Origin of the sequence: Brevibacillus sp. HB1.3, from assembly GCF_013186635.1 — a bacterium.
Classification (GTDB): domain Bacteria; phylum Bacillota; class Bacilli; order Brevibacillales; family Brevibacillaceae; genus Brevibacillus; species Brevibacillus brevis_D.
In genome coordinates, this window is record NZ_JABMIT010000017.1 from 1 (window position 1) to 56,409 (window position 56,409).

A 56,409-nucleotide genomic window follows, 5' to 3' on the forward strand; every position below is an offset into this window, starting at 1 on the left:
CCCCTACGGGTCACTTAAAAACACCTTAACAGTGGTTAAGGTACCTGCAAAGTTCTCAGAGTATGCTAAGAAGCATACTCGTCACTTTGTCAGGGATTTGGAGGCTTAGCTCAGCTGGGAGAGCATCTGCCTTACAAGCAGAGGGTCGGCGGTTCGATCCCGTCAGCCTCCACCATAAAAAATGGGGAGATAGTGAAGTGGCTAAACACGGCAGACTGTAAATCTGCTCCCTCCGGGTTCGGCGGTTCGAATCCGTCTCTCCCCACCATTTTTTATTTTGCGAGTTGTTGGGGTATAGCCAAGCGGTAAGGCAACGGACTTTGACTCCGTCATTCCTAGGTTCAAATCCTAGTACCCCAGCCATTTTGCGAGCCATTAGCTCAGTTGGTAGAGCATCTGACTTTTAATCAGAGGGTCGAAGGTTCGAGTCCTTCATGGCTCACCAGTTTTTTAAAATTAGAATAGGTGCCCTTAGCTCAGCTGGATAGAGCGTTTGACTACGAATCAAAAGGTCGGGAGTTCGAATCTCTCAGGGCACGCCACTTATCGGGAAGTAGCTCAGCTTGGTAGAGTACTTGGCTTGGGACCAAGGGGTCGCAGGTTCGAATCCTGTCTTCCCGACCATTTTTTATATGCGGGTGTAGTTCAATGGTAGAACTCCAGCCTTCCAAGCTGGTCGCGTGGGTTCGATTCCCATCACCCGCTCCATATGCTTACGAGAAACGAGAAACCGGAATGGTTGCTCGTTTTTTTGTGTTTTTGACAAAGCTTGTCCGATAGGTTATTTATGCAAAATCATGTCGAGTTGAGTCATTTTGCTTTCCGGGGCTACAATATAGAGGTAGAGAATGAAATGAACGAAGGAAAGGGTGGCACTTTTATGAACAAAAACATGAGCATTGTTGGTGTACCGATGGATCTAGGTGCAGACCGCCGCGGAGTCGATATGGGACCTAGCGCAATCCGTTATGCAGGTGTTGTAGCACGCCTGGAAAAGATGGGCTTCAATATTGAAGACCGCGGTGATATTTTTGTAACGCGCCCTCATCACTTCACCGAGACGGAAAACCATAAATACCTGGATGAAGTCGTGGAAGCCAATGAAAAGCTTGCCAATGTTGTAAGCGATATCATGACTGCTGGTCGATTCCCGCTCGTATTGGGTGGCGATCACAGTATTGCCCTTGGAACCATTGCGGGTGTGGCTAAACATGTAAAAGACCTAGGTGTCATTTGGTTTGACGCTCATGGTGATTTGAATACGGGTGCCACTTCTCCATCGGGAAATATTCACGGTATGCCTTTGGCAGCGAGCTTGGGTTATGGACACGAGCGTCTGACGAACATTGGGGGGTATACACCAAAGGTAAAGGCAGAAAACGTGGTCATCATCGGTGCGCGTGATCTGGATCAAGGTGAGCGTGAATTGATCAAGCGCATCGGGATGAAGGTTTTCACCATGCATGAAATTGATAAGTTGGGTATGGCTCGAGTCATGGATGAAGCAATCGCGCATGTGTCCAAAAACACAGATGGCGTGCATTTGAGCCTCGACTTAGATGGACTTGATCCACACGATGCTCCGGGAGTAGGGACGCCAGTAATAGGTGGTATCTCCTACCGTGAAGGGCATGTCTCATTGGAAATGCTGGCAGATGCAGATATTCTCTGCTCGGCAGAATTCGTAGAGGTCAACCCGATTCTTGACCGAGAAAACATGACAGCTCGCGTTGCAGTCGCTTTGATGAGTTCCGTTTTTGGTGATAAATTACTATAAAAAATGAAGAAGATCATGAAAAAAGAGAGGCTTTTAGCCCTCTTTTTTTGTTTTACCGCATCTTTACTTTGATGAGGGAAAGCTGTACATTCTAAGGATGGAGACGCAGTTTATTTAATAGCTGATCCAGTTGTACACTTAGTGTAACTAATTCTGGAGTAATGCAGGCTTGTTTTTTGTACTGATCGTTGAGTTCTTTTCGAAGCATTTCAATCTCGAGGAGAACGTCTTTTTTTGACAATCGTTGCACTCTCCTTTCCACCCGTATGATAAATGAGCTATCATTACTTATATATAGAAGAAAGCAATACGCTTATTCCTCTATTTCCCAACAAATTATCCGCACAAACACAAGATTAAAAATGAAACCATATGCAGTATCATCCGTATATAGGATTACGGTATTGTGGGGAGGATCGCATGGATTTTGTAGAGAAACGGTTGACTCAGCGGGCTAAACGCGGAGACCGTGAAGCTTTTGCGGAGTTAATCGAGATTTATAAAGACAAGATATTTCAGCTCGCATATCGTATGGTGGGAAACCGTCAGGATGCAGAGGACATCGCGCAAGAAACATTTTTGCGTGTCTATGCCAATTTGCATTCATACGATGACAGCTATAAGTTCTCCACGTGGATCTACAGGATCGCGACCAATCTATGTATCGACCGTGGCCGGAAAAAACGACCTGACTTTTCATTGGATGAAGAAACCGAACCAGGGCAAGGCCTGGACTGGTATTCACGCCTGTCTTCTAACGAGCGAACACCGGAGGACAAAGTCGTAACGCAGGAGCTGCAAGAGACCGTGCAAGATGCTTTGTCTCACTTACAGCCCAAATATCGCTCGATTATGATCTTGCGCTATATCGAGGATTTGTCGTTGCAGGAGATCAGCGATATCGTAAAGCTTCCCATAACGACAATCAAGACGCGTATTCACCGAGGAAGGGAAGCATTACGCAGCAAGTTGCGATTGATGTGAGAAAGGAGAAAATCACGATGGAATGCCGGGATATGATTTGCCTCATCCACGAATATCTAGATGGGGACACTGATGAATTAGCCAATCTGCAATTGCAAGCACACATAAAGACCTGTGTGAGTTGTCGTCAGCATATGCATGAGTTGCAGAGAGCCATCGCTTTTGTTCAAAGCGCTTCACATATTCATGTCTCTTCTGATTTTACAGCTCGTGTACTTGCGCAATTGCCTGCGCCGACGAAAGCGAATCTGTTATCAGGATGGCTTCGTAATCATCCGTTTTTGACAGCTGCAGCGGTATTTCTCTTTTTGATGACCGGCAGCGTACTCAACAGTTGGTTTGATCAGGATGACACTCTACAGGTATCCTCTGCTAATTTGGATAAATTAAAAATAGATCGTGAACGCAATGTCGTAGTTGTACCAGCAGGAACCAATATTGATGGAGACTTGGTTGTCCGCAACGGAAACGTAGATGTTCAAGGCCATGTATCAGGAAATGTTGTGGCTATTGAAGGAAAAGTGTTCGTGGCATCTACCGCCCAAGTCGTGGGAAATACCGAATCGATCGAAGCGATCGTAGATTGGATCTGGTATGAGGTGAAAAATATTGGAAATGACTTGCTTCCGATCTTGCCATAAGAGAAAATAGAGAGTACAGCTATCAGAGCACGGCAGTGGAGCCGTGCTTTTTCCGCAGGAGATAGACTGACTTCATTAGATGGAGCGAGATATGGGGGCTTCGTTATGATATCGATATCCATGGATTATGGGGATTTGCTACGGTATGCAACGGATATTTTACTCGTTACATACGTGTTCTATAAAATCATTATGCTTATTCGCGGGACGCGCGCTGTACAATTGCTGAAGGGGATTATGGTCATCGTCATCACATGGTTCCTCAGCAAATACTTCCAGCTAACGGCACTACACGCGCTGATGAATCAAGCATTTACATTCGGGGTTTTGGCCGTCGTCATCATCTTCCAGCCGGAATTGCGTCGAGCACTGGAGCAGCTTGGTCGAGGCAAGCTTTTTTCCCGTTCAAGCAGTACGCAGGATGAAGAGGTAGTTAGCCGCTTGGTTCAAGAGGTGGGCAAATCGGTTACGTACATGGCCAAGCGTCGCATTGGTGCATTGATCGTCATTGAGAGAGAGACGGGTCTGAATGACTACGTGGAAACGGGTATTGGCATTAACGGGCGAGTCAGCTCGGAGCTGCTGATTAATATTTTCATTCCAAATACACCGCTGCATGACGGTGCAGTCATTATGCGAAAAGATATGATTATGGCTGCTGCCTGTTATCTTCCACTTTCTGAAAACAATTCCATCTCCAAAGAGTTGGGGACGCGCCATCGAGCGGCAATAGGGCTAAGTGAGGTTTCCGATGGCATTGCGATCATCGTATCTGAAGAGACAGGACAGGTGTCCTTTGCCGCGCATGGAGCAATGAATCGCAATCTGACGGAGGCGCAACTGGCAGAGATGCTGACAGAACAGCTTCAGCCTCTGTCCAAAGGCAAATCCATGGGAAGTCGTTGGCAATGGAGGCGAAAACATGGATAAATGGTTAAACAGTCACTGGTTTGCACGTGCTGTTGCGTTACTTTTGGCTATCATGACGTGGATGATTGTCAATCTGGAAGCCGAACAAACGACGACTCCTGAGGCAAGTCAGCCAACTTTTATTGACAGTGTCAATTTGCATGTGAAATACGATACCGATCGTTATCAGGTGGTCAAGCAGCAACGAACGGTAAAGGTTGCCTTGGAAAGTAATAATCCTTTTTATCGACACAATTTCTTCCCAGAGGAATCGTGGGAAGTATATGTCGATGCGACCAGCCTGGGCAAAGGAACACATCGTGTACCTGTCCAGTACAAGGGATTCCCGGATGAAGTCAAGGTAGGGATCATCCCGAATATCGTGGAAATTACCTTGGAAGAGAAGAAGACAGTTGAGCGTGAAGTTTCTGTGGAGAAATTGGGACAGGTCGCGCCTGGTTACACAGCTGGAGAACCTATTGTAAAGCCGTTTCGAGCACTTGTAAGGGTACCTGAAAGCCAAGTGAATAAGGTAGCAGCAGTTAAGGCATCGGTTGACCTGGAAGGGGCTACTTCCGCAATCAAAACAACAGTTCCGCTCAAAGTTGTGGACAAGTCTGGCAACGTGATTCAAGGTGCGGATGTAGTGCCACTTACGGTAGAAGTGAACATTCCCGTAACGAGTCCGTTTGCCAAAGTGCCAATCAAATTAAACTTGACGAATGAATTGCCGAATGGCTATAGTTTGGCTAGTATGGGTATGAATGTGGAAGAGGTCACAGTCTATGGACCGAAGGAAGTCATTGATGGCATCAAATCCAACACTTATCCAGGGCCGGAAATCGATCTCAGCAACATTACATCAGATCGCGATATAGAGCTAAAGATACCGTTAATGGATAATATTGTAAAGGTAGAGCCGGAGTATTTAACCGTATCGCTGAAAGTCGTTCCATCAACGACCAAGCGTTTGGATAAGATTCCGATTCGCATTAGCGGGCTATCAGAAAGCATGGAAGCAAAGGTACTATCCACCGATGGCCAGGAGATGTCTACAATCGACTTCGACGTAATCGGCGCTCCAGTAGTGCTGAATCAGTTGACGCATGAAGACTTGCAGGTCGTAGCAGATGTCAGCAATATGCCGGCGGGTGTGTACGAAGTACCATTGAATTATATTTTCAATCAGTCGGAGTATATCAAGACTTCTGCGGGCGCACCGAAAAAGGTCACAATTCAAATCACGAACAAGCAAAGGTAGACATAAGCTGTTGTGTGCACAAGGAAGGAAATGAGGGACAATCATGGGGAAGTATTTCGGAACAGACGGTGTACGCGGTGTAGCAAATACACAACTGACACCCGAACTGGCATTTAAAATCGGACGCGTTGGCGGTTACGTTCTCACCAGAAACAAGCAGGAAGGGAAACCAAAAGTGGTGATTGGGCGCGATACGCGCATTTCCGGACAAATGCTGGAAAACGCGCTTTTGGCTGGACTGTTATCGGTTGGAGCAGAAGTGGTCAGATTGGGTGTTATCTCCACCTCGGGGGTAGCGTATCTCACACGTGCACTTGGTGCAGATGCTGGAGTTATGATCTCCGCCTCTCACAATCCGTTTCCGGATAACGGAATCAAGTTCTTCGGCAGCAACGGTTTTAAACTGTCCGACGAAGTGGAAGCTGAAGTAGAACAGTATTTGGACGCGGCAGAGGATACGATGCCTCGACCAACAGGCGAACAAATTGGGACGGTTCTGGAATTCCTGGAGGGTGGACAAAAGTACCTCTCTCACTTGAAGAGCACCGTATCCGAGCGATTTGACGGTCTGAAGGTAGTTCTGGACTGTGCAAATGGTGCTGTCTCATCATTGGCAGCTCGTCTGTTTGCGGATGTGGACGCTGAAGTCATCACGATTGGTGCGAATCCGAATGGAATCAACATCAATGACCAGTGCGGTTCAACGCATCCTGAACGATTAGTAGAAGAAGTTTTGAAACATAAAGCTGACTTGGGTCTATCCTTTGATGGGGACGCAGATCGCTGCATTGCAGTGGATAATAATGGTGAAATCATCGACGGCGACTATATTATGGCGATCTGTGCTCGAGCGCTCAAGGCTAAAGGAAAGCTCAACAACAATACAGTTGTCACGACCGTAATGGCCAACATGGGCTTCTTCAAAGGGATGGAAGAGTGCTCCATCAATACAACGAAGACTGCTGTTGGGGATCGCTATGTAGTAGAAGAGATGCTGCGCGGCGGCTATAATCTCGGTGGCGAACAGTCCGGTCATATTGTCTTCCTGGACTACAATACGACAGGAGACGGTCTGTTAACGGGTCTCCAGCTCTTGAACATCATCAAGGAGTCTGGCAAGCCGTTGTCCGAGCTCAAACAAGTGATGGTCAAGTATCCGCAGCTTCTGATCAACGTCCGTGTAGAGGACAAGTCAAAGCTGAATGGCAATGAAGCTATTGCGCAGGCGATTCGTGAAGTAGAAGAAGATTTGGCTGGCAACGGTCGCGTTCTAGTTCGTCCGTCCGGAACAGAGCCAATCGTACGTGTCATGGCAGAAGGTCCAGATGCGGCACAATTGGAAGGGCTCGTGAATCGGATCGTTGACGTGGTCAAACAACAATTAGTGTAAAAGTAGTGTAAAAAGTTGTAGGGAGCGGTTTCGATACTGCTCCCTTTTGCATACAACTAAAATACGTCGACGAAATGTTGTCGCTCTTCACAATCTGTGGTACAGTGTTCATGTGCGCTAGCACCAAGAAAGAAAAACTTGGGAGGGGTTGTGCAAAAAAGAACAAGCACGTAAACCAAATGAATACCATTGGAAAGCGCCAGCACTGAGGCTGCCCGACATGGAGCCCAGTGGACGAGGTGGAGGTTTATCGAAGGATTCGGCGGATACCTCCCGGCAGCAGTATCACTGCCGCAGAGCGCAGGGACAAAACATCAGGGTGATCTGATGGACAAAACCTTGTGTGTGATACGTTTTTTGCCATTGCCGAAATAGATGAAACAGTATGATCATAGAAAAAACATGGAATGGCGGGGGACTCACCCCCGTACCATTGTTCGGGTGGAAGTCCCTCGCCAAATTGGAAGGGGACCATACACTTATGTGCGGAATCGTTGGATATATTGGAAATAAACAAGCGCAAGACATCGTTATCGGAGGGCTTCGCAAGCTGGAGTATCGCGGCTATGATTCAGCAGGGGTTGCTGTCGTGAATGAAAACGGCTTGGATTACTCAAAAGCACAAGGCCGTCTGGCTGTTCTGGAAAGTCGTTTGGAGTCGAAGCCATTGACTGGTTCTATGGGAATCGGGCATACACGTTGGGCGACACACGGAAAACCGTCTGACGAGAACTCCCACCCACATACAGACGAGAAAGCGGCTTTTGCAGTCGTTCACAACGGGATTATCGAAAACTTCCTGCCATTGAAAGAAGAGCTGCTGGCAAAAGGCTACACGTTCACTTCTGAGACAGATACCGAGGTTATCGCTCACTTGCTCGCTGACATGTACGATGGCGATATCGTTTCTACAGCGCGTCGTGCTGTGCAACGTATGCGTGGTGCCTATGCATTGGGAATCATGACGGAACACGAGCCAGATAAGCTGGTAGCGATTCGCTTGGCTAGCCCGTTGGTAGTTGGTGTGGGTCAAGGCGAGAGTTTTATCGGCTCGGATATCCCAGCTATTTTGGAGCATACACGTGACGTGTACATTTTGAACGAAGGCGAAATGGCTGTGTTGACTCGCGATGGTGTGGAACTGATGAACGCAGAGACCGGCGAGAAAATCGAGCGGGAACTGTTCCATGTCGAGTGGGATCTGGTACAAGCGGAAAAAGGCGGATATGATTCCTTCATGCTCAAGGAAATGCACGAGCAGCCTCAAGCTGTTCGCGATACCATGGGTGCCCGCATTGACGAGGACAACAAGCGAGTGATTTTGCCTGAGCTGAAAATGAGCGATGCGGAACTGGCGACATACGATCGCATCTACATCGTGGCATGCGGTACTTCCATGCACGCGGGTCTCGTCGGTAAGGATGTTATCGAAAAATGGACACGCGTACCTGTAGAGGTAGCAGTCGCTTCCGAGTTCCGTTACCGTGATCCGATCTACACAGACAAGACACTGATGATCGTCATCAGCCAATCTGGTGAGACAGCAGACACGCTGGCTGCACTGCGTGAGGCGAAAAAGAGCAACGTGAAGGTGTTGGCTATCACCAACGTGGTAGGCAGCTCCGTAGCTCGTGAAGCTGACGAAGTGATCTTTACGTGGGCTGGTCCAGAAGTAGCGGTAGCATCTACGAAAGCATACACCTCCCAAGTCGTTGCCCTGTACTTGTTCAGCCTGTATTTGGCTCAAGTAAAAGGCACCATGGCGGCTGCTGAGGTTGCTGAAGTGGTTGAGCACCTGAGCGAGATCCCTGGCAAAATCGCTTCCATGCTGAATGACGATGATCAAATTCGTCGCTTTGCAGAGGGCACGAAAGAGGTAAGCAGCCTGTTCTTCATCGGCCGCAGCCTCGACTATGCGGTATCGCTGGAAGGCTCTCTGAAGCTGAAAGAAATCTCCTACATTCACTCCGAGGCGTATCCAGCTGGTGAGCTGAAGCACGGTACTCTTGCGCTGATTGAAGATAATGTTCCAGTTGTAGCTTTGGCTACGCAACCAGATATCTACGAAAAAACGGTAAGCAACATCGTGGAAGTAAAAGCTCGCGGTGCTCATGTACTGGGCTTTGCGACTGAAGGCAACCACGACCTGGCGAAGAGTGTGGATGAGGTCATTTACATGCCAGCCACTCTGCCAATGCTCACACCGATTCTGACCGTCATTCCATTGCAATTGCTTGCTTACTACGCTTCTGTCGCTCGCGGCCTTGATGTGGATAAACCACGGAACTTGGCGAAGAGTGTGACGGTTGAGTAAGGGTTGAAGGGTTAATAAGTCGAGTGAAAAACAGGTATGCACATCTGTTTTTCCTCGGCTTATTTTATTTTCAAGTCATTAGGTGAATGTTTGTTACTAATTTGCACTCTGCAATTGCCAACCCCCGCCATAAGCGCTATCAGAGTCGAGGCGGGGTTTAACGGTATAACGTACTTTTTAACTTCTATGGTTCCTCATTTGCAAACATCTCCAACGTAGCTATAAGAATGTCTTCCTTTTTAGCATAGTAGTCTAAATATGGAGAACCTATTATCGCCGCACCTACTGTCGATAGTAATGCCAGTAAACGAACCGGGTTCCATTCCAATTCTAAGAGTTGAAGAAGTTGGATGGCACTAGAAGCTCTTTTCGTTTGCTCGAGCGTATTTACTTCGGGGAATCGCCCATCCGTCTTGTAGGCATGGAAAAACTCGCGCTTACAATTATGTGAGCGGAGAGGTTTGTTCAGTTTTTACGAAATTAGAATATTCACCCGGGAGAGTATGTAGACATCCTAATCAAATGGGTCCTATGGAAAAAAGTGATGACCCCTTAATTTATTATTTAAATTTCCCTCTTCTGTCAAATGGTAATGGGGGAGATTGGCAGGTTGTGTAACTGTTCCTGATAAGACTGTTTGAAAATAATGAAATGGCAGTTTGTCCTTTATCCACTTATTTGCAATCATTGTATAATTGAGGTGGGAGTGTGTTGAACATACATAATCGTATTGAATTCATTGCTAGTGAGTCTGAAAGCGATGAGTTCTCCGTAATAGAAGGCGGGGCCGCAAAATTTGGCGTGCTACTATATTAAAAATAGTCAGGATGAAGGGGAACCGAGTAATGACAGAATATAATCAGTCAGTTTTCGATGCATTGCCACCCAAAGGGAGTAGCAGAGAGAAGGCTATCTCGAAGCTCGGAGCTAACGAGGCACCTGAGCTGTTGCATCTGGCCAGTACAGAGCGCGGGAAGAGTAAGCTTGCCGCCCAGAGGGCACTGGCTAAGATTGATTATGAACCGGCTGCAGCTTATTGGAAAAAGCTATTAAAGTCGCCACAAAAATGCGAAAAAATATTAAACCACACATTCTCGAATACAGTGTCGGATCTGATTGCTGATCGATTACTAGCTTTTTTGCAGACGTTTCTGGAGAAAAAGCCTGGCAGCAAGATCAGCTGGGAAGAGCATGAAACGCTGCTTGCCTTTCTTGGCATGATGCCGGGCAAAGCGAGTGAAAAGATGTGCAAGGTGTATGAGCTTGCAGCAGAGCATATCCAGAAGATTTCATCATTTGAGTGCGACAGCGAGGTGCTAAAGTTAACCTACAGAGACACTTCTATCTTTCATATAAGTGATACTTTGGCAGGGGTGACTTTAGAGCAAGCCTTTCCTATGATTTTGGTTGGCTCTGTTTTAATGGATGGAGATCGTAGGCTGCAAGCGCTGGCTGGCAAGCTATATGAACAATATGGGGGAGCCTGGCTGTCTCCTGTCTTCGCTTCTGCGCTTCTAACCAAGCCCGCTAGCGATGTTTTCGAGGCGTTTTCACCGTATTACAAAGATCCGGTAGCACAGCGTTTTATTTTGAACGTGCTAGGTACGGTGAAGTTTGATACTAAGCAAAATCGGCATACCTTTATGTTTGGCTGGGGCAATATGCTTAGAAATGATACATATTTTTCACTTAAACCGCTGCTGTTTGAGGATTTGGATGTGCGCTGGATAGAACTTTTGGCAGCTGATCCGGAGGAGAAAAAGCTAAGCGGTCTTATTAAAACGAGCTATTATGTAGGAAAAGTAACTGGAGAATTTGATGACGTGCTGGGTGATCTGCTTCCGCTAAATAATGAAGTTTGCTGCCAAAAGGTGCAATCGTATTTTCTGAAAAGAGCAATTCTGGATGATGGAATTGGCGCGACATATGTTGGTATTTTGTATCGGATAGGTTATGAGGATGTTGAATCGATTCTTATGAAAAAATGGTCCCAAAAGGAAAATGCAACCTCTATTTGGAATGTGTCCAGTGATTTACAGTTCTTTACCCATTGGCCAGCCGAGAAGAGAGTAGTGCTTTTTGAACAGGTTAGACAATTGGTTCAGGAGAAGAAATTACAAATAAGTTATTGGAAGCCGGACACGGCTGAGGAGCTGAAGAACGAGCTGCTTAAGTAGCAATAGCAGGAGCGGAACGGGAGGCATTAAATACAGTGGGAGCATTAGCTGTTAGCTACCCCCTGTCCATTATGTTCGTAGTCCTAGTATTAGACTGAACAGCAGGATTCGCCAACAAACGAAAAGTGCCTAAAAAATCTGTTAGAAAAGGAACTTGATAAGACGGAGGATTGGTATGATCCCCTCATGGTAGACAGGCGAAATAATAAAAAGCTTGCTATTGTGAGGGGAGCTTTTTCATGTTTAGAGGTAAATATAATGCTTTCTAGAAACTCGCCATTCTCGAAGAAGTATCAAATTGGGGAAATTGGTTTCCTGGCAGCTGCGAAGAAAAATGATGAAAAGCCGGTAATCCTTAGCGTACAAGATACCGGCTTTTTTCTGTCTATCAGGGTAATACTAGCGTCCCTGTCACGACCTGCAAACGGTGAGTCTCGGAACTAAATCAAGCCTAACAACGCTCTTTTCCACCTGATTGTTTGGTTCCGATTCAAAAAATAAATTTGGAACCTCAGTAACTCGTTGAGGTTACAGTGTTACTGGGACATCTTGCTTTGGTACTCCGCTTTTCGTAAAAAATCAACGGCACGGTCAGGGAAGTCTGTAAACACCCCGTCAACTCCTGCTGTGAAGTAGAACTGATCGAGCAGCTCCTCAAAGCTTGCTGCATAGGCAGGGATTTGTCCTTTATCCGCTCGGAAGGTGTATGGATGCACTTCCAGGTCAGCTTCATGAGCCTCTTTGACAAGATTGGTAATGATCAGGTGGTCTCTCGTCGACTCTTCTTTGATGATCATCGGTTTCCATGGCCCTACGCCGTCTGCGTATTTCGCAATTTCTTTCATCGCTCCTTTTTCAAACATCCAATCGTAGTTGTAGGGAACGGCCTTACCGTTTTCATAGTTCATGGTTTCGTTCCAGCCCGTTTCCGCCATGAGCTGTACAAGCTTCACGTTCATATTCAATTGTGGATAGAGTTCCGTGCGAATCCGTTTTGCTTCATTGGGGTCGAAAGTCTGTATGTACACTTTGTCATTCTTGGACACATAGCCGTACTTTTTCAACACCTGCAGCACTGCGAGGCTGATGTCCTTTCCTTCGTGTCTGTGGAACCAAGGAGCTTTGATCTCCGTATAGATCCCTACGTTACGACCTGTGCTTTTGTTCATACCCTGGATCAGTTCAATCTCTTCTTCCAGAGTGTGAACACTGAAGTTGGATTTCCAGAGTGGGAAGCGATCCGGATAATCTTGTACCTGTTTGCCGTTTTCCACTGTGAAAACCTCTGTTGTTTTCAGTTTCTTAATCTCGTCAAGAGTGAAATCAATAACGTAGTACCTGCCGTCTTTTCGCTTTCGATCAGGGTAGACCTCCGCAACATTGGTTACGCTGTCCAGATAATGGTCGTGCATGATGAGCAGTTTGTTGTCCTTTGTCATGACCACGTCTTGTTCGATGTAGTCGACTCCCATCGCGTAAGCCATCGCTTTTGCGGGCAGCGTATGTTCCGGTAAGTATGCGCTCGCTCCGCGGTGGGCGATGACAATCTTATCCGCTTCGGCAAAGGATACGCTTCCAAAGCTTGTTGTAATAGCGAGAGCGGCTGCCAGGGATGTAACTAGTTTTTTCATGTTCTGCCTCCTCCATTTGGATGAAAAAAAGATCCACAAATTCCATCGGTAGGTTAAACCATACCAAATGAAATATTGTGAATCTCCTGATCTCCATCACAAAAATATTATATTGGTTACTAATGTAAGGGAAAAAGAAAGCGCTGTCAATAACTTGTTGGCGGCAGGGTCTTTCCTCCCTACAAAAACAGCAAGGCTGATCTCAGTACCAACCTCACTGTTTTTCCGTACATCACGAATTACAACTTCACAGGCTCTCCAGCGAATACTTCCAATTCCATAGCTGCTGCAAAAAAGGAGGGAGCTTGCTTCGCAAAAGCCTGAAAATGAGCGCTTGCATTGTGGGCTGCTACTGCGTCAGCGTCCTTCCACTTTTCTACCATGGTGTAGTGATATTCTTGCTCTGTGCTTTTCAGAAGGGTGTATCCTACATTTCCTTCTTCCGCTTGGCTTGCAGCAACCAGGGCTTTGGCGGCTTGAAGGAAGGCTTCTTCCTGTGCGGGTATTACTTGTAGATGGGCATGTATAATAAGCATGGTTTTCTCCCTTTCTTCCAACGAATTCGAATTATTTCCAGGTTGTCACTGTCTCAACAGGGAGACGGTAAGAGGGGTATCCTTCCTTGGCTGCTTTCCCGATACTGATTAGCATGATCGGTTGATAGCGATCCTTGTCCAAATCTAGTGCTTCTGCTATTTGATCCTTTTCATAGCCGCCGATCGGGTTCGTGTCATAGCCGAATGAACGGGCAACCAGCATCAATTGCATGGATACGAGCCCGGCATCGATAAAATTGACATCGCGCAGGTCAGAAGCTGGTAGATTGGCGTAGTAAGGTTTTACGGCTTTCAGCTGCATGTCCTTCACTTCCTGCGGCATGTATCCGAGCTCGACAGCTTTTCCAAATATCTCATCCATATATTCCGCATTATTCATGTCGACGAATACGGCAATGACGGCGGAAGAGGTAAGTACTTGCGTTTTGTTGAAGCGTGCCAGCTCTGCAAGCTTTTCTTTCCCTTCTTGACTTTCGATCACCACAAAGCGCCAAGGCTGCATGTTGACTGAAGATGGAGCACGCGTGGCTCCCGCTAAAATTTCAATCATTTCCTCGCGGCTGATTTTTATTTCAGGATCATAAAGTTTGACTGAACGACGACCAAACGTGATTTCATGAAAATCATTTGTTCTTTGTACGGTGTTTATCATGTAAAAACAGACTCCTTTCCGGAACAATCAAATGTTGTTTTGCATTCGTTTGAGAAAATCAGTTAAGACCTGCGTTTCATCCTCGGTGAAGCCTTCCAGAATCTGCTGGATAAAATTTCGTTTCTCGCTTTTGTACCCTTCAATCCGATGATGTCCTTCTTCGGAAAGACGAACGAAGGTTTCGCGGTTATCATTTGGATTTTTGTGTCGGGTCACCATACCATCCACTTCCAGTTGCTTCAGGTGGCGTGTAATGGCAGCACTGTCAATATTGATGTGCTTTTGTAGCTGGGACTGATTGATTTCGTTGCATTCGCAAAGGATTTGCAAAATCGCGAGACGAGTAGAGCTGATTCCGGTACAGCGTTCGAACTTGGGACTTATTTTATTGGTTAATCCGATGAGCAGATTCAGTATTTGCTCCTCTTCAAATTCCTTGCGTGTCATGAAAAATGCCTCCCGGGGGCAATATGAATAGGAATATTTGACACATCAATAATTGATACGTCAATTAATATAACACCTTATTTCAGCGTTTGCAACTTAAGTTCCCGGCAAAACTCGCTGAGCTAACGGATGTGATAGAAGGTACGAGTCCGCCCAGCCCTGCAAGATGTTGAAGGACAGGTTGATAGAGCTAGCGAGTGTTCGCTTCCCGCTTGGGATCGATGATTTTTCCATCTTGCCATTGAAAAAAGAGCCTTTTTAACTTTGGTTCGTCTGCGCAGGATGATCGGCATTCTTCTCCGAAAAGCAACCAGGATTGAGGACAAGCATTTGAATGCCGCATCGGGCATCATCTGGCTAAAGGATCATTACCTTTCCATGGCGGCAAGGCACTTTATTGAGCAAGTCAGGCAGTAGAACGAGCAGCCCTTCACGATTAATGGTATAATCAGATTGTTCATATAAAATTGTATTCTTACAGTATCGAGGGGTACTCTAGCCCCAACGTGCTTCGCTGTGTTCGGAGGGAATCTTTGTGAAGAAAAAACTGGTAAATGCGATGGAAGTAGCGAGATTGGCAAAAGTCTCTCAGTCTACCGTTTCGCGTGTATTTACCCCCGGCTCAAATGTATCCGAAAAAACAAAGAAAAAAGTGCTGGAAGTAGCGAAGGAGCTGGGCTATCGACCGAATGCCCTCGCTCGTGGCTTGATCATGAACAAGACCAACATCATTGGGCTGGCCATGCGTGATATCGAAAACCCGTTCTACCATGAAGTATTGGGAAAATTCACCAAGGGACTTCGGGAAAAAGGGTATCACGTCTTATTTGTATACACGGAAAATGACGAGATCCAACAGGAAGAAATTACGCAATTTTTGGAGTACAACGTTGAGGGAGTAATCGTGACGGATGCTTATTTGTCGTCCAAAGTCGTGTCCCAGCTGCATGAGAACAACATCCCTGTAGTCCTGTTCAACCGCTACAGCAAAGACATCCCGTGCTATTCGATCAGCTGTGACAACTATGCTGCCGCTCAACAGATCGCGAAGTATCTGTTCGAGCAAGGATATCGAAAAATGGCGTATATCACCGGGCGGGTCAATACCTCGACGAGTCAGGATCGGCAGAGGGGCTTTTGCGATTTTCTCCAGGAAAAAGGTTTGGCTCCCATCATTGAAGAGGGCGACTACACGTACAAGAGAGCGTATGAAGCGACCCTACGCCTGCTGCAGCAAGAAGAGCGACCGGATGTCATTTTTGGGGCAAATGATATTACTGCATTTGGAGCACTCGATGCGGTAAAGGCGATGAAGCTGTCGGTTCCTGAGGACATCGCGATCGTCGGATTTGACAATATCAAGATGGCGTCCTGGCCTTCCTATGAGTTGACGACGTGGGAGCAGCCAGTCGACGAAATGATCGAATTGACTATCAATACGCTGCTGAATGAAATGAAAATAAATACGGTAGAACCCGTGGCAAAACTAGTTCATGGTCAATTAATCGAGCGATGTACGACAAAGAAACAAAAATAATCGCTTGACAAATGTAAGCGCGATCATTAGTATTTGCATATAGATTTGAAAATTGTCTGATTTCTTCTCGCTTCTTTTTGCATACGTATGCAAAACAAGGAAGCGAGAAAAAAATTCTGAAAAATGCATACGTATGCTAAAACGGGAGGTCAAGAAAATGGCTAGATTTTTGAAACAAGGAAAAGCAAAAAATGAAATTGCACAAAATGACGCGCAAGTAGCGGAAACCGTACGCCAAACCATTCAGAAGATCGAGCAGGAAGGCGATGCAGCCGTACGCGAGCTGTCAGCGAAGTTTGATAAATGGAGCCCCGAGCAGTTTCGCCTGACGCCCGAGCAAATCGCGGAAATCATTAGTGGCGTACCGGAGCAGACCATCGAGGATATCAAGTTTGCACAGAGCAATGTGAGACGCTTTGCGGAAGAGCAACGCAAATCCATGCTCGACATTGAGGTGGAGACGCTGCCCGGAGTCATTTTGGGTCACAAAAACATCCCGGTAGAAAGTGTAGGTTGCTACATTCCAGGTGGACGCTATCCGATGGTGGCTTCGGCTCACATGAGTGTGTTGACCGCAAAGGTAGCAGGTGTGAAACGGGTCATCGCTTGCACGCCTCCGATTAACGGTGAAATTCCGGCGGCAACGGTCGCAGCAATGCATATGGCAGGTGCCGATGAGATATACATTCTCGGCGGCATTCAAGCGATGGCAGCGATGGCGGTCGGAACGGAAACCATCGAGCCAGTAGATATGCTCGTCGGCCCGGGTAACGCCTTCGTGGCAGAGGCCAAACGTCAGCTGTACGGACGTGTTGGAATTGACCTGTTTGCTGGACCTACAGAGACGCTCGTTGTGGCTGATGAAACAGCCGATGCTGAAATGATCGCCACCGATCTTCTCGGTCAAGGCGAGCACGGCCCAACTTCACCGGGTGCGCTCATCACGACTTCGGAGCAGCTGGCACATGAAACGATCAAAGAAATCGAGCGACAGCTGGAAATTCTCCCTACTGCAGATGTGGCCCGTGTCTCCTGGCGCGACTACGGCGTGATCATTTTGGTAGAGGATCAGGAGGAAGCGCTCGTTGAAGCGAACAAACTCGCTTTCGAGCACGTAGAGATTTTGACGAAAGACCCTGACTTCTTCTTGAACAACATGACCAACTACGGCTGCCTCTTTTTAGGCCCGGAAACCAACGTGGCTTACGGTGATAAAGTGATTGGAACTAACCATACACTGCCTACCAAAGGCGCTGCCCGTTATACAGGTGGACTGTGGGTAGGCAAGTTCCTGAAAACAGTTACGTACCAAAAAGTAAGCGAAGAAGCAAGTGCATACATTGGGGAATATGCAGCTCGTCTGTGCCAGCTGGAGAATTTTGCAGGCCATGCTGAACAAGCGCTGCTGCGCGTACGCCGCTACGGCAAGAAATAAACCCCAGACAATAGAGGGAAAAGGAGCCGCTCACTGGAGAGTGGCTTCCTCTCTCCCAGTTTGATTCTTGGCAGCTAGATCTATCACCGACAGAATGGAAGTGATTCAGATGATTAGCATGATCGGTTTAATCGGAGGCTTGGCGCTGCTCATTATTTTGACGATGAGGGGTATGAACCTACTGATTGTTGCACCTTTCTCCGCTTTGTTCGTAGCTGTTTTTAATGGATTGCCACTCTTTCCGCAGTTGGTAGGAAAGGGAGAAGCGAACTTTGTCTCCAACTACATGGGCGGCTTCACAGGATTTATCACTTCGTGGTATTTGATGTTTCTCATCGGCGCAATATTCGGAAAGCTGATGGAAGACAGCGGGGCGGCAGACAGCGTGTCCAAATGGATCGTCGAGAAGATCGGCATGAAAAACGCGGCACTCGCAATTGTGATTGCATGCGCGGTTTTGACATATGGCGGTGTGAGCTTGTTCGTCGTTGCTTTTTCCGTTTATCCGATGGCAATCAGCTTGTTTAAGGAAGCGAACCTGCCGAGGCGTTTTATCCCGGCGGCGCTCGGCTTCGGTTCTACCACCTTTACCATGACATCGGCTGGTTCTCCTGAAATTCAGAACTGGATTCCCATTCAATATTTGCACACCACTCCCTATGCCGGTTGGGAAGTTAGCTTGCTCGTGGCTGTATTCATGATGATTTTTGGCTACTGGTGGTTAAAACGGATGATTATGAAAGCGGTTAAAAACGGGGAGCACTTCACCACACGGGAAACAGACAACCTGAAGGTGCGGGACAATTTGCCCAATCCATTCGTCAGCATGATTCCGCTCTTGGTTGTTCTCGTGATTTCGTTTGTTTTCCACAACTCGTTTAAAGAGTCCGCGCTTATTCTCGCCTTGCTCGGCGGTGTAATAGCGACTTATCTGCTGCATCGGAAGTACTTTATCAACTTCTGGCATGCCGTTTCAGAAGGGACGATGGGTGCTCTGATCGCCATTGCAAATACGGCGGCTGTTGTTGGTTTTGGTGGGGTTGCCAAAGCTACGCCAGCATTTGCGACCGCCGTTGACTTTATGACGAGCATTCCTGGCAGTCCGCTGATTGGAAGCGCAGTAGCTGTTTGTGTTATTGCCGGACTCACAGGCTCTGCATCTGGCGGACAGACGATCGCCTTGCCGCTGCTGGCGCCGCACTATATGGACATGGGGGTAAATCCGGAAGCCTTGCACCGGGTTGTGGCGATTTCATCAGGATCACTTGATTCCTTGCCTCATGGCGGCTATGTTGTTACGACCATTCGCACGATTGCGGGAGAGACACACAAAGATGCGTATCCGGCATTCGGCGCATTAACCGTAGTTGTTCCGATTTTGGGTGTTATTTTAGCAGTGATCTTGTTCTCACTTGGCATGTAAAAAAGAGGATATAGGGTACTCTAATTCGTTAGCCAGAAAGGAGCAAAGCGTTTATGACTTCTTTTCAAGAGCTGAGAGGAAAACGGGTTCTCATTACCGGGGGCAGCAAAGGGCTCGGCAAGGACGCGGCGATGGCATTTGCTCGGCTCGGTGCCGACGTCATGATTACGGGACGCAATACGGCGAATCTGGAAGCAGCGACGCATGAATTGCGGCAGATTCAACCGAATTCTTTCTTTTTGGCGGCGGACATGCAAGATGTTCAGAGCATCTATCAGATGGTAGACGACACAATCGCGACTCTGGGAGGGCTCGACATTCTCGTCAACAATGCGGGAATCAACATCGCAAAACCGTCGTTTGAAGTGACAGAAGAGGATTGGGATCGCGTGCTGGATACCAATCTGAAAGGGACCTTTTTCTGCTCGCAGCGCGCCGGCAAGCATATGGCGGCAAATGGCGGGGGCCGCATCATCAACATGGTGTCCCAGATGGCTTTTGTCGGGTATATCAAACGGTCGGCGTATTGCTCCAGTAAAGGCGGCGCGGTTCAATTGACCAAAGCACTGGCAGTGGAGTGGGCTCCATACGGGATAAAGGTCAACGGCGTGGCACCTACTTTTGTCGAGACTGATTTCACGAAGAAAATGTTTGAGGATCGGGACTTTTACCAGGATGTGCTGAGCCGCATCCCGTTAGGGCAGTTAGCTCAAGTGTCTGATATTACAGGAGCAGTTCTATTCCTCGCTTCTGATATGGCTAACTTTATTACAGGTGAAACGATCAAGGTGGATGGAGGGTGGACCGCGATATGAGTACGTTGCCGAAACGCGTAGCGATCATTGGGGCGGGAACGAAGGGCCATTCCATCGCCCTGTCGGCAGCCATGGCAGGATTTGATGTGAACATCTGGGGAATGGATGAGCGGGATGTCCAGCGCGGGAAGGGTGGCGTCGCTGAAAAGATCGGACTGTTGTGCGATTACGAAGTCGTTCATCCTGATGAAAAGGAAACAATCCAAAATCGTATTCGTTTCACCACTGTTCTGCAAGAGTGCGTCCAAGGAACTCCCTTTATTATCGAAGGTATTCCAGAGAATCTGGAACTGAAGCAAAAGATGTTTCAAGAACTGGAGGCATTGTGTTCTCCAGATACCATTCTGGCGAGTAATACTTCTGGGCTGAGCCCGACTGCCATCGCCAGCTTGATGGAGCATCCCGAGCGGACATTGGTCACGCACTTTTGGAATCCCGGGCATCTTATTCCTCTAGTAGAGGTCATCCGCGGAGAGAAGACGTCGGACGCAGCAGTGGATCAGGCCATGGCCCTGCTGAATGCGATGGGCAAAAAGCCGATCCTCATCAAGAAAGACATTCTTGGTTCTGTGGGGAATCGTTTGCAGTATGCGCTCTTTCGAGAAGCACAGTACATCTATGAGCAGGGAGCGGCTTCGATCGAGGATATTGATAAAGCGGTACAATACAGCATCGGCCGCCGTTTGCCAGTTACGGGTCCATTCATGAGTGCGGATATGGGAGGGCTGGATGTGTTCGACGCCATTTCCAGCTATTTGTTCCCAGACCTCGGCACCCATCAGGCATCTCTTTCCACGATGAGAAATCTGGTGGACGCAGGGAACTACGGGCAGAAGAATGGGCAAGGCTTTTACGAGTGGTCACCGGAGCAGTTGCAAAAAATGAACAAGGCTCGCGAGAAGGAACTGATTGATTGGTTGAAAAAAGATCTGCAAACGGATGAAAAAGAAGCGCGGTAAATGGTGTGATTATAAAATTTATGTTTAAACCCCCTAGGTTCTACCGTTAACCAAGGGGGTTTTTCCGATGCCCAAAATAAGGAGATTTTATCTATTTAAGATGCTCTCTTCTAATACGTCAAATTTATTTCCATACTTTTTAATGATATGTTGTTCTCCCCATGAGCAGAGTGATTCTAATATACTTTTCAATCCCCATCCGTATTCGCTTAGTTCATATTCCACTTTTGGGGGGACCGTATTGTAAGTAATTCGATTGATAATCCCGTCACTTTCTAGCTCGCGTAGTTGCTGGGTTAGCATTTTTTGTGTAATCGCAGGCATAAGACGTTTCAATTCACTGGTACGTTTTTTACCGTGAGTTAGGTGGCAAAGTATAACGCATTTCCACTTTCCGCCTAATACTTCAAGCGTAGCTTCAACCGAAATATTATATTTCTTTTTATTCATAAGGTCCCTCCTGCTAAAACTTTATAGGAACTTTTCAGTACCTATAGCACAAAAAAGTACGTACTTTTGATTAAGTTTGTTATGTATCATAATAACATTTGCCGATCGGTTATAGTGATTCCTTTTTGATAGTTTTCTCGAGGAGATTTTGTTTGTCGAAATACTTTATAGGAACTTTTCAGTGCCTATAGCACAAAAAAGTACGTACTTTCGATTAGGTTTGTTATGTATCATAATAACACTTGCCGGTCGGACAGTGTAAGGAGGATTAAAGAAATGGCCTTGGATAATAAACGAAGCGCATTGGCGCTTTTAGCATTAGCAATAAGTGCTTTTGCCATCGGTACAACAGAATTTATTAGTGTCGGATTACTGCCTCTTATTTCGCAAGACCTGAATATTTCGGTTACTACTGCCGGATTAACAGTTTCGTTATACGCACTTGGAGTAACTTTCGGAGCGCCTATCTTGACTTCACTGACATCCAGTATGTCGCGTAAATCATTATTGCTTTGGATTATGATCGTTTTTATTGCTGGTAACCTTCTCGCAGCAGGTGCAACGAGCATTGGTGTATTGCTTGTTGCCCGGATCATTTCTGCGTTTTCACACGGCGTGTTTATGTCGATTGGGTCTACCATTGCTGCTGATGTAGTCCCGGAAAATAGGAGAGCTAGTGCGATATCTATTATGTTTACGGGACTTACTGTGGCAATCGTTACAGGTGTACCATTAGGAACATTTATTGGTCAACAACTGGGATGGAGAGCAGCCTTTATCGCGATTGTCGCGGTTGGGATCATCGCTTTTATAGCCAACAGCATTCTCGTTCCATCCGAATTGCGAAAAGGTGCCCGTTCAACATTTCGAGATCAGATCAAAGTGATTACCAATGGTCGGTTGTTACTTTTGTTCATCATTACAGCCTTGGGGTATGGAGGAACTTTCGTCGTCTTCACTTACTTATCCCCATTGCTGCAAGATATAACTGGCTTTAAACAAGGAACAATTACGTTAATTTTAGTAGTCTATGGAATTGCCATTGCAATCGGTAACGTGGTTGGCGGTAAGGTGGCAAATCGAAATCCGATTCGTGCCCTGTTTTATATGTTTATCCTGCAAGCAGTTGTACTGTTTCTCTTAACATTCACTGCTCCATTCAAAGTTATGGGGTTAATTACGATTATTTTGATGGGATTACTACATTTTATGAACGTGCCTGGACTGCAAGTCTACGTCGTGATGTTGGCTGAACGCTTTACTTCGGGGGCAGTTGATGTGGCATCAGCCATTAATATTGCGGCCTTTAATGCTGGAATTGCTCTCGGAGCTTACTTGGGTGGGGTGATCACTGATTCTATTGGACTTATTCACACTGCTTGGATAGGCGGATTAATGGTGGTAGGGGCGACTATCCTAACAGGTTGGAGTATGGCTTTAGAACGAAAAGATAAAAAAAATCCAGCATAAATCCATGAGGTGATTGATATGAGTACAGCATCCTTTGATGAAATGATGAAAAAGATAATAAATGATGAGGAAACGCTGCAATTCACATCATTTACGAATGAAGACGCTCTTCAATTGGGTTTGTTGATTGTTGATATGGCCAAACAAGAGGAAAAACAGATCGCTGTAGATATAACAAAAAATGGTGTGCAATTGTTTCACTTTAAGATGACAGGCACATCTCAGGTAAATACGGAATGGATCCAACGCAAAAATCGAGTTGTAGCACTGCATGATCACAGTTCCTATTATTTGCAAAGACAAAGTGAAATAACGGGAGTGCCTTATCACGAATCAAATCGAGTGGATGCCTCTAAATACGCGGCATACGGGGGAGCTTTTCCCATCATGGTGAAAGGTGTTGGGATCATTGGGACCATAACGGTATCAGGCCTAACTCCCGAAGAAGATCATGAATTGGTTACCAAAGCAATCCACTCTTATTTAAACAAATAATAGAAGAGGAAGCTTCTGATTTAAGGGGGGTGGTTCATGCTTATAAAGAACATTCTTTGGTTATATTTAAGTAAGCCGCTTCTTTTTATCTAATAATCAAGGATGTGTATGAAATGCCATTCATTGTGCTAAATACATGGCCAGCTATGTCGAAGGATATGAAAAAAGAATTCATTAGACAGGCAACGGAGTTAACAACAAACGAATTGAAGATCGTACCGGATAAAATTCAAGTGTTGATACATGAGCTTGAAAAAGAAAACTGGGGGAAAGCAGGCGCTTCCGCAGCGGATCATGACTTTGCTCTTAAGAGCCGGCGTATCGATTGGGGTACAGAAGAGTCTTATCACACAGATGACTCTGAAATAAATGGTATGGCTGTCGTTACAGTTGATATTTGGAATACGTTTGATCAGGGAACGAAAGATAAATATGTAAATGACCTGACTCACCTCACTATGAAATTCACCCGTGCACCTTTGGATAAAGTTTTAATCCTTATCCGAGAAATGGTACCAGGTAATTGGGGACAAAGTGGTGTGACAGGAGCAAATAAAGATTTTCTTTCTAAAAGTCGACAATTGTAAACAGTTTTCAAAATAACAATGCTAAGGGAGAGAATATTCAATGGCGAAAAATTTGCAAGATACTACGACTCTGCACAATGGTGTTAAAATGCCTTGGTTTGGTTTGGGTGTATTTAAAGTGGAGGAAGGTCCAGAACTTGAGAATGCGGTAAAAACAGCAATCAAGCATGGATATCGCAGTATTGATACAGCAGCTATTTATGGAAATGAAGAGGGAGTGGGCCGCGGGATCCGTGAAGGGCTGAAAGAGGCCGGTATTTCCAGAGAGGAACTTTTTGTTACTTCAAAAGTATGGAATGCAGATTTAGGATATGAGTCAACGTTAGCGGCTTATGAAGCCAGCTTAAAAAAATTGAATTTGGAGTATCTGGATTTATACCTAATTCACTGGCCAGTCGAAGGGAAATTTAAAGAAGCGTGGAGAGCATTGGAAACACTTTATAAAGAGGGAAGAGTAAAAGCTATCGGGGTAAGTAATTTCCATATTCATCATCTCAAAGAGTTGATGAAAGACGCGGAGATTAAACCAATGGTGGATCAAGTGGAACACCATCCACGTTTGACCCAAAAGGAGCTTCAAGATTTTTGTAGGGAGCAAGGCATTCAATTTGAAGCATGGTCTCCGTTAATGCAAGGACAACTGTTGGATAATCCAGTATTAAAGGAGATTGCGGATAAGCATCATAAATCCATTGCACAAGTCATCCTGCGTTGGGACTTGCAAAATGGTGTCGTAACGATTCCAAAATCTACAAAAGAACATCGAATCGTTGAAAATGCATCGGTGTTTGATTTTGAGTTGACCAAGGAAGAGATGGATCTGATCGATGGCTTGGATCAGAATCATCGAGTCGGTCCAGACCCGGACAATTTTGATTTTTAATAGATGTAAACAAATAACCCATGGACAAGCTTATTCGATAAAATAGTCGGTTGCTGTTCATTCCATAATAAAAGAAGGATAAAAATCATAACGATTTTCATCCTTCTTTTTGCTATTTTAATGATTTTTAACGACTTCCTGCCCACGCACATTCCACGTAAGAGCAAAAACAAGAGCAGCCAATGCGCACGAAGCTGTCAGCAACATAAATCCTGCATCCCAGCCGGAGGCATCAACGATAACCCCCATCAATGCGTTCGCTGTGACTGTACCGCCCAGGTAACCAAACAGACCGGTAAGTCCTGCAGCGGTTCCGGCAGCCTTTTTCGGAACAAAATCAAGGGCTTGCAAACCAATCAGCATGACTGGACCGTAAATCAGGAAACCGATAGCGATTAGGCAAATCATATCGACTACGGAATTTCCAGGTGGGTTGAACCAGTAGACCAGAACAGCGATCAATACGCCGAGCATAAAGACAAACCCTGCGGGTCCACGGCGGCCCTTGAACAATTTATCGGACAGCCAGCCGCACAGAAGCGTTCCCGGGATACCTGCCCATTCGTACAGGAAGTAAGCAACGCTCGACTTGCTCATATCAAAGCCTTTTTCTTCACTCAAATAGGTCGGCGCCCAGTCCAGAACGCCGTAACGGACGAAGTAGACGAAGATGTTGGCAATCGCGATTGCCCAAACCCATTTGTTGTTCAACACATATTTGAAAAGGATTTCTTTTGTGGAGAATTCTGTTTCAAACGTTTTCTTCTCTTTGTTTGGATAGTCATTGCGATATTCTTCAATAGGCGGCAGGCCAGCTGACTGCGGAGTATCGCGAATTAAGAAATACGTAATGAATCCAAAGACAATGGCAACCAGAGCAGGCAGGATAAATACGCCTTCATACCCGGAAGCGGCACTACCCGAAAACGTGGTGAACATGGCTGCACCTGCAACTGCGATAGGGGCCATCAAGCCTCCGCCAACGTTATGGGCTACATTCCAAATGGCTGTTTTGTTTCCTCTTTCACTTACACTAAACCAGTGTACGAGCACACGCCCGGATGGAGGCCAGCCCATTCCCTGGAACCAACCGTTCAGGAACAACATCACAAACATGATCGTGACGGATGAGGTGAAGTAAGGAACAACACCCATCAGTAAACTAATAAGTGCAGAAAGAATCAAACCGGCAGGCAAGAACATTCGCGGGTTGCTTCGGTCTGAAAAAATAGCCATTACAAACTTGCTGATCCCGTAGGAAATCGAAATGGCGGATAACGCAAAACCGAGATCTGTTCTTGTAAATCCTTCTTTAATCAAATAAGGCATGGCGAGCGAGAAGTTTTTGCGGATGAGATAGTACGCCGCATAACCGATGAAGATTCCGAGAAACACTTGAAGCCTGAGCTTTTTATACTCAGAATCAATTTGTTCGTCAGGCAATCTGTCAATAGGCGGTGCAGGCTTAAACAGTTTGAGCATCATATTCCTCCCCCTTGATGATTTCTAACAAAGACGGAGATGCACGTAAAAAAACCCATACTTTAATGGCGCTTTCAAAAATGAAAGTGCCAAAAAGTATGAGTCTCCGAATCTCCATCATAGTTAACTTGTCGTAAGTGTATTCTATTATTCTGTGAAAACGTTGTCAATGCCGATGGAGATTTTCTTGATGGATATGTTATTCAAAAAAATACATTTTTTTCAAATATAAGTATATCTTTATACTAGCTCATTTGTATAAGGCATCTTTTTTGCACAAGTAAATAATGAAGGAGGCTTTGTTTAATGTATTTTTTGATGAAAAAAGCAGGAGTTTTGGTAGTACTATCGCTTCTCTTAATTTTTTCTCTATCCCCGCAGTCTTCTCACGCCATGGCACCGTGGACTCCCAACACCGTATACAAGGTAGGAGACATGGTTACGTATCAAGGGCAAGATTACAAATGTACATTTGCTCATACATCGCTTGTCGGGTGGGAACCGCCTAACGTACCGACACTGTGGCAGCTTCAAGGTCCCTCTGCTCCCGATACCATTCCACCTACGTCCCCCACAAATCTTAGTGAAGTAGGGAAAACGAGTAGTTCAGTTAGCTTGTCTTGGTCAGCTTCTACGGATGACAGAGCTGTTAAGGAGTATCTCGTCTACAACGGGGATACACTCGCTGGTATATCGAGTACAACATCCTATACCGTGACAGGGCTTCTAGCAAATACGACATATTCATTCACGATCCAGGCAAAAGATGTAGCAGGTAATGTATCCCCACCCAGCGCCTCGATCACAGTAACCACTTTATCTACATCCCCGAATGAACCGGTGTCCAAACGAGTTTTGATCGGCTACTGGCATAATTTTGACAATGGTTCTACCGTACTCAAGCTAAGAGATGTCTCAGATAAATACGATGTCATCAATGTTGCGTTCGCTGAACCAGTGGGTGGCGATCATGCGACAATGGGATTTGTACCGTTTAATGCATCCGTTGAGGAATTTAAGTCGGATATCGCCTTGTTACAGTCAAAGGGGAAGAAGGTCCTCATCTCGATTGGCGGAGCGAATGGTACAGTCGAGCTGACGACGGAAGCTGCCAAACAAAGTTTTATTACCTCGATGACCTCGATTATTCAAACGTACGGGTTTAATGGTATGGATATTGATCTGGAAGGAAGCTCCTTGTCGCTAAATGCGGGGGACACTGATTTCAGAAATCCGACAACGCCCAAAATTATAAACTTGATCGCAGCGACTCAGACGATCACGAATACATTTGGCCCATCTTTCGTTTTGACAATGGCGCCAGAAACGGCTTATGTCCAAGGAGGTTACGCTGCCTATGGTGGGCCGTGGGGCGCTTATCTGCCTGTGATTCATGCCCTTCGCGACCGGATGAATTATATCCACGTTCAGCACTATAATTCTGGAGCGCTGGAAGCATTGGATGGTCGTACGTATCAACAAGGAACGGCTGATTTCCAAGTAGCGATGGCAGAAATGCTATTGAAAGGATTCCCGATCGGGCGGAATCCAAACAACATGTTTCCAGCCTTGAGGGAAAACCAAGTCGCGATCGGGCTGCCTTCTGCTCCAGGTGCTGCTGGGGGAGGTTATACGTCTCCTGCCGATATCCAGAAAGCCCTTCACTATTTGGTAAAGGGTACGTCTTTTGGGGGAACCTACAAACTCCAAAATCCAGCTGGTTATCCGCAGTTCCAAGGAGTTATGACCTGGTCTATCAACTGGGATGCTAGAAATAACTATTCGTTTGCCAATCAAGTTCGCAGTTCGCTTGATTCATTGGGTCAGTAATGATGGAATATTCATACAACAGGAGAGGCACGAGAAATTAGCTGACAGACCAAACCCTCCCTAGGTTCTTACCGGGGAGGGTTTTACTCTTGGTTCCCCCCAAGTAGAGGACACAAGGGTGGCGGCTAGGATCAATTTCGCACTGCATTCTTGGTGGTGTAAGTGAAGCCATAAATTCATTAAAAACAAAGTTGTTCAGTTTGGGAAAATATACACATTTGTAATATATCAAAAAATCAGTATAATGATACTTATTTGTCTTTGTGGAGCGGACTGTGATTACAATAGCCATCCATCGAAGATAGAATCATACAGAAAGAGAGAATCTATTGCAGGAAGTTTATCTAAGTGGGGGGCATCTATGAAAAGTATACTGACGAAGCTAAATCAAGTAAGTTTGGTAAAACAAATCATTGTGGGTTTGATTATTGGTATTATCCTGGCTGTAACGATCCCCGAAGTAGCAAAACCCGTAGTAATTTTAGGTTCTTTATTTGTAGGCGCTCTGAAAGCGATTGCACCTGTGTTGGTACTCTTTTTGGTTATGTCAGCCATTGCTCAACATAAAAGTGGGCACCAATCGAATATGAAATTCATAATTGTCCTATACCTTTTAGGAACCTTCTTAGCTGGATCAATCGCCGTTATTGCAAGCTTTATATTCCCTGTAGACTTAACACTTGTAGAAGGAGCTAAGGATGTGACGCCTCCTAGCGGTGTTGTAGAGGTTCTCAAGACATTGTTGCTAAATGTGGTTGATAACCCGATTAATGCGATTGTTAAAGCGAACTATATCGGTATTTTAGCTTGGGCAGTACTTATTGGTCTGGCTTTACGAAATGCCGCTGATACGACAAAAACGATGATTACTAATTTTTCTGATGCGGTATCGAAATTGGTTGGTTGGGTAATTAAGCTTGCCCCATTAGGAATCATGGGACTAGTATTTGACTCTATTACTACAAGTGGACTTGATGCGTTAGTAGGCTATGCGAAATTACTTGCTGTTCTGATTGGTTGCATGCTCTTTGTGGCACTGATTGTCAATCCAATCCTTGTGTATGTAGCTATACGACAAAACCCTTACCCGCTTGTTTTCAAGTGTATAAAGGAAAGCGGCATTACAGCATTCTTTACACGAAGCTCAGCTTCAAATATTCCTGTAAATATGAAATTATGCGAAAATCTAGGTTTGAATAAAGATAGTTATTCGGTCTCGATACCATTAGGGGCTACTATTAATATGGCTGGTGCAGCTGTCACGATTTCTGTTTTGACCCTTGCAGCGGTTCATACACTTGGTATTCAAGTGGATATTCCTACCGCTATCATCCTGAGCATAGTATCGGCTATATGTGCTTGCGGTGCATCAGGGGTGGCTGGTGGATCTTTATTACTGATTCCTCTAGCATGTAGCCTATTCGGTATTTCAAATGAAGTTGCGATGCAGGTAGTCGGAGTCGGCTTTATTATTGGAGTGTTACAAGACTCTTTTGAAACGTCACTTAACTCCTCTTCAGACGTTCTTTTCACAGCAGCAGCTGAATTTAACGAGTGGCGAAAAGAAGGAAAGAAAATAAATATCTCCAAAGCAGCATAGGCGAATGATCTGCACCCCCATTGTGAGACTGGATTAACAATTGGGGTGCAGTTTTATTGTGGTAGATCGAGAAGCTCACAGAATCGCAATCCATATCTCTTTATCCATCTTTTCAAACAACTGTTTAACAGCCACGTTGACAGCCATTCGCCCGGGTTTCCCGGTATTTTCCTCTGAAAACAAACTGAAAAAACCTCCAGAGCTACTACTGTGTAGAGGCAGGAGGTTTCTCGCTTACAAGTTATGCAATCCAATCGACGGTAGATCCAGATACATATTGGCTTTCCATTCGCTGTTGCAGATAAGGGCTATTCTTTTGCTCATCTACTTGCTTGTCGTTAGAAGAACGTTCTGCCTGATTAGCATCTTGAGATTTCTCAAGCCTTTTGTCGATCTCGTCAGCCATCTTCAGCAGTTTGCCGTCCAAGCCTTCTGCCCTGTGCTTCAGTTCTTCTGACTTCGTAAAATCTCCGTCCTTTGACGCGGGTTCCCACGCCTTCGCCTCTAATTCCAAGGTAATCTGAGCGCGTTTTATACTTTGCATATTCTTGAGATGGTGGGTTGCCGTCAAAACAGCATGGAGGGTAGAGGAGGATTGTAGTGATTCATCTTGTTTGGGGGCGATATCATCCGTGCCTCTGGTCTTGCGTTGTTCTTCCAACTGAATTAGTTTCATCTGCGTATCGATCTCCTCAATCTGTTTGTCCATCTCATCCAGTTGTTCTTTCATGACTTTTGGGTCTGTCAGTTTTTCAACCGCATCCGCATAGTAGTTGTTCCGTTACGTTTCAAATAGGTACTAACAGGGAAAATATACTTTGCAGAAATGTCTATGATGAAAAGATGATCATAGGTATGAATCTGGCCTGATAGGAACGCGCCTTCTGACAACCAGTGAGGCGTTGTTTGGGTTGCAACTTATTATTCTACTTCACTAGAGAGGAGTCATCACAGATGATAAAGAAAATGATTACTGGTTATAAAGCGTCGCTATCTAAGCAGATCCTGTTTTTGCTCGTCTTGCTTATTGTTGTTCCCTCTGTCGTTCTGAGCCTGACATTAACACAACTGGCGCGTAATCAGTTAGAGCACGAATTGTTGTCCCAAGTCGAATCGGTTACCACGATGATTACACAAGTGCTCAATAATTCGTATGAGGATTATTCTGCTACGATCGATAGCTTTGCGGATGTTCAAGTTCCGCCGGGGCAAAGTGCGGATACGTATATCTATGATCGCATTCGCAACATAGAGAAAGACATCGACAATGTTTTGGCTGCGTTCATGTACTACGACAATCGATATTACAATTCGGCGAAAAAGGAAATTGATCCGACTACCCGTGAATGGTACAAGGAAGCGATGGAGCATAAAGGGCAGGTCGTTGTGACGCCACCTTATATCGACGCGATAAGCGGAGGTTACGTGATTACGTTTGCCAAGACTCTTTCCGATGGGAAAGGGGTAGCGGGAATCGACGTTTCTATCGATCATTTAAACGAGCTGGTAAAGACGTACAAGATCGGAGAAAAGGGATATGTCAGCTTGTTCGATCAGAACAATGTGACAATGTCGCATCCACGCTTCCCACAGGGCAAGCCGCTTGAAGACAATCGCTTCCAAGTGATGCGTGATGGAGCGGAGGGTTCTTTCGAAGTGGATGATGACGAGCTTCGTGAATATTATCATTTCAACAAGCAAAATTCACTCGGATTGAACGTCGTTTCCGTGATAGATTGGAATGAAATCAATCAAAAAACGGGGCCACTGCTGCGGACCTCATTTTTGTTCATCGTACTGTTGCTTGCCCTCATTGCCCTGTTCGTTTGGATATTCATGAAACGCACGGTCAGACCCATTCTGCAATTGAAGCAACTGACCGACTTAATCGCGCATGGGGATTTGACGGTCCGGTCTATTGAGAGTGGAAGAACGGATGAGATTGGGCAGCTGCAATCCAACTTCAATACGATGTCGCAATCGTTGTCCGATGTCCTGCGTCAAATTACCGATCATTCCGAGCAAATCTCTGCTTCCTCCCAGCATCTTTCTGCGAATTCGGAAGAGAACGTGCAAACGATTGAACAAGTCGCTACCTCCATGCAAGAAATAGCGTCCATGTCTTCCGATATGAATCAGAGTATAGATACCGTGAAGCAATCGGCAACGCAAGCGCAACAGGAGCTAGATGATGCCATCCGCATCCTGCGTGAGAGCACGGAAATGTCGCAGCTCATTACAGGTCTGGCTAATACCGGAGAGGAGTCCCTTGGAGCGGCAAGACAACAGGTGAATATGATCGTGGAGCACTCTGCCCGTTCTAAGCAGGAGATGGAGGAATTAAAACAGGTTGCTGAAGAAATTAGTGGGGTGACGAATTTCATCCAGGATATCGCCTCTCAGACGAATTTGCTTGCGTTGAATGCTGCTATTGAAGCGGCGCGCGCCGGGCAAGAAGGCCGCGGGTTCGCTGTCGTCGCTGATGAGGTACGCAAGCTGGCTGATCAGACAGGCTCTGCTGCTGAAAGGATCGACAGTTTGATCGGCGAGGTTCAGAATCGCGTTCTTCACATGGTTAGACGAACGGAGGAAGGAGTGGATTCTGCTACAGCGGGAAGTGATTTGACACAATCGGTTGAGCAGCGTTTTACGGAGATGTATGAGGCCATTAACCGCATTGACGCGCATCTCGCGCAAGTAGCCCGCGTCAGCGAACGGTTAATGCAATCAAATACGGCGATGCTTGTAGCCTTTGGTGAATCGAGCACCATGAGCCAAGCCACTGCACAAGAGGTCGACCAAGTCGCAGCAGCCAGTGAAGAACAGAATGCTTCGATGGAGGAAGTGGCGGCTTCGGCCGTGCATCTTGCCAACATTGCGGAAGAGTTGCAATCATTGGTGCAGCGTTTTAAATTGGAGCGTACACAGTAGTTGTAGTGATAGATGGAAAGACCAAAGACCAACAGATGTTGGTCTTTTTTTGTCCAAGCTGGCCCTGATGCTTACTTAAGTAACGTAAGCGTAACCTCTATTGAATTATCAACAAATGATCGATTTGGACGAGATTTCAAGATTACGGTCAGTCCAATTAGCGATACGATAAGCGCTTGGGCGGTAGCCTTCGCGTCTATACTCGAATCGAGTTCACCTGATTGGATACCTCGGTCAATCGTTTCTTGAAAAATGACAGAGAGGTACATTTGGTGTTCCCTTGTCAAAATTTCAAATTTCTCATCATGAGGGGCTAGCTCGACCATGGTATTAATGCAAAAGCATCCTCGGCTGAGACCTTCCGTATATTCCTCGTCGGCCACTTCTTTAAAAAAATGGCGAAATGCTTCTTTTACGGATGGCGTTTTTTGAAGCTTTGTTCGAATCTCGGAAGCACGAGACATCGTGTATCTGCGTAGTGCGGCTTCGAACAACTCTTTTTTGTCACCAAAGGTCGAGTAAATACTGGGGCGCTGGATGCCCATTCGGGAAGTTAAATCACTTAATGAGGTAGCTTCATACCCCTTCTCCCAAAAAAGCTGCATAGCTGCATCTAGTACTTTTTCTTCGTCAAATTCGCGTGTTCTTGCCATAAAGAGTTCCTTTCATTACTGATGTATTCGAATCTATGTAACGGCTAAAAAACCTTTTTGTACCGAGTGGTATTTTATATTTTATTGTTTTTCATCTACTTTGTCAATTTCAGGTTAGTTTATTCGAGTTCAGAAAAGATGGTGTTGACAGAGTAAGAAATAGTGGGATATATTTACTGGGCGTTATAACGTACTGATCGGTATGTTATTATGCGCTAAACGAAAATGAAAGGAGGTAAGGTGAAGTCAGATGGAGGAAGTTATTGGAAAAGTAACGGCCAATTCGCCCATGCCTCGCTATGTAACACTATTGTTTGCTGTTGCTTGCGGGATGTCAGTTGCGAATATCTACTTCGCGCAGCCACTACTTGATCATTTGTCGAGTGAGTTCAGAATTGACTATTCCATTATTGGGATTCTGATCACCCTTACTCAAATCTTTTATGCAGTAGGACTGTTGTTGCTTGTCCCACTTGGCGATTTACTGAACCAGCGTCGCTTGATTATCGGTCAGATGCTTTTATCTGTGGTAGCACTGGTTATCGTAGGGACTGCTTCCACCAGCACGGTACTATTCGCAGGTATAGCAGCGGTCGGATTGCTTGCTGTTGTGACGCAGACGATTGTTGCATTCGCGGCGACCATGGCTGCTCCTGCTGAGCGAGGGCGAGTGGTTGGAGTAGTTACAAGTGGAATCGTCATTGGCATTCTTCTAGCGCGAACCATTGCGGGAGTGTTAACAGATCTTGCGGGGTGGCGTTCCGTATATCTGGTCTCTGCTGCATTTCTATTGTTACTGGTTTGCGTGTTATTTCGGGTATTGCCAAATAGGGAACGGGAGGTAAAGCCGCTATCCTATCTCCAGTTGCTTGGATCGGTACTGATGTTGTTCGCCCAAGAACGGCTATTACGTGTTCGCTCTGTTCTGGCGATGCTGATTTTTGCTGCGTTTAGCATTTTGTGGACGTCATTGGTACTGCCTCTGAGTGCGCCGCCATTATCTTTGTCGCATACGGCAATCGGGGCGTTTGGTCTCGTGGGGGTTGCCGGAGCGCTAGCGGCAGCGAGGGCAGGGAAGCTTGCAGATAGAGGCTACGGACAGAGAACGACGGGCTTTGCTTTGAGTCTATTGCTACTATCGTGGCTGTTAATCAGCTATATAGAACAGTCGTTATTTGCCTTGGCGATCGGTATCGTTTTGCTTGATTTGGCGGTACAGGCGGTGCATGTTACGAATCAAAGCATGATCTTCACCTTGGGGGCAGAGGCGCGGAGTCGGCTCACGGCGGGGTATATGGTTTTCTATTCAATCGGCTCTTCTGCTGGCTCCATTGCCTCGACCTATACATATGCGCATTTTGGTTGGGAGGGAGTATGCACGCTCGGAGCCTCTGTTAGTGCGTTGGCTCTGATGTATTAGGCAGTGACCAGACGCGTTTCGGCTATCTCAGGGAAATAGAGCTACTGAAATACCTCGAAATGAAGATATATCAAATGAAACTATTCTGCTTCCAGAGCTGTTGACTGATACAAGTTTTACAAAAGGAGAGATGGTCTGTGGAGATTGGTATTACTTCGTTTGTGGAAACGACGCCGGATGCTCAGACTGGTGAAGTGATGAGCCACGCACAGCGATTGCGTGAGGTTGTCGAGGAAATCGTCCTCGCTGATCGGGTTGGGCTTGATGTATTTGGCATAGGTGAACATCATCGCAAGGATTATGCTGCTTCTTCTCCAGCCATGGTGCTGGCTGCGGCTGCACCACTGACAAAAAGGATTCGGCTGACCAGTGCAGTGACAGTGCTTTCTTCGGCTGATCCAGTGCGTGTTTTTCAAGATTTTGCTACGCTCGATGGCATTTCGAATGGACGGGCAGAGATTATAGCGGGACGCGGTTCCTTTATCGAATCTTTTCCCCTGTTCGGCTATGACTTGAATGACTATGATGAGCTGTTTGAAGAACATTTGGAATTGCTCCTGAAAATACAGGCGTCCGAAAAAGTAACCTGGAGGGGCGGTCATTTGCCAGCTATTCAGAATTTGGGCGTGTATCCACGGCCCGTTCAGAATCCTTTACCTATCTGGATCGGTAGCGGAGGCAATCAGGAATCTGTTGTTCGAGCAGGTCTGCTGGGATTGCCGCTGATGCTGGCGATCATTGGTGGAAGTCCGCGGCAGTTTGCACCGCTTGTGCAGCTTTATAAAAAGGTGGCCATGCACGCTGGTCATGACGTATCGCGATTAACGGTTGGGTCCCATTCACTCGGATTTGTTGCAGAAGATACGGAACTGGCGGCAGATACATTCTTTCCTTCTACCCAAGCAGGAATGAATAAAATCGGAAGGGAGCGGGGCTGGGCGCATTATAACCGTGCTAGCTTCGATGCCGCACGCAGCTTGGAGGGGGCATTGTATGTGGGTGATCCGGAGACGGTGGCCCAAAAGATCATCCACCTTCGCAAACAGGTAGGCATGACGCGCTTTATGATGTATGTGCCGATATCCACGATGCCGCATGAACAGGTAATGAGAGCCATTGAGCTGCTAGGGACGGAGGTAGCGCCTCGGGTGCGAGAGGAAATAACCAAGTGGGAAGCAGAGACAGAGCAAGAATCAACATTCGTTTAATGGAGGGATTCACGTGGATTTTCATCGTCGAGTACTGCCGGAATTAACGCAAACATTAGCACAATTCCCTGGTTTTCAACTGGAAGAAAATTTGGAGTCGAGCAGGGCCATGCTGAAAAATCCGCCTATTGTGAAGTCGGAGCACGTACGTACCACAAGTCGAATGATTCCGGGCGCAGCAGGAGAGATGCTAGCGAAAATATACGAGCCCGTCCAGCGAACTGGCAGTAAGCTTCCGGCCATGCTGTGGATTCACGGAGGAGGCTATGTGATGGGGCACCCTGATATGGATGACGCTCTATGCGAACGGTTTGTACAAGCGGCTAATTGTGTCGTCGTATCGGTCGATTATCGTCTGGCCCCCGAGCACCCTTATCCTGCTGCCATCCATGACTGTTACGCTGGTTTAACGTGGATGACAGACGAAGCTGAGTTACTTGGCATCGATTTGGATCGAGTTGCGATTGCTGGTGCAAGTGGGGGAGGAGGGCTGACCGCAGCCCTTGCTTTAATGGCTCGCGACAAAGGGGGACCAGCCCTTATCTTCCAGATGCCGTTGTATCCAATGATCGATAACCGTAATCGTACAGCGTCGAGCTATGAAATCGAGGCGGAAAATGCAACCTGGAACCGGACGAATAATTTGGCTGCGTGGAGCATGTACCTGGGCGAAGGTGTCGACGACAGTCAGGTATCCGCATATGGGGTGCCGTCGAGAGCAGAAAGCTTGGCGGGGCTACCGCCGACGTATACGTGCGTAGGACAGCTGGATCTGTTCCGAGATGAGACGATCGAATATGTGACGCGCCTTTCACAAGCGGGCGTAGACGTAGAATTTCATCTGTATCCCGGATGCTACCACTGCTTTGAAGTGTTTGTCCCCGAAGCGGAAGTGAGCCAGAGAGCCAGCCAAAGCTATATAGATGCGATGGCAAGAGCGCTTCATCCTAAATAATCGAGGAGGCGAAAAGCACAACAATCGTTCGAGAGAGATCTCGGCGATTGTTGTGCTTTTGTAAACGCAGTGGTACAGGAATTTTCGGCATCTCCTCATTGAATCGTTCCCTGTTTTTCCTCCATCACACCATTGATTAATATGACGCCATGCGAAAGGGTAGTTCCGCCGCCGAATGCTCCGGCTACTGCTACTGTTTCAGCAATTTCTTTTTGGGAAACTCCGTCGTTGAGAGCTGCTTCCAAATGATAAACAATGCAGTGCTCATTTCCAGAGTAAAGGGAGATAGCCAGTGCCTGCAAGTGCTTATGCTTGGATGACAATTCACCGGACGAAAAGCATTGGCTGGTGAATTCATTATATGCTCGCAAGGCCTCTGGCATCAGCTGTCCAAAAGCTTGCAGTCCTTCTCGATACTGTTCGGCCAAATAGTGCTCCATCGTTCCATTTCCTCCTATTTTGAAATCGCTGATAGTATTTCTTTGCTGGGAAATTTTCATACTACTTATCCTTTATGGAGGTAGGATCACATCTGGAATTAATTGATTTTTCATGTGTTTTTCCTTCTTCTTGAATGCAAACATATTTAACTATCAAGTATTTTCCTTGTAAATATAATTGTAGATATTATAAAAACATATTAAAATATATGAAGTAATCTACCAATATAGTGTAAGGCAGGAGAGGTGAATAATCTTACTAACCAGTAGGAATGCTTGATAAGAAGTGAAGAGAGATGTAAGGGACAGTTTTTTAATCAATAAAACGAGAATGACTAGAAGCTATCCGAAATACCGCCAACAGCAGAGAGGAAGAGGAAGCTTACGTGGAAAACAAAGAACTGAAGAGAGGCTTGGAAGCCCGTCATATTCAAATGATTGCTTTGGGCGGTACGATTGGTGTTGGGCTCTTTATGGGGTCTGCCAGCACGATCAAATGGACAGGCCCATCCGTCATGCTAGCTTATGCAATTGTAGGAATTTTTATTTTTTTCATCATGCGTGCAATGGGTGAAATGTTGTATATGGAACCGAGTACGGGTTCATTTGCGACCTTTGGGCATAAGTATATCCATCCGTTAGCAGGTTATATGACGGCTTGGAGTAACTGGTTCCAGTGGGTTGTTGTCGGGATGGCAGAGATTATTGCTGTCGGGACGTATATGAAGTACTGGTTCCCAGATTTGCCGGCTTGGATACCTGGTATTATTGCCATGGTGATACTCGGTATAGCCAACCTGGTTTCTGTGAAGTCATTTGGTGAATTTGAGTTTTGGTTCGCTATGATCAAGATTGTAACGATCGTTTTGATGATTTTTGCAGGGATTGGTTTGATTTTCTTTGGTATTGGAAATGGTGGAAACGCAATTGGATTATCGAATCTGTGGGAAAATGGCGGGTTCTTTACAGGCGGGTGGACAGGCTTTTTCTTTGCTCTTTCCTTGGTGATTGGGGCGTATCAAGGTGTCGAGCTTATCGGAATTACAGCAGGGGAAGCAAAAGACCCGAAAAAAACATTAAGAAGTGCGATTCAAAATATCATTTGGCGCATTTTGATTTTCTATATTGGTGCGATTTTTGTTATTGTAACCGTTTACCCTTGGGATCAATTGCAGGCAATCGGCAGTCCATTCGTTGCTACCTTTGCGAAAATTGGTATTACCGCAGCGGCAGGTATCATTAACTTTGTCGTAATTACTGCTGCCATGTCTGGCTGTAATAGCGGGATTTATAGTGCAGGGCGTATGCTGTATACCTTAGGGGTAAATGGCCAAGCGCCGAAAGTTTTTACCAAGCTATCCTCGAATGGTGTGCCGCTGTTAGGTACGATTGGTGTTCTGATCGGCCTCGGTATTGGGGTTATCTTAAGCTATATCGCCCCAGAAAATCTCTTCGTGTATGTATACAGTGCGAGTGTGCTACCTGGTATGGTTCCGTGGTTTGTCATTTTGATCAGTCAAATCAGATTCCGAAAAGCAAAGGGTGCTGAAATGGACAACCATCCATTCAAAATGCCTTTTGCCCCAGTAACCAACTATTTGACCATTGCTTTTCTCATCATGGTACTCATCGGGATGTGGATCAACGATGAGACACGTGTCTCCCTGATTGCCGGGATTGTCTTCTTGGCAATTGTGGTCATTAGCTTCTTTACACTCGGAATAAACAAGGCAGTACCGCTGGACGAGCAATCAAACAAGAAATAACAAAAGGGGGCCAATATTTGTTGGTCCTCTTTTTTGTTCATCAAATCGCCTTTGTACGGCATACCTACTTCGTTTATCATTAGGATGACTGGACTGGTTAACCGTTTGTGGCAGCCAATGTCCGGGCTCGTCAATGGGTAGACTAAAGCGGGATACTCATTCATGATCTGAGAAAAAAGGAGCATAAGAATGAAACAACGCAACTATACACCGATTATCGTTATTCTCACCATAGCGATTAACACGCTTGTCGCCATCTTGTACTTCATGCCGAAAAACAATGATTTCAGCCATCTCGACCTGACGTTTCTGCCGTTTTTTAATGCGGTCATGAACAGCTTTACCTTTATATTTTTGATTGCCGCGCTTGTTTCCATCGTGAAGTTCAAAAACATAAAGATGCACCGGGGATATATTTTTGCAGCCTTCTCTACAACCGCTCTCTTCCTGGTTTCGTATGTGATCTACCACGGAATGGCACCTAGCACTTCCTACGGAGGAGAGGGAATTCTGCGTCCGATTTATTACTTCATCTTGATTACACATATTCTGTTGTCGGCGATTATCGTTCCATTTGCGCTGATTACGACTGCACGTGGACTCAACATGAAGGTGGAAAAGCATAAAAAAATCGCCCGCTGGACGATGCCGATGTGGCTGTATGTCAGTGCGACGGGTGTCATTGTTTACCTCATGATTTCTCCGTACTATTAAGCAAAAAAAGAGCATTAGCTGCTGAAGCTAACGCTCTTTTTTTATGGTGGAAGCCTTGTTACGGTTCCACTTTTAAATAGCATGCAGGGTTACCAATCCCAGTGACTTTGTTTGATGCCGAGATTTACGGCGAGTACGGAAGCAATCGGTTGCTTGATGGGGGCAAGTGAATTTGCCGTGCAGCTGGATTCTGGCTGATAATCTAATTCCTGCGCTTTTTGAATATCGGCTTCGGCTAGATTGTTCGTTTTGTTGGCTTGCTCATAACAGGGCGGTGAAATATACCTCTTGTTCGTGTGCTCCAATATGACTCGTGTATCGGGTGAGGGTTCTGCCTCAACAGGAATGGAAAGCACGCCTGCAACTACGACTACAGCACCAATGCCAATAAGAAGTCCGCGTTTCATCCTATTCACTCCATCTATTTAGTAAAGGATTGTCCAAATGAGCCGATTCATTGTAACACCTTACTTCCAAGTGGGAAATGGCTCCATATAGCTATTTACATAAAAAACCACCGCCTCGAATATGGGACGGTGGTTGGTTTATCTAGGAAGTGATCTATATGCCGTTTTCGTCGACACCCAGAGCTTGTCGTGCCATGATCTTGAACTCTTCCAGCCTTGATTTCAATGCGAAGGTAGCAAGAGTGACGGGATACGCAGCCGTCATTTCGACGATATGCTCATGCATACGCGACCATACACGTCCTCCTGCTTTCTCATACCGTTGAATGAAATCGGCCAAGCCAGTATTTCCGAACAACAGGTAAACAACCGTGAAATCAATAGCAGGGTCAGAGACTTCTGCCTCCGTCCAATCCAGGAGCCCTGTTACCTTGCCGTTTTCAGCAACCAGGATATGCCCCGGATGGAGGTCACCATGCACAAGTGCAGAGTGAGCAGGCCAGAATGTTTCATCTGCAAGCCATTTTTGCCATCGATCCCATAGCACCCCAGAAACGCCAAAGACGCGTTTGATTTCATTCATCTTTTCTCGAAGGCTTGCTCGTGCTTCGCCAGGCTGCTTGACGCGGATACCAGCATCTCGAGCGAGATCATGATGAATACCGTGTAATTCCACCAACGCTTCCGCCCACGTTTGGATGCACAGTTCGGGTAGGGATTCGGGATTCAAAAACCAGTCATAATTTTTAGTTTCCATATTGATCGTCGCCATCGGTGTGCCACCCAGGATCGGATAAGCGATAAATTCAGAGGTGTGAACCTGCCAATCCGGTACTTCGACACGCAGATGTTTTGCAACGAGATCTAGCACCCTTTTCTCATAACAGGCTGTCTCCACGACATTGTCCCGGCGCGGTTGGCGCAATACCCATGGAACACCATCTATCGTGTTTGCAAAAATCGCAAGAAAATCCAAGCCGGATTCATTCACATTCACGGTAGTGGGATCTACTAGGATTCCGTTATTTTTCGCAAGTGCAAGTATGTGCTCTACATTGTTTTTTGACATAACAAAAACACCTCATTCATGAATAGTTAAAATCAATCAAACAAAAATAAACCCATACCATTCCGATTTTCAAAATGGCTGAGCCTACATGGGGTATTGTCGATTTTAACGAAGTCTCATGAATGCGATGCCCATTGCAATGCCCATCATCGCAACCTCCTATAATTGAAAACAAAGATAGTGTACCATGGAATCTAACGAATAGCGACGAGGAGATTAGCGACGATGAAATTGATTTCTTGGAATGTAAATGGACTTCGTGCATGCGTGAACAAGGGTTTTTACGAGTACTTCAAGGAAGCGAATGCCGATATATTTTGCTTGCAGGAAACGAAGCTGCAAGAAGGTCAAATCGAGATGGAGATCGGCGAGGCGTATCATCAATATTGGAACTACGCAGAGAAAAAGGGTTATTCCGGAACGGCTGTTTTTACAAAAATGGAGCCATTATCTGTCCGTTACGGCTTGGAAGAAGATCATGAGCCTGAGGGACGAGTCATTACGTTGGAGTTCCAGGATTTCTACTTGGTCACCGTATACACCCCGAATGCGAAGCGTGATTTGTCGAGATTGGATTATCGGCTGGAATGGGAGGATCGGTTTCGGAACTACTTATTGCAGCTGGATGGGAAGAAGCCCGTGGTGGTTTGCGGGGATCTGAATGTTGCCCATCAAGAGATTGATTTGAAAAATGCGAAGTCCAATCGCGGTAATTCCGGGTTTACTCTTGAAGAGCGTGAGAAGATGACGAGCTTGCTGGCAGCCGGGTTTGTGGATACCTATCGATATTTTTATCCGGATCAGACAGATGCCTATACGTGGTGGTCTTTCATGCCGAAAGTGAGAGAGCGTAATATCGGGTGGCGTATTGATTATTTTCTCGCGTCTGAGAGATTGGCTCCGTCGTTGCTCGGGGCGGGAATTGACTCACAGGTGATGGGAAGCGATCATTGTCCGGTCGTGTTGGAGCTGGGGACCATCCTGAAATAGCAAAACTCGCAGTGGAAGTTCTGTAATTTCACAAAAGAAACGGGGCCGAATAATGCGGTCCCGTTTTTTTAAGTAAGCAAGATTATATATAAACAATGTTGTAAGTAGGCTTCGTAACCCCGTTCGCGTACTGTTTCATGTCCACTAACTCGAGTTTAAGACGTGGCTTCGCACTTCCAAATAGCGGGACACCATCACCGACCATCACCGGATTCACTTTCAGCACTAATTGATCAATTAGTTGATGTGCCAGTAACGCTCCTGCCAATTCACCGCCCCCACATAGCCATAGTTTGCCGTTTTCTTGCTGTTTGAGATTCTTGATAAATTCGATGGCATCGCCTTTGACTAGTTCGACTTCTGCATTGGATTCAAACTGCATGGAGTTTGAGAAAATATAATGCTTGATTCCCTTATAGCCTGGTTCGCCCGGCTTGGCACCAAATTTGAACCCAAACTCGTAGGTTTTGGCGCCCATCAGCACAGCATCATATTCCTGAATTTCAGATAAAAAGTCGGGTACATGTTCTCCCTCAAATAAAAAGAGTGTGCTGTCGATATTTCCGTCCATCATGGCTTGATCGGCAATGAAATTGTCTAGCGAAACGGCAACATGATACGTTAAGGTAGCCATTCAGAGATACCTCCTTTTTATACTTCCATTTTATGTGAAACAGGCTGGGATTTGAACACAAGAGAATTGACATAGTCGTAGATTATCGTTTATTTTAATAGTTAAGTTAACTTAATTATTGGTGGTGGTTAAATGAATGAGGAGCTCGTTGCTTTTGTCCGGGAGCTAAACGAAATCGAGTATGCTTGTCAGGTGATGCTGACGCAAGAATACGCGGATGTGCTGGATGAGACGATTACAAATAGCCAGATCATCGTGATTAACTTGCTGCATGATCGAGGTCGCCTGCTCACTGGTGAATTGGCAAAGCAAATGGACATCACGGCAAGTGCAGTCAGCCAAATGCTGAACAAGATGGAGAAGCGCCAGTTAGTCAAACGTTCGATTAACCCCGGGAATCGCCGGGAAATTTTTGTGGAGCTGGATACTGCCGGAGTGAACTATATCGAAACAAGCCGCAAGATTGAATTGTCGATCATAGAGCGCTTCTATTCCAAGCTTCCTTATGAAGATTTGGTAGCGCTAAAGGAAATAATGTTGAGGTTCCGGAGAATTATTGAGGAAGAGCAAACGCCGAAGACAGTTGAATAATGACGAAACAAGGGTGAGCGGCTAGGGCACCAGGAGACGGGCGAATGTCCTGGCTAACCTGCGTCCTATATTTAAGTTAAATTAAATATTAATCCAAATTAATCGTTTGTACGAAGGAGGCAGATTCAATATGCGGATTTTTGAAGTTGTGTTTGTCATTATAGCTATAGGCTTATTGTGGTATTTCATTTGGGCTAGGAAAGCTCCAGGGCGGCTATTTCTATGGGGAATGCCTATTTTGCTGGTCGGTACAGGGCTGTTTCACCTAATTTTTGAAAAGGCGCGTTGGCAAATGGGTCCAGCTTATTTAGTTGCTCTAATCGCCCTATGCATGTACGGAGCCAGGGCTTACCGGAACACAATAAGGGATAGGGAATGGAAGAAGTCTATTTTACTCAGCGTGCCGGCTTTTCTACTCAGCGTACTCGCATTTTGCCTACCATTTATGCTACCTGTCTTTTCCTTTGAGAGACCAACTGGCGCTTATCGAGTAGGAACGGTTACTTACACATGGTCGGACAGCTCTCGCATAGGGAGTGACGGGACATCCAGAAAGATCAATGTGCAGATCTGGTATCCAGCTGATTCGTCATCTTCTGCTACTCCGGGTAAATACATTTCCAATCTGCCGACGTTTGCCAAAGCTATCGAGGAACAGTACGGATTTTCTGGGAAAGCATTGAGCTACCTCGAACAGGTGGAGACGCATACTTACACGGGAACTTCCTTCGCCTCAGATTTAAAAGAAGCACCAATCATTTTCTTATCGCACGGGAATATGCTAGGTAGTCGCTTCACGAATACGTTTCAAGCGATTGAATTAGCCAGCCATGGTTATATTGTAGCGGCGGTCGAGCATCCTGGGACAGCGATGATTTCTGTTTATCCAGATGGCAGCTATGCTCCTTTCATAGACACGAGCTCTCATCTCCCTATGGAATATAACGTACAGAACCATGCTTCTATTCCAGTTATCAAGGAGCAGACGCAAGATATCGAATTTGCCCTTCAGCAGCTTATGGATATGAGTGAAAGGGTAACGGAGAGTCCATTTGCCCATCGAGCTGACTTTTCTAATGTGGGCATCATCGGTCACTCCTTTGGGGGTGCAACTGCGGTGGATGTTCTATACAGAAATCCTGCATTTAAAGCAGGTATTAATATGGATGGCTACTTGTACGGTGAGGACCGTGACAAACCGTTAACGAAACCGTTGATGATTATGAACGGAGGCTTCAAATTACCGGAACTGGAGGATTCGCCGGAGATGAAACTAGCCGAAGAAGGGCGGCGAGAGCGAGTATTAGCTCAATCAGGTTTGGAGCTGGATATCTGGCAGGCGGGGCATCTCAGCTTTACAGATTTTCCTCTGTATTCACCATTGATGGAAGCACTTAGTCCTGAAGTGCGGCGCAATCACACCATTATTAACGAAGTATCGCTAGCCTTCATGGACCGGAATCTTAAGGGTGATCCAAATACTTCCTATTTAGATGTTGTGGAGCGCTATCCAGATGTTACGATAAGGATGAAGTGATGCAGAATTGGGATGCTGACTGACTCATAGGGTAGGAGGATCGAGATGAAAAAAATGACGACGGAGGAACAAGGCCTTTTTGAGAAATTATATAGAGCAGATGAAGGAAGAGAAGAAATTCTCCACTCCTTAGGCAAGATGGGCAGCATGATCACTCTGACCTTTCTATTACCATTTGCCTTGGAGAAAGGAGAAGAAGTACGAAAAGCAGCACTTGCGGCTGTCCATCAAATAACCTCACGCCTGCGTAAACAAGATTTAATTAGCTTGGATCAATACATACGGAGATTGACTCCTTATTCAAATAGAAACCAGTTGGCAGCGTGGCATGAGGTGTTGCCGGAGGATATCCGGAACTTTTCGATAAACGATGAGGCCGACCTTAGCTTCATCGGAATTTGCAGCTTCCATCGTAACGGATATGTAAGGGAGGCAGCAATTGAAGTGTTGTTAAAACAGGTTACGGGTGCGGAGCTTCCGTTTTTATTGATCCGCTTGAATGACTGGCAGCCCAAAATTCGTTATCTGGCGTTTAAGGCGTGCAAGGTGAGATTCCGTCCCAATTATGTGAAACACTTTCTCGAATCGATTTTCTTGTTGAAGCATTTGTCCGCATACTATAACCGTGAAAAGTTCTCCGATTTCCTAGAGGAGATCGACGCAATGTTTCGTCATCCAGATAACGGGGATGTGTTACGCAGTGGTTTTCACTCAAAAGACCCGGTTGTTCGGCGATTTTGCTTTGATTTGGCACTCAACCTACATGATATCGATCCAGATGAGGTCATTGCAGATGCTTTGATTCAGAAGGATGCCATGATCAGGCTCCAGACGGTTAGGTATCTGTGCAAACAGGACGACAATGAGCGTCTGCGAAAATGGCTGGATCGAATCAGGCATGACGTTTTTCCTTCTATTCGCCAACTAGCCCTACAAGCTTATGTGGATCGCTTACCTGAAGAAGCGACGGATGCGTTGCTTGCTGCTCTGCTTGATGGACATAAATCCATCCGTGAAATGGCCCGATTTTATTTGAGGGACAAGAAGATCGATCTCGTTGCCTTCTATCGGGGAAAATTGATAGATGCCGAGGAACAGGTGATACCTATAGCGATTGTGGGAGTAGGAGAAACGGGTGTGAAAGCAGATGATCAATGGATTCTCCCGTTTTTGCACCATGAAAATGAACGAATACAAAGAGCAGCCGTGAAGGCACTCGCTATGCTGAATCCGGAAGATCACATCGAAGTTTTTATCCGCGCGCTCCAAACCAACAAACGAAGCGCATCCCGTGAAGCAAGTGATAAGGAAGGGGCACCATTATAGGTGTCCCTCTACTTCGTATTTTCAGTTCGTTCGCAACAGTTCTTTTAACGTGTTATCAATAAAAGCGGTATCGGCAGGGTTAAGCCCAAACCCAGCCAAGTGTCCCCAGATTGATTCAATCGGCTTAAAGGTAGCGTTAGGGATGTGCTTCGTCTCATATTCACTGTCTTCTGGCGTGAAATACAAATCAGTCCGTACGGGCATCACAACCGTTTGTGCCTGGATGCTTCGTAACGCTGTCTCAAAGTCTCCCTTGTACCTATCATTTTGGCTAATGTCGGCATGCTGCCACGTCCACATCATCGCCAGTAAGTCATTTGCATCCGAAGGAACAAAGCTCTCCTCCCAAAAACCCGAGATAAATTCGGAAAGTGTCTCATAGCCCAAAGCTTTATAGCATTCCTCGCGGTAAAATGGCTGTGAAAACCCCCAACTCGCATAAACACGACCCAAGGTACGTAAGCCCACCTCGGGAGGTGCTGTATACTGTCCGTTATTCCAAGCTACATCGGCCTGCAATGCTGCTCGGATGCCTTTGATCAAGACGATGTTATGCGGCCATGTTTTTGCGGTTCCGGCAAAAGGAGCCAATCTTTCGATCATATCTGGGTAGCTCGCCGCCCAATGAAAAGCCTGGATGGCCCCCATCGACCAGCCAGTTGCCAACGCAATTTTTTTGATGCCAAACCTCTCCGTAATGAGTCGATGCTGAAGTGCGACATTATCGTAGATCGTAACGTGTGGAAAATGAGACTGATCATACGGGCTTGCCGTGTTACTCGGGGAGGACGATAGCCCGTTGCCGAGCATGTTGGGAATGATGATAAAATATTGATTCGGGTTCAAAGCCTTATCTTCCCCGATAAGCCATTCGTTTTGGTAATGCTGGTCTCCAAACGATGTAGGAAATATAATGACGTTATCCTTGGCTGCGTTGAGCGTGCCATACGTTTTGTAAGCAATAAATGCATGGGGTAGTGTCACTCCTGACTGCAAGCGAACATCTCCCAAGTGAAAAATGTTGTAATCCATTTCGCATTGCTCCTTTTCTAAGCATGATTTTTTTCAACTATAAACGTTCCCGTACAGGGGAAAGTCAAGGGGACGATAGAGTGGGGTTTTTCCATGTTTAAGATCAGTGAATTCTCCCGATTGAGCAGAGTGTCTCTAAAGACGCTTCGTTTTTATGACCAAATTGGCATTTTAAAGCCAGCGGATATCGATAAAGAGACTGGCTATCGGTTTTATGCAGCAGAGCAATTGGTTACGCTCAATCGAATCCTCATGTACAAGGACTTGGGATTTACGCTGCAACAAATTCAGCAATTATTGCATGAAGAGATGTCCATAGACCAACTACAGGGCATATTCAGGCAAAAAGAGAGGGAGATGGAACGGCTTCTTGAGGAGGAGCAAGCACGATTGAATCGAATCAAGGAGCGTCTGCTGTCGATCGAGCAAGAGGGGTACATAGAACAAGAGGTTGTCTTTAAACAAGTCGAAGCCCAAAAAGTTGTTTCGTTCCGTTCAGAAGGGACGGTGGAAGAGATTCCGATGCTTTTTGATCGGCTGGCTCATTATGCAGGCAAGCAGCGGAGAGGGATGCTTTCCTCCATCGTTTTATGGAAGGAGTCGGAGAGAGACGAGACGGCATTCGAATTGGAGATCGGCTATGTACTCAAACAGGACATTGCGTTGCCATCTGACATGCTGGAATTACGTATGCTGCCAGAGGAGCGGATGATGGCCACCCTGGTTCAACGCGTAGAGCCATTCGTTCCTTCTACAGCCTGTATTGACTTGGCAAAATGGATAGAGCGCAATCAATACCGGATCAAAAAAGATCAGCCAGGCAGAGAAAACTATCTGCAATCCCCACATGGGGGCGATACGTATGTAGAAGTACAAATTCCCATAGAATCCCCATGAAGAAGGCCAGTACCTGTATAGACGATGAGGTACTGGCCTTTTGCTATGTTCATTTGACGATGGTGGAAGGCAGGTAGTACAGTAGGGTTGATTGAAAATACAGAAAACTCAAAGGGAGAAAGAAGGGAATCCTGCTATGAATAGAAAAGCACGTCGGTTCATTGATCTGAGTGTGCCTCTTGATCGTCTGGCAAAAGAACCGTTCCCACCTGAGATTCAATACAATAGTCATGAAGAAGGGGCTGTCCAAGCCGCCCAGTATTTCGGATTGCAACCAACCGATTTTCCCGAACAGAAGGCTTGGGCGAGTGAAACAGTGACACTCACGACACATACAGGGACACATGTCGATGCTCCTTGGCATTACTGGCCTACTTCAGAGGGAGAGCCAGCGAAAACGATTGATCAGTTGCCGTTGGAGTGGTTCTACGGAGATGGTGTCCTGCTTGATTTTAGTGAAAAGCCGTCTGGCTATGAAATTACGGTGAAGGATGTAAAACAGAAGCTTGCCCAAATCGAATACGAACTGAAACCATTCGATATTGTCCTGATCAGGACGGACGCAGATAAACGATACTATGAAGCGCACTATTTTCAATCACATGCGGGGGTATCCGCCGAAGCGACACATTGGTTGATCGATCAAGGAATCAAGGTCATGGGAACCGATGGGTGGGGATGGGATATCCCGTTTTCCGTTCAAGCCGCTGATTATAAACAAAATCCGCGCGATGGCGTTTTATGGGCGGCTCACTATGTGGGAAAAGAGAAGGAGTATTGCCAAATTGAAAAGCTGGCGAACTTGGAGCAATTGCCGAGGCCCTACGGGTTTACCGTTTCTGTGTTCCCTGTAAAAGTGAAGGGAGCAAGTGCGGGATGGGCGCGTCCTGTTGCTATTTTTGAAGAAGAGGAGTAGTTGCATGGGCATGAACAAGCGAGCGAAAGTTCTGTTCCTCCTATTTTTCTTGGGCTTTTCTTTCATCATGATCGCATATGTTTCTCTGCTCTGGCATCCTGCATTACCATTCGACTCCAAGTCCAAAAGAGAAGTGACGGAGCTGTTGGGCGAAAACGCCGGAACCATCGTCAAATTGACAACGGAGGAAAACGTCGATTGGTATGGGTATGGGCCGCAAGCGAATCAAGCTACAGCGGCAGAAGCGATGAAACGAGCGGTGACAGAAAAAGGCTGGACGTTTATCCAACAAGATGGGGCCGGATACTTTTTTGAACGGGGGAGCGAGAAGCTGATCATTACCTCACAAATGTGGACGGGCAACTATGTACTCTTTCGAATCCCCGCAGGTGTTCTATAGAGAGACCAGGAGGCTGGCAAATGAGCCGGATTGATAAAAGAAATCGTTTAGACGAAAATCCCTTTCACTATCGAGTAGCAAAAGATCAGACGGTATTCATCGACTATCAAGGGAAGCTGGTAAAAACGTTAAAGGGGAAGGAAGCGGAAAGATTTCTGGATAAAATAAAGGCAGCGGAAGATGACAAAACTGTACAATTACACCTCGCGAAAATTACAGGAAATTTCAAGCGAGGAAATGAACGAAATGGCAAGACTCTATAAATCTACGCTTGCATCGCTTTCCACAACATATATTTCTCTCGTAAACAAATAGCGCAAGGCCTGTACCCCGCAGCAATAGCAGTAGCTTCATCCGCAAAAAATACGCGATGTCGGACATAACCGCCTCGCGTAATAGCTCTGATGGCAGAGGGGCAATCGAGTCGGCCGTATATTTTACGTGGTCGGTAGCCCCCCAATGTACCCGGAGTATCACTTTGATAAAAGGAACGATCAGCTCCGAGCAGGGTGTATGCTTTGGCAGAGTCAGCATCTTGAGGTGCTGGCTTTTTCGGTGTAGGCATATGGCTCCCCCTCTATTGGTCATGTGTCGTTTTCACTCCAAAAGGAGGAAGCCACGGTCAGCCTACATGTAGTGTTCTTACCTTACGAGTATTTCGGAATTGCGAAGTAGGCTGTCAAGCGGTGGTTGATCTGTTCTTCGGTGAGCTCTGGGAACAGTCTCGCTTCCTTCACCATATCGTACAGACGCTCCATCGGCTCACGACCATCGGCTTTCTTTGCCTTCGCGTCGTTTTTGAGCAGCTCCCAAATCCCAACTACATACTCGCGTCTGGTGACATCTTGTTTGCGGAAAAAGAAATCGAGGCGCTCCACATGATCCATGAATTCGTTGCCAAAGCGCTTGTCCACTTCCCCGCGTAGGAGGGCGATTTCTGCTTCGTACATCGGACGCTCGTTGCCTTTTTCCTTGCTGATCCAAGGTGTCTCCAGTACAAGCGGCAGGTGGCGGATTTTCTCGTGGTTCACGATGTAATTCATCGCATCAAAGCCAATGAGTCCCGCACCGATTGGCGCATGGCGGTCTTTGCCTGCCCCACGGAAGTTTTTGCTGTCATTCAAGTGAACGACGGCGAGACGGTCCAAGCCGATTGTCCGGTCAAACTGTTCCAAGACGCCATCGAAGTCGTTGACGATATCATAGCCAGCGTCGTGAATGTGGCAAGTATCCATGCAGACGGTCAGTCTGCTATTGTCTTCTACTTTCTCGATGATGGCCGCGATTTCCTCAAAGCTGCGACCGATTTCCGTCCCTTTGCCCGCCATAGTCTCCAACGCGATTTTTACATCAGTGTCTTTAATGCCTGTCAAAACCTCATTCAAGCCTTCCGCGATTCGGGCGATGCCGTACTCCGCATCTTTGTCAGTGTAAGCACCAGGGTGCAGCACGATATTTTTGACACCAATGTAGTCGGTCCGGCGAATCTCTTCTTGCAGAAAGCGGACAGCGAGCTCATAGGTATCGTCCTTGTAAGAGCCCAAGTTAATAATGTACGGGGCATGTACCACAATTTCATCCACGCCCTGCTTCGCCATTACCTCTTTGCCTTCCGTAATGTACTGATCCTCGATTGGCTTGCGGCGGGTGTTTTGCGGCGCACCCGTGTAGATCATAAAGGTACTCGAGCCGTAGGTGGCTGCTTCTTGGGCGGCATTCAGCAGTCCTTTACCGGAGAATGATACGTGCGAACCTATTTTTAGCATAGGATAGAACCTCCTTAGTTTAATAAAGAAAACGCCATAAATAAAAAGTAGCGTACGACTCCCAATTCGTCCAAGTCTTGGACAGCTCTCGTATTTCTGCTTTTGTCGGCTTTTTTTCTTTGCCTAGTAAAAATTTGATCGCATTGTGCAGGCCGACATCATCAATAGGAAAAGCAGAGGGCATTCGCAGACAGCGCATGAGCACATAATTGGCCGTCCACGGTCCAATCCCGCGGATGCTGGTCAAGCGTTTCTCCGCGGTTTGATAATCTCCTCCGTCCCATAATAGCTCTTTCGATAGTTTCCCTTCAACGATGAGTTGTGCGACGTCAATCAAATACTCGCATTTCTTGGTCGTCATGCGCAATCCATCTAGATCAGTGACGGATAATCCGGCGATGTTTTCTGCTGTGGGAAAAAGCCAATACGTCTCTCCTTTGAATTCTACCCGTCTTCCGAATGCCTCTACCAACCGTCGTTTAAGCGTGTACGCGTAGGTCAGGTTAATTTGTTGTCCAATGATTCCCCAACTAAGTGCTTCAAACAGGTCGGGAATACCCATGGTCCGCAGCCCGTAAAACTTTTCAACGGCCTGCTGTAGAAGAGCATCCCCTGCGGCAAGCTCATAAAACGGAACGAGATCCCTGTCCAGATCGAACCAGTCTCGCACATAACGTGCTACTTCTGTTCGTACTTTTTCAGTGGGGAGTGAAGGGCTGAGAAAACGCACAGTCAATCCTTGATCATTCTTTGCGTGAATTTCGACCACTTGTGAATCCTGTCCAATTGGGATGGCTTTGTAGAGGCGCCCATTTTGAATGTGAAACATGCATTCGTTGGATGCTCTGGACAAGTAGTGAAGATTTTGCGAAAAACTGAATTCCGTAGGTACGGACAAAATGATTTCATCTCTATTATCGACCCAAGCCGAGTGTGATAGACCGCTTGTCATGCGAAAACCTCCTGTCTGACTTCCTCCTAGTTTTATACCAAGATAAGCGGGGCTGTCATTTCGTTATCTTGCTATTTTAATCTTTCTAGCAGTACGGATCACGTAGCGTGGGGGTATACTGTCTGTAAGAGCAAGCGATTCGATGATAGCTATGGCAAAGGAGATGACATGTGTTGGAGGAACGGGTAACCGATGAGCGATGGCAGGCAATTATTCATAACGATGTGTCTTACGATGATCAATTTTTTTATGCGGTAAAAACGACGAAGATCTTTTGTAGACCGTCATGCAAGTCGAAGCCACCGAAGAGGGAGAATGTGCGGGTTTTCCAAAATGCAAGCCAAGCCTTGCGGGAAGAATTTCGACCATGTAAACGTTGCAAGCCTACGGGAGAGAGGTTGCCTGATCGTGAGTGGGTAGCACAAATTACTCAGTTTATTGATTCTCATTATAACGAAAAGCTGACGTTGGAGCATTTGGCTGATATGTGCCATGGCAGTCCGTTTCATTTGCAGCGAACGTTTAAACGACTCATGGATATGACGCCCGTGGAGTACATCCAGAAAAAACGGATAGAAAGGGCGCGAGAGCTACTGGCTCATTCGAACAACCAGATCGCAGATGTTGCGCAATTGGTAGGAATGTCGAATACGCCGTATTTTATCACGTTGTTTAAAAAAATGACGGGTAAGACCCCGAGTGAATATCGCCAACTAAACGTCAAACAACAAACGACATAAGCTGCTTGTGAAATGTGATATCTTTAGAAGTAAGAAGCATCAGCAGTTTTGCCAGATGATGCTGGGTAAGGGGCGTTACGAACGTGAGCGCATTTTGTCCCGTCCATCCGTGGAGCTGATGACAATGGTTTCGGAACGTCAGCCTACACAGATCCGCAGGAAGAAATGATTGGCATTCTCCTGACGCAACGTCTGATGGATTCACCACAACCACCTGGTGCTTTCCTTGATTTCTGGACCACTGCCTATCAAGCGATTGAAGATTAGAAAAAGGAGCCCTGCCAAGATGAACGATACGAAAACCTTGCGAGAAGTATTTAAAAAGACCACTTATCCAATCGCCGGGCACAGCAAGAGAGACCTCCATCAATTGCAGCAGGTCCTATCCATGGTGGATGGGAATGTGGAGGGCGATATGTACGGAACAGGCGAACTCATCGAGAATTTTCAGCGCAAGATGGCCGAATATTTGGGCAAAGAGTCTGCTGTGTTCTTTCCGAGCGGTACGATGGCGCAACAAATCGCGTTACGCATCTGGTGCGATGAGAAGGGAATCAAAAAGGTCGCCTATCATCCGCTCTGCCACTTGGAGATCCACGAGGAGGATGGGCTCAAGGAGCTGCATCAAATCGAAGCTGTCTTGCTGGCGGATAAAAACAGCGTGATTGAACTGGACGATGTTATCGGCATGGACGACGATATCGCGTGCCTGTTGCTGGAATTGCCACAGCGTGAGATTGGCGGACAATTGCCCGCGTATGAGGAGTTGGAGGCGATCTCCCGTTATTGTCGGGAAAAAGGAATTCGGCTGCATCTGGATGGTGCCCGGCTTTTGGAAATCCTGCCGTATTACCAGAAGACAGCCGATGAGGTATGCGCATTGTTCGATAGCGTGTACGTTTCCTTTTACAAAGGGATAGGCGGAATTGCCGGGGCGATCCTGGCTGGAGATGAAGACTTCACAAAGCAATCGAAGGTATGGAAAAGACGCCATGGCGGGGACCTGATTAGTTTGTACCCGTATATTGTCACGGCAGAATACCATTTTGAACAGAGAAAACATAAATTCAGTCAATATTACGAGCATGCAAAAGAGCTGGCAAGCTTGTACAACCAATGCCAGGGGATATCCACGAGACCGACCGTGCCTGTTTCCAACATGTTTCATGTTCACGCAGATTTGCCGAAGGAAGAGCTCGAGCGTATCATGGTCTCACTTAGTGAAGAGACAGGAATTGGTTTCACGCATTATGTCAGACAAGATGACGAATCTTCTAGCTCCTATGAGGTAAGTATTGGCGATCGGTATGCGATGATCCCGAAGGAAGAGCTGGCGTTGGCGTTCGAAAAGCTGCATCAGAAAATAGGGGAGCAGAAATCAAAAAACGAGTAAATGAATCAATTTCGGGGCGGTGGCAGTCTGGTGCTTACAGATTCATACCAGGCTGCCGCTAATTTCTCCGTAAGAAGAGAAAGGAACCAAGATGTTCATTATCAGACCGTACGAAAAAAGCGACTACCCTTCAATCATGGCTTACGATTTGCCGCAAGAACAAGCGATATACACATCTATGCCAGTCGATGTGATCGAAGCAACTCAAAACAATCCTGGCTATAAGCCCTATGTGGTTTTCGACCAAGGCCATCTAATCGGCTGTTTTGCCTTATTCACACCACACACAGGCAATCCCTACACACCAAATGGCGAGGCGGTTATTTTCAAATCATTTTCGATCGATTCCCGCTATCAAAAGAAGGGCTACGCCTTGCGTGTATTCCATGAGTTGGCTGACATTGCACGAGTGCATTACCCGGAGCGAGATGAAATCGTGTTGACGGTGCATCATACGAATACGCCAGCGATCCAACTGTATAAAAAAGCGGGGCTCGTCGATCAGGGCTGGAGATTTGCAGGTGAGTTTGGCGAGGAGCTGATTTTTCATCTCGATTTGACAGCATCCACATATAGTAGCGAAAAGCCCCTTTCTGGCAGCGTGTAAGAAGCGGGTTTTTCATTTTGGCTGGAGCAGGAAGCATCACTGACCATATTTGTCAGGGAAGCGGGTCTATGATAGAGCTATCGACGAACCAATGAGGGGGCTTTATCATGACACACTATGCCAAAAACATGTACGATTTCCACGCGTGGGCGAATCAAACATTAATCAATCGCTTGAAGGAGCTTCCGGAAGGTGTTTACGAGCAGGAGGTCCAAAGCGTTTTCCCGACCGTTGCAAAAGTAATGGAGCATATTTATATGGTGGATCAAAGCTGGCTTCTCATATTGCAGGGGATGGATATGCAAGCTGCCATGGATGAGACATGGCGGCAAGAAAAGAAAATTACGGGAAAAAGCTTGGAGGAAGTAGAGCAGTTGTATGCCGAGCTGGTTGAGCAATTCAGAGCTTTTCTCAGCCAAGAAGAAGATTTGGAGCGGCGCATTGTCCTTGATAATCCGTACACGAGAGTACGCGATACGAGCTTGGCAGAAATCATCATGCAAGTGGTCAATCACGGAACGTATCATCGTGGAAATATAACAGCGATGCTGCGCCAAATGGGGTATCCGTCTGTCATGACCGAGTATGCTCTTTACTGGTACGCCAACTGACAAGAGCCTTGGGCTGGAAGAGATTTCATTCTTCTGGCCTTAGACTGTTGACAAGGGACAATTCTCGTCCTATAATTATCTTAAATTCAAGATATTTAATTTTCGTAACATCGTCATCCTACTTCCCCAAGCAGGAACATTTTTAAATCTATTATCTTTAATTTGAGATATTAAAAAATGAATGAGATAGAAAAAATCGAGGAGGAAGTCCCATGAGCGAATTCACTACTCTTGTGAAAAACAGAAGATCCGCAAACAAGTTTCTAACGGACGTAACGATAACACCTGCTGAGATCGATGAAATCATGTCGCTGGTCAAATTCGCACCATCAGCATTCAATTTGCAGCATGCCCATTATGTAGTTGTCATCGATCCAGAAGCCAAAGAGCGTGTATATGAAGCGGCATATAGACAATATAAGGTAAAGACCGCTTCGGCAGTTGTGCTTGTATTTGGTGATAAGGAAGCGTACCAAAGCGTAGAGCGCATTAATGAAGGCCTTCTTCATTTAGGAGTCATGGATCAACGTGAGTACGACCACAACAATTCTTCTGTCAGAGCAATGCACGAGGCTGGAGGAGAGCAGTTCAAGCGTGATGAAGCGATCCGCAATGCCAATTTGTCCGCAATGTTGTTCATGCTCGCTGCAAAGGATAAAGGCTGGGATACGTGCCCGATGATCGGATTCGACCCGGCAGCGGTGCAAAAGATAGCGAAGGTTCCGGACAGCTTTGTGCCAGCTTTGAT

Annotated in this window: 56 protein-coding genes and 7 tRNA genes (1 of these 63 only partly in view); 46 read left to right on the forward strand and 17 right to left on the reverse strand. The window is 46.2% G+C overall.

What is annotated here, in order from left to right:
• Positions 1-99: 99 nt before the first annotated feature.
• The 8 genes from HPY31_RS26895 to rocF all read left to right on the forward strand — a co-directional run bounded on the left by HPY31_RS26895 (position 100) and on the right by rocF (position 1,777).
• Positions 100-175: transfer RNA gene (locus HPY31_RS26895), tRNA-Val, on the forward strand.
• A gap of 8 nt (positions 176-183) precedes the next feature.
• Positions 184-268: transfer RNA gene (locus tag HPY31_RS26900), tRNA-Tyr, on the forward strand.
• Positions 269-288: 20 nt separating this feature from the next.
• Positions 289-363 (forward strand) — tRNA-Gln (locus HPY31_RS26905).
• Between the two features lie 6 nt (positions 364-369).
• Positions 370-445, forward strand: a tRNA-Lys gene (locus tag HPY31_RS26910).
• Positions 446-465: 20 nt separating this feature from the next.
• Positions 466-542: transfer RNA gene (locus tag HPY31_RS26915), tRNA-Arg, on the forward strand.
• A 5-nt stretch (positions 543-547) separates the two neighbouring features.
• Positions 548-624: transfer RNA gene (locus HPY31_RS26920), tRNA-Pro, on the forward strand.
• 10 nt (positions 625-634) lie between these two features.
• Positions 635-708: transfer RNA gene (locus HPY31_RS26925), tRNA-Gly, on the forward strand.
• Positions 709-880: 172 nt separating this feature from the next.
• On the forward strand, positions 881-1,777 hold the full coding sequence (gene rocF / locus HPY31_RS26930) for an arginase (protein ID WP_026134212.1): 897 nt from the start codon (positions 881-883) through the stop codon (positions 1,775-1,777).
• Between the two features lie 91 nt (positions 1,778-1,868).
• Here rocF and HPY31_RS26935 read toward each other — a convergent pair whose 3' ends face one another.
• Positions 1,869-2,027, reverse strand: a complete 159-nt coding sequence (locus HPY31_RS26935) for an aspartyl-phosphate phosphatase Spo0E family protein (RefSeq protein WP_007725277.1) — start codon at positions 2,025-2,027, stop codon at positions 1,869-1,871.
• Between the two features lie 170 nt (positions 2,028-2,197).
• On the opposite strand from HPY31_RS26935, the gene sigW reads away from it, so the two are divergent.
• From sigW to HPY31_RS26970, 7 genes are all read left to right on the forward strand, one after another.
• The gene (gene sigW, locus HPY31_RS26940; RefSeq protein ID WP_016742677.1) at positions 2,198-2,761 is read left to right on the forward strand and encodes an RNA polymerase sigma factor SigW; all 564 of its coding nucleotides are present in this window, start codon (positions 2,198-2,200) and stop codon (positions 2,759-2,761) included.
• A 17-nt stretch (positions 2,762-2,778) separates the two neighbouring features.
• Positions 2,779-3,402 (forward strand): zf-HC2 domain-containing protein, encoded by a 624-nt coding sequence (locus HPY31_RS26945; RefSeq protein WP_016742678.1) that lies wholly within the window; start codon positions 2,779-2,781, stop codon positions 3,400-3,402.
• 105 nt (positions 3,403-3,507) lie between these two features.
• Entirely contained in the window at positions 3,508-4,332 is an 825-nt protein-coding gene (gene cdaA, locus HPY31_RS26950) for a diadenylate cyclase CdaA (protein ID WP_016742679.1), read from the forward strand.
• Positions 4,325-5,572 carry a CdaR family protein gene (locus HPY31_RS26955; RefSeq protein WP_172143101.1) on the forward strand — a complete coding sequence of 416 codons (1,248 nt, stop codon included), beginning with the start codon at positions 4,325-4,327 and terminating at the stop codon, positions 5,570-5,572. Before cdaA ends, HPY31_RS26955 begins: the two co-directional genes overlap by 8 nt.
• Positions 5,573-5,615: 43 nt before the next feature.
• The gene (glmM, locus tag HPY31_RS26960) at positions 5,616-6,962 is read left to right on the forward strand and encodes a phosphoglucosamine mutase (protein ID WP_172143102.1); all 1,347 of its coding nucleotides are present in this window, start codon (positions 5,616-5,618) and stop codon (positions 6,960-6,962) included.
• A 481-nt stretch (positions 6,963-7,443) separates the two neighbouring features.
• On the forward strand, positions 7,444-9,276 hold the full coding sequence (glmS, locus tag HPY31_RS26965) for a glutamine--fructose-6-phosphate transaminase (isomerizing) (RefSeq protein WP_172143156.1): 1,833 nt from the start codon (positions 7,444-7,446) through the stop codon (positions 9,274-9,276).
• Positions 9,277-10,121: 845 nt separating this feature from the next.
• Entirely contained in the window at positions 10,122-11,453 is a 1,332-nt protein-coding gene (locus tag HPY31_RS26970; RefSeq protein ID WP_172143103.1) for a hypothetical protein, read from the forward strand.
• Positions 11,454-11,989: 536 nt separating this feature from the next.
• On the opposite strand, the gene glpQ is transcribed toward HPY31_RS26970, so the two are convergent.
• The 4 genes from glpQ to HPY31_RS26990 form a co-directional block, all read right to left on the reverse strand.
• Positions 11,990-13,084, reverse strand: coding sequence for a glycerophosphodiester phosphodiesterase (gene glpQ, locus HPY31_RS26975; protein ID WP_172143104.1), 1,095 nt, complete (start codon positions 13,082-13,084; stop codon positions 11,990-11,992).
• A gap of 239 nt (positions 13,085-13,323) precedes the next feature.
• On the reverse strand, positions 13,324-13,620 hold the full coding sequence (locus HPY31_RS26980) for a putative quinol monooxygenase (protein ID WP_172143105.1): 297 nt from the start codon (positions 13,618-13,620) through the stop codon (positions 13,324-13,326).
• Between the two features lie 31 nt (positions 13,621-13,651).
• The gene (locus HPY31_RS26985) at positions 13,652-14,293 is read right to left on the reverse strand and encodes a nitroreductase family protein (protein WP_172143106.1); all 642 of its coding nucleotides are present in this window, start codon (positions 14,291-14,293) and stop codon (positions 13,652-13,654) included.
• A gap of 27 nt (positions 14,294-14,320) precedes the next feature.
• Positions 14,321-14,740: a MarR family winged helix-turn-helix transcriptional regulator gene (locus HPY31_RS26990; RefSeq protein ID WP_172143107.1), complete on the reverse strand. Its 420-nt coding sequence runs from the start codon at positions 14,738-14,740 to the stop codon at positions 14,321-14,323.
• 282 nt (positions 14,741-15,022) lie between these two features.
• Between HPY31_RS26990 and HPY31_RS29080 the strand changes: the two genes are divergently transcribed.
• From HPY31_RS29080 to HPY31_RS27015, 6 genes are all read left to right on the forward strand, one after another.
• Positions 15,023-15,157: a hypothetical protein gene (locus HPY31_RS29080; protein WP_256434438.1), complete on the forward strand. Its 135-nt coding sequence runs from the start codon at positions 15,023-15,025 to the stop codon at positions 15,155-15,157.
• A 118-nt stretch (positions 15,158-15,275) separates the two neighbouring features.
• A complete protein-coding gene (locus tag HPY31_RS26995) occupies positions 15,276-16,277 on the forward strand; it encodes a LacI family DNA-binding transcriptional regulator (RefSeq protein ID WP_172143108.1) in 1,002 nt (333 codons plus the stop codon).
• A 157-nt stretch (positions 16,278-16,434) separates the two neighbouring features.
• Complete coding sequence (hisD, locus tag HPY31_RS27000; RefSeq protein ID WP_172143109.1) at positions 16,435-17,712, forward strand: histidinol dehydrogenase; 1,278 nt, start codon at positions 16,435-16,437, stop codon at positions 17,710-17,712.
• 109 nt (positions 17,713-17,821) lie between these two features.
• Positions 17,822-19,135, forward strand: coding sequence for a GntP family permease (locus tag HPY31_RS27005; RefSeq protein ID WP_172143157.1), 1,314 nt, complete (start codon positions 17,822-17,824; stop codon positions 19,133-19,135).
• Between the two features lie 53 nt (positions 19,136-19,188).
• Entirely contained in the window at positions 19,189-19,950 is a 762-nt protein-coding gene (locus HPY31_RS27010) for an SDR family NAD(P)-dependent oxidoreductase (protein WP_172143110.1), read from the forward strand.
• Positions 19,947-20,909 (forward strand): 3-hydroxyacyl-CoA dehydrogenase family protein, encoded by a 963-nt coding sequence (locus HPY31_RS27015; protein WP_172143111.1) that lies wholly within the window; start codon positions 19,947-19,949, stop codon positions 20,907-20,909. Before HPY31_RS27010 ends, HPY31_RS27015 begins: the two co-directional genes overlap by 4 nt.
• Before the next feature lie 87 nt (positions 20,910-20,996).
• Here HPY31_RS27015 and HPY31_RS27020 read toward each other — a convergent pair whose 3' ends face one another.
• Complete coding sequence (locus HPY31_RS27020) at positions 20,997-21,359, reverse strand: winged helix-turn-helix transcriptional regulator (protein WP_137031343.1); 363 nt, start codon at positions 21,357-21,359, stop codon at positions 20,997-20,999.
• Between the two features lie 276 nt (positions 21,360-21,635).
• Here HPY31_RS27020 and HPY31_RS27025 point away from each other — a divergent pair, with 276 nt between their 5' ends.
• From HPY31_RS27025 to HPY31_RS27040, 4 genes are all read left to right on the forward strand, one after another.
• Positions 21,636-22,829, forward strand: a complete 1,194-nt coding sequence (locus HPY31_RS27025; RefSeq protein WP_172143112.1) for an MFS transporter — start codon at positions 21,636-21,638, stop codon at positions 22,827-22,829.
• Positions 22,830-22,847: 18 nt separating this feature from the next.
• Positions 22,848-23,324, forward strand: coding sequence for a heme-degrading domain-containing protein (locus HPY31_RS27030; protein WP_172143158.1), 477 nt, complete (start codon positions 22,848-22,850; stop codon positions 23,322-23,324).
• A gap of 113 nt (positions 23,325-23,437) precedes the next feature.
• Positions 23,438-23,911 (forward strand): tautomerase family protein, encoded by a 474-nt coding sequence (locus HPY31_RS27035; protein WP_172143113.1) that lies wholly within the window; start codon positions 23,438-23,440, stop codon positions 23,909-23,911.
• Between the two features lie 40 nt (positions 23,912-23,951).
• Positions 23,952-24,794 carry an aldo/keto reductase gene (locus HPY31_RS27040; RefSeq protein ID WP_172143114.1) on the forward strand — a complete coding sequence of 281 codons (843 nt, stop codon included), beginning with the start codon at positions 23,952-23,954 and terminating at the stop codon, positions 24,792-24,794.
• 117 nt (positions 24,795-24,911) lie between these two features.
• Here the strand turns inward: HPY31_RS27040 and glpT are convergent, their stop codons facing one another.
• Positions 24,912-26,276, reverse strand: coding sequence for a glycerol-3-phosphate transporter (gene glpT / locus HPY31_RS27045; RefSeq protein ID WP_172143159.1), 1,365 nt, complete (start codon positions 26,274-26,276; stop codon positions 24,912-24,914).
• A 306-nt stretch (positions 26,277-26,582) separates the two neighbouring features.
• Here glpT and HPY31_RS27050 point away from each other — a divergent pair, with 306 nt between their 5' ends.
• Both HPY31_RS27050 and sstT read left to right on the forward strand, forming a co-directional pair.
• Positions 26,583-28,106 carry a chitinase gene (locus HPY31_RS27050; RefSeq protein ID WP_172143115.1) on the forward strand — a complete coding sequence of 508 codons (1,524 nt, stop codon included), beginning with the start codon at positions 26,583-26,585 and terminating at the stop codon, positions 28,104-28,106.
• Between the two features lie 361 nt (positions 28,107-28,467).
• Positions 28,468-29,706 carry a serine/threonine transporter SstT gene (sstT, locus tag HPY31_RS27055; protein ID WP_016742700.1) on the forward strand — a complete coding sequence of 413 codons (1,239 nt, stop codon included), beginning with the start codon at positions 28,468-28,470 and terminating at the stop codon, positions 29,704-29,706.
• 241 nt (positions 29,707-29,947) lie between these two features.
• On the opposite strand, the gene HPY31_RS27060 is transcribed toward sstT, so the two are convergent.
• On the reverse strand, positions 29,948-30,436 hold the full coding sequence (locus tag HPY31_RS27060) for a hypothetical protein (protein ID WP_172143116.1): 489 nt from the start codon (positions 30,434-30,436) through the stop codon (positions 29,948-29,950).
• Between the two features lie 224 nt (positions 30,437-30,660).
• On the opposite strand from HPY31_RS27060, the gene HPY31_RS27065 reads away from it, so the two are divergent.
• Positions 30,661-32,637: a methyl-accepting chemotaxis protein gene (locus tag HPY31_RS27065; protein WP_172143117.1), complete on the forward strand. Its 1,977-nt coding sequence runs from the start codon at positions 30,661-30,663 to the stop codon at positions 32,635-32,637.
• Between the two features lie 71 nt (positions 32,638-32,708).
• On the opposite strand, the gene HPY31_RS27070 is transcribed toward HPY31_RS27065, so the two are convergent.
• Positions 32,709-33,290, reverse strand: coding sequence for a TetR/AcrR family transcriptional regulator (locus tag HPY31_RS27070; protein WP_172143118.1), 582 nt, complete (start codon positions 33,288-33,290; stop codon positions 32,709-32,711).
• 250 nt (positions 33,291-33,540) lie between these two features.
• On the opposite strand from HPY31_RS27070, the gene HPY31_RS27075 reads away from it, so the two are divergent.
• From HPY31_RS27075 to HPY31_RS27085, 3 genes are all read left to right on the forward strand, one after another.
• Positions 33,541-34,710 carry an MFS transporter gene (locus tag HPY31_RS27075; protein WP_172143119.1) on the forward strand — a complete coding sequence of 390 codons (1,170 nt, stop codon included), beginning with the start codon at positions 33,541-33,543 and terminating at the stop codon, positions 34,708-34,710.
• Positions 34,711-34,847: 137 nt separating this feature from the next.
• A complete protein-coding gene (locus tag HPY31_RS27080; RefSeq protein ID WP_172143120.1) occupies positions 34,848-35,918 on the forward strand; it encodes an LLM class flavin-dependent oxidoreductase in 1,071 nt (356 codons plus the stop codon).
• A gap of 13 nt (positions 35,919-35,931) precedes the next feature.
• Entirely contained in the window at positions 35,932-36,873 is a 942-nt protein-coding gene (locus HPY31_RS27085; protein ID WP_172143121.1) for an alpha/beta hydrolase, read from the forward strand.
• 95 nt (positions 36,874-36,968) lie between these two features.
• Here the strand turns inward: HPY31_RS27085 and HPY31_RS27090 are convergent, their stop codons facing one another.
• On the reverse strand, positions 36,969-37,313 hold the full coding sequence (locus HPY31_RS27090; RefSeq protein ID WP_016742709.1) for a carboxymuconolactone decarboxylase family protein: 345 nt from the start codon (positions 37,311-37,313) through the stop codon (positions 36,969-36,971).
• 386 nt (positions 37,314-37,699) lie between these two features.
• Here HPY31_RS27090 and HPY31_RS27095 point away from each other — a divergent pair, with 386 nt between their 5' ends.
• Positions 37,700-39,079, forward strand: coding sequence for an amino acid permease (locus HPY31_RS27095; RefSeq protein WP_172143122.1), 1,380 nt, complete (start codon positions 37,700-37,702; stop codon positions 39,077-39,079).
• Between the two features lie 189 nt (positions 39,080-39,268).
• Complete coding sequence (locus HPY31_RS27100) at positions 39,269-39,793, forward strand: DUF420 domain-containing protein (RefSeq protein ID WP_016742711.1); 525 nt, start codon at positions 39,269-39,271, stop codon at positions 39,791-39,793.
• Between the two features lie 89 nt (positions 39,794-39,882).
• Here HPY31_RS27100 and HPY31_RS27105 read toward each other — a convergent pair whose 3' ends face one another.
• Positions 39,883-40,200 (reverse strand): hypothetical protein, encoded by a 318-nt coding sequence (locus tag HPY31_RS27105; protein ID WP_016742712.1) that lies wholly within the window; start codon positions 40,198-40,200, stop codon positions 39,883-39,885.
• A 154-nt stretch (positions 40,201-40,354) separates the two neighbouring features.
• Positions 40,355-41,269 carry a macrolide 2'-phosphotransferase MphJ gene (gene mphJ, locus HPY31_RS27110; protein ID WP_172143123.1) on the reverse strand — a complete coding sequence of 305 codons (915 nt, stop codon included), beginning with the start codon at positions 41,267-41,269 and terminating at the stop codon, positions 40,355-40,357.
• Positions 41,270-41,494: 225 nt separating this feature from the next.
• Here mphJ and HPY31_RS27115 point away from each other — a divergent pair, with 225 nt between their 5' ends.
• Entirely contained in the window at positions 41,495-42,259 is a 765-nt protein-coding gene (locus HPY31_RS27115; protein WP_172143124.1) for an exodeoxyribonuclease III, read from the forward strand.
• 82 nt (positions 42,260-42,341) lie between these two features.
• On the opposite strand, the gene HPY31_RS27120 is transcribed toward HPY31_RS27115, so the two are convergent.
• Positions 42,342-42,893: a dihydrofolate reductase family protein gene (locus HPY31_RS27120; protein WP_172143125.1), complete on the reverse strand. Its 552-nt coding sequence runs from the start codon at positions 42,891-42,893 to the stop codon at positions 42,342-42,344.
• A 132-nt stretch (positions 42,894-43,025) separates the two neighbouring features.
• On the opposite strand from HPY31_RS27120, the gene HPY31_RS27125 reads away from it, so the two are divergent.
• From HPY31_RS27125 to HPY31_RS27135, 3 genes are all read left to right on the forward strand, one after another.
• A complete protein-coding gene (locus HPY31_RS27125; protein ID WP_172143126.1) occupies positions 43,026-43,484 on the forward strand; it encodes a MarR family winged helix-turn-helix transcriptional regulator in 459 nt (152 codons plus the stop codon).
• A gap of 130 nt (positions 43,485-43,614) precedes the next feature.
• Positions 43,615-45,021: an alpha/beta hydrolase family protein gene (locus HPY31_RS27130; protein ID WP_172143127.1), complete on the forward strand. Its 1,407-nt coding sequence runs from the start codon at positions 43,615-43,617 to the stop codon at positions 45,019-45,021.
• A 45-nt stretch (positions 45,022-45,066) separates the two neighbouring features.
• The gene (locus HPY31_RS27135) at positions 45,067-46,347 is read left to right on the forward strand and encodes a HEAT repeat domain-containing protein (RefSeq protein ID WP_172143128.1); all 1,281 of its coding nucleotides are present in this window, start codon (positions 45,067-45,069) and stop codon (positions 46,345-46,347) included.
• Between the two features lie 21 nt (positions 46,348-46,368).
• Here the strand turns inward: HPY31_RS27135 and HPY31_RS27140 are convergent, their stop codons facing one another.
• A complete protein-coding gene (locus HPY31_RS27140) occupies positions 46,369-47,379 on the reverse strand; it encodes an alpha/beta fold hydrolase (protein WP_172143129.1) in 1,011 nt (336 codons plus the stop codon).
• A gap of 93 nt (positions 47,380-47,472) precedes the next feature.
• On the opposite strand from HPY31_RS27140, the gene HPY31_RS27145 reads away from it, so the two are divergent.
• The 4 genes from HPY31_RS27145 to HPY31_RS27160 all read left to right on the forward strand — a co-directional run bounded on the left by HPY31_RS27145 (position 47,473) and on the right by HPY31_RS27160 (position 49,855).
• Positions 47,473-48,276, forward strand: a complete 804-nt coding sequence (locus HPY31_RS27145) for a MerR family transcriptional regulator (protein ID WP_172143130.1) — start codon at positions 47,473-47,475, stop codon at positions 48,274-48,276.
• Between the two features lie 136 nt (positions 48,277-48,412).
• Complete coding sequence (locus tag HPY31_RS27150) at positions 48,413-49,192, forward strand: cyclase family protein (protein ID WP_016742719.1); 780 nt, start codon at positions 48,413-48,415, stop codon at positions 49,190-49,192.
• Between the two features lie 10 nt (positions 49,193-49,202).
• Complete coding sequence (locus tag HPY31_RS27155) at positions 49,203-49,592, forward strand: hypothetical protein (RefSeq protein WP_253901965.1); 390 nt, start codon at positions 49,203-49,205, stop codon at positions 49,590-49,592.
• Positions 49,593-49,612: 20 nt separating this feature from the next.
• Positions 49,613-49,855 (forward strand): hypothetical protein, encoded by a 243-nt coding sequence (locus tag HPY31_RS27160; protein WP_137031316.1) that lies wholly within the window; start codon positions 49,613-49,615, stop codon positions 49,853-49,855.
• Between the two features lie 2 nt (positions 49,856-49,857).
• On the opposite strand, the gene HPY31_RS27165 is transcribed toward HPY31_RS27160, so the two are convergent.
• From HPY31_RS27165 to HPY31_RS27175, 3 genes are all read right to left on the reverse strand, one after another.
• Positions 49,858-50,157 (reverse strand): Ada metal-binding domain-containing protein, encoded by a 300-nt coding sequence (locus HPY31_RS27165; protein ID WP_172143132.1) that lies wholly within the window; start codon positions 50,155-50,157, stop codon positions 49,858-49,860.
• Between the two features lie 82 nt (positions 50,158-50,239).
• Positions 50,240-51,358 carry a deoxyribonuclease IV gene (locus HPY31_RS27170; RefSeq protein ID WP_012684070.1) on the reverse strand — a complete coding sequence of 373 codons (1,119 nt, stop codon included), beginning with the start codon at positions 51,356-51,358 and terminating at the stop codon, positions 50,240-50,242.
• Positions 51,359-51,377: 19 nt separating this feature from the next.
• Positions 51,378-52,310 (reverse strand): DNA-3-methyladenine glycosylase 2, encoded by a 933-nt coding sequence (locus HPY31_RS27175; protein WP_172143133.1) that lies wholly within the window; start codon positions 52,308-52,310, stop codon positions 51,378-51,380.
• A 170-nt stretch (positions 52,311-52,480) separates the two neighbouring features.
• Here HPY31_RS27175 and HPY31_RS27180 point away from each other — a divergent pair, with 170 nt between their 5' ends.
• From HPY31_RS27180 to HPY31_RS27205, 5 genes are all read left to right on the forward strand, one after another.
• Positions 52,481-53,050, forward strand: coding sequence for a bifunctional transcriptional activator/DNA repair enzyme AdaA (locus HPY31_RS27180; RefSeq protein ID WP_172143134.1), 570 nt, complete (start codon positions 52,481-52,483; stop codon positions 53,048-53,050).
• 286 nt (positions 53,051-53,336) lie between these two features.
• On the forward strand, positions 53,337-54,443 hold the full coding sequence (locus HPY31_RS27190) for a threonine aldolase family protein (protein ID WP_172143135.1): 1,107 nt from the start codon (positions 53,337-53,339) through the stop codon (positions 54,441-54,443).
• Positions 54,444-54,534: 91 nt separating this feature from the next.
• Entirely contained in the window at positions 54,535-55,050 is a 516-nt protein-coding gene (locus HPY31_RS27195) for a GNAT family N-acetyltransferase (RefSeq protein WP_016742726.1), read from the forward strand.
• 107 nt (positions 55,051-55,157) lie between these two features.
• Positions 55,158-55,661: a DinB family protein gene (locus HPY31_RS27200; protein WP_172143136.1), complete on the forward strand. Its 504-nt coding sequence runs from the start codon at positions 55,158-55,160 to the stop codon at positions 55,659-55,661.
• Between the two features lie 212 nt (positions 55,662-55,873).
• On the forward strand, positions 55,874-56,409 hold the 5' portion of the coding sequence (locus HPY31_RS27205; RefSeq protein ID WP_172143137.1) for a nitroreductase family protein. 103 nt of this gene lie beyond the right edge of the window; the window shows 536 of its 639 coding nt (coding positions 1-536); it begins with the start codon at positions 55,874-55,876; the stop codon falls past the right edge of the window.

Excerpts from the sequence above, each read along its gene's own strand:
- rocF (WP_026134212.1), top strand. The coding sequence starts at position 881 with ATGAACAAAAACATGAGCATTGTTGGTGTACCGATGGATCTAGGTGCA.
- sigW (WP_016742677.1), top strand. The coding sequence starts at position 2,198 with ATGGATTTTGTAGAGAAACGGTTGACTCAGCGGGCTAAACGCGGAGAC.
- HPY31_RS26945 (WP_016742678.1), top strand. The coding sequence starts at position 2,779 with ATGGAATGCCGGGATATGATTTGCCTCATCCACGAATATCTAGATGGG.
- cdaA (WP_016742679.1), top strand. The coding sequence starts at position 3,508 with ATGATATCGATATCCATGGATTATGGGGATTTGCTACGGTATGCAACG.
- HPY31_RS26955 (WP_172143101.1), top strand. The coding sequence starts at position 4,325 with ATGGATAAATGGTTAAACAGTCACTGGTTTGCACGTGCTGTTGCGTTA.
- glmM (WP_172143102.1), top strand. The coding sequence starts at position 5,616 with ATGGGGAAGTATTTCGGAACAGACGGTGTACGCGGTGTAGCAAATACA.
- glmS (WP_172143156.1), top strand. The coding sequence starts at position 7,444 with ATGTGCGGAATCGTTGGATATATTGGAAATAAACAAGCGCAAGACATC.
- HPY31_RS26970 (WP_172143103.1), top strand. The coding sequence starts at position 10,122 with ATGACAGAATATAATCAGTCAGTTTTCGATGCATTGCCACCCAAAGGG.
- glpQ (WP_172143104.1), bottom strand. The coding sequence starts at position 13,084 with ATGAAAAAACTAGTTACATCCCTGGCAGCCGCTCTCGCTATTACAACA.
- HPY31_RS26980 (WP_172143105.1), bottom strand. The coding sequence starts at position 13,620 with ATGCTTATTATACATGCCCATCTACAAGTAATACCCGCACAGGAAGAA.
- HPY31_RS26985 (WP_172143106.1), bottom strand. The coding sequence starts at position 14,293 with ATGATAAACACCGTACAAAGAACAAATGATTTTCATGAAATCACGTTT.
- HPY31_RS26990 (WP_172143107.1), bottom strand. The coding sequence starts at position 14,740 with ATGACACGCAAGGAATTTGAAGAGGAGCAAATACTGAATCTGCTCATC.
- HPY31_RS29080 (WP_256434438.1), top strand. The coding sequence starts at position 15,023 with ATGATCGGCATTCTTCTCCGAAAAGCAACCAGGATTGAGGACAAGCAT.
- hisD (WP_172143109.1), top strand. The coding sequence starts at position 16,435 with ATGGCTAGATTTTTGAAACAAGGAAAAGCAAAAAATGAAATTGCACAA.
- HPY31_RS27005 (WP_172143157.1), top strand. The coding sequence starts at position 17,822 with ATGATTAGCATGATCGGTTTAATCGGAGGCTTGGCGCTGCTCATTATT.
- HPY31_RS27010 (WP_172143110.1), top strand. The coding sequence starts at position 19,189 with ATGACTTCTTTTCAAGAGCTGAGAGGAAAACGGGTTCTCATTACCGGG.
- HPY31_RS27015 (WP_172143111.1), top strand. The coding sequence starts at position 19,947 with ATGAGTACGTTGCCGAAACGCGTAGCGATCATTGGGGCGGGAACGAAG.
- HPY31_RS27020 (WP_137031343.1), bottom strand. The coding sequence starts at position 21,359 with ATGAATAAAAAGAAATATAATATTTCGGTTGAAGCTACGCTTGAAGTA.
- HPY31_RS27025 (WP_172143112.1), top strand. The coding sequence starts at position 21,636 with ATGGCCTTGGATAATAAACGAAGCGCATTGGCGCTTTTAGCATTAGCA.
- HPY31_RS27030 (WP_172143158.1), top strand. The coding sequence starts at position 22,848 with ATGAGTACAGCATCCTTTGATGAAATGATGAAAAAGATAATAAATGAT.
- HPY31_RS27035 (WP_172143113.1), top strand. The coding sequence starts at position 23,438 with ATGCCATTCATTGTGCTAAATACATGGCCAGCTATGTCGAAGGATATG.
- HPY31_RS27040 (WP_172143114.1), top strand. The coding sequence starts at position 23,952 with ATGGCGAAAAATTTGCAAGATACTACGACTCTGCACAATGGTGTTAAA.
- glpT (WP_172143159.1), bottom strand. The coding sequence starts at position 26,276 with ATGCTCAAACTGTTTAAGCCTGCACCGCCTATTGACAGATTGCCTGAC.
- HPY31_RS27050 (WP_172143115.1), top strand. The coding sequence starts at position 26,583 with ATGTATTTTTTGATGAAAAAAGCAGGAGTTTTGGTAGTACTATCGCTT.
- sstT (WP_016742700.1), top strand. The coding sequence starts at position 28,468 with ATGAAAAGTATACTGACGAAGCTAAATCAAGTAAGTTTGGTAAAACAA.
- HPY31_RS27060 (WP_172143116.1), bottom strand. The coding sequence starts at position 30,436 with ATGAAAGAACAACTGGATGAGATGGACAAACAGATTGAGGAGATCGAT.
- HPY31_RS27065 (WP_172143117.1), top strand. The coding sequence starts at position 30,661 with ATGATAAAGAAAATGATTACTGGTTATAAAGCGTCGCTATCTAAGCAG.
- HPY31_RS27070 (WP_172143118.1), bottom strand. The coding sequence starts at position 33,290 with ATGGCAAGAACACGCGAATTTGACGAAGAAAAAGTACTAGATGCAGCT.
- HPY31_RS27075 (WP_172143119.1), top strand. The coding sequence starts at position 33,541 with ATGGAGGAAGTTATTGGAAAAGTAACGGCCAATTCGCCCATGCCTCGC.
- HPY31_RS27090 (WP_016742709.1), bottom strand. The coding sequence starts at position 37,313 with ATGGAGCACTATTTGGCCGAACAGTATCGAGAAGGACTGCAAGCTTTT.
- HPY31_RS27100 (WP_016742711.1), top strand. The coding sequence starts at position 39,269 with ATGAAACAACGCAACTATACACCGATTATCGTTATTCTCACCATAGCG.
- HPY31_RS27105 (WP_016742712.1), bottom strand. The coding sequence starts at position 40,200 with ATGAAACGCGGACTTCTTATTGGCATTGGTGCTGTAGTCGTAGTTGCA.
- mphJ (WP_172143123.1), bottom strand. The coding sequence starts at position 41,269 with ATGTCAAAAAACAATGTAGAGCACATACTTGCACTTGCGAAAAATAAC.
- HPY31_RS27115 (WP_172143124.1), top strand. The coding sequence starts at position 41,495 with ATGAAATTGATTTCTTGGAATGTAAATGGACTTCGTGCATGCGTGAAC.
- HPY31_RS27120 (WP_172143125.1), bottom strand. The coding sequence starts at position 42,893 with ATGGCTACCTTAACGTATCATGTTGCCGTTTCGCTAGACAATTTCATT.
- HPY31_RS27125 (WP_172143126.1), top strand. The coding sequence starts at position 43,026 with ATGAATGAGGAGCTCGTTGCTTTTGTCCGGGAGCTAAACGAAATCGAG.
- HPY31_RS27130 (WP_172143127.1), top strand. The coding sequence starts at position 43,615 with ATGCGGATTTTTGAAGTTGTGTTTGTCATTATAGCTATAGGCTTATTG.
- HPY31_RS27135 (WP_172143128.1), top strand. The coding sequence starts at position 45,067 with ATGAAAAAAATGACGACGGAGGAACAAGGCCTTTTTGAGAAATTATAT.
- HPY31_RS27140 (WP_172143129.1), bottom strand. The coding sequence starts at position 47,379 with ATGGATTACAACATTTTTCACTTGGGAGATGTTCGCTTGCAGTCAGGA.
- HPY31_RS27145 (WP_172143130.1), top strand. The coding sequence starts at position 47,473 with ATGTTTAAGATCAGTGAATTCTCCCGATTGAGCAGAGTGTCTCTAAAG.
- HPY31_RS27150 (WP_016742719.1), top strand. The coding sequence starts at position 48,413 with ATGAATAGAAAAGCACGTCGGTTCATTGATCTGAGTGTGCCTCTTGAT.
- HPY31_RS27155 (WP_253901965.1), top strand. The coding sequence starts at position 49,203 with ATGAACAAGCGAGCGAAAGTTCTGTTCCTCCTATTTTTCTTGGGCTTT.
- HPY31_RS27160 (WP_137031316.1), top strand. The coding sequence starts at position 49,613 with ATGAGCCGGATTGATAAAAGAAATCGTTTAGACGAAAATCCCTTTCAC.
- HPY31_RS27165 (WP_172143132.1), bottom strand. The coding sequence starts at position 50,157 with ATGCCTACACCGAAAAAGCCAGCACCTCAAGATGCTGACTCTGCCAAA.
- HPY31_RS27170 (WP_012684070.1), bottom strand. The coding sequence starts at position 51,358 with ATGCTAAAAATAGGTTCGCACGTATCATTCTCCGGTAAAGGACTGCTG.
- HPY31_RS27175 (WP_172143133.1), bottom strand. The coding sequence starts at position 52,310 with ATGACAAGCGGTCTATCACACTCGGCTTGGGTCGATAATAGAGATGAA.
- HPY31_RS27190 (WP_172143135.1), top strand. The coding sequence starts at position 53,337 with ATGAACGATACGAAAACCTTGCGAGAAGTATTTAAAAAGACCACTTAT.
- HPY31_RS27195 (WP_016742726.1), top strand. The coding sequence starts at position 54,535 with ATGTTCATTATCAGACCGTACGAAAAAAGCGACTACCCTTCAATCATG.
- HPY31_RS27200 (WP_172143136.1), top strand. The coding sequence starts at position 55,158 with ATGACACACTATGCCAAAAACATGTACGATTTCCACGCGTGGGCGAAT.